At 39.3% G+C, this 57,671-nt stretch carries 65 protein-coding genes and 1 pseudogene (1 of these 66 running past the window's edge); 56 read left to right on the top strand and 10 right to left on the bottom strand.

The window, feature by feature from the left end; all coding sequences use genetic code 11:
• The 38 genes from LG34_RS05815 to LG34_RS05630 form a co-directional block, all read left to right on the top strand.
• Positions 1–231: the final stretch of a terminase TerL endonuclease subunit gene (locus tag LG34_RS05815; protein WP_109215243.1), read on the top strand. 1,533 nt of this gene lie to the left of the window's left edge; 231 of the gene's 1,764 nt are visible here — the last part of the coding sequence; its start codon lies beyond the left edge, outside the window; the stop codon is at positions 229–231.
• 110 nt (positions 232–341) lie between these two features.
• Complete coding sequence (locus LG34_RS05810; RefSeq protein ID WP_109215242.1) at positions 342–836, top strand: DUF2829 domain-containing protein; 495 nt, start codon at positions 342–344, stop codon at positions 834–836.
• 16 nt (positions 837–852) lie between these two features.
• Positions 853–2,103: a phage portal protein gene (locus tag LG34_RS05805; protein ID WP_109215241.1), complete on the top strand. Its 1,251-nt coding sequence runs from the start codon at positions 853–855 to the stop codon at positions 2,101–2,103.
• Positions 2,096–3,904, top strand: coding sequence for an HK97 family phage prohead protease (locus LG34_RS05800; protein WP_109215240.1), 1,809 nt, complete (start codon positions 2,096–2,098; stop codon positions 3,902–3,904). Before LG34_RS05805 ends, LG34_RS05800 begins: the two co-directional genes overlap by 8 nt.
• A 32-nt stretch (positions 3,905–3,936) precedes the next feature.
• Positions 3,937–4,224, top strand: a complete 288-nt coding sequence (locus tag LG34_RS05795) for a hypothetical protein (RefSeq protein WP_109215239.1) — start codon at positions 3,937–3,939, stop codon at positions 4,222–4,224.
• Positions 4,225–4,244: 20 nt separating this feature from the next.
• A complete protein-coding gene (locus LG34_RS05790; RefSeq protein ID WP_109215238.1) occupies positions 4,245–4,565 on the top strand; it encodes a DUF7253 family protein in 321 nt (106 codons plus the stop codon).
• Positions 4,558–4,863, top strand: a complete 306-nt coding sequence (locus LG34_RS05785; RefSeq protein WP_109215237.1) for a hypothetical protein — start codon at positions 4,558–4,560, stop codon at positions 4,861–4,863. The genes LG34_RS05790 and LG34_RS05785 overlap by 8 nt, the downstream gene beginning before the upstream one ends.
• 13 nt (positions 4,864–4,876) lie before the next feature.
• Positions 4,877–5,542 carry a hypothetical protein gene (locus LG34_RS05780; protein WP_109215236.1) on the top strand — a complete coding sequence of 222 codons (666 nt, stop codon included), beginning with the start codon at positions 4,877–4,879 and terminating at the stop codon, positions 5,540–5,542.
• A 71-nt stretch (positions 5,543–5,613) separates the two neighbouring features.
• Positions 5,614–6,042, top strand: coding sequence for a hypothetical protein (locus LG34_RS05775; protein ID WP_242979813.1), 429 nt, complete (start codon positions 5,614–5,616; stop codon positions 6,040–6,042).
• A 21-nt stretch (positions 6,043–6,063) separates the two neighbouring features.
• Positions 6,064–6,624, top strand: a complete 561-nt coding sequence (locus LG34_RS05770) for a hypothetical protein (protein ID WP_109215235.1) — start codon at positions 6,064–6,066, stop codon at positions 6,622–6,624.
• 3 nt (positions 6,625–6,627) lie between these two features.
• Positions 6,628–7,005, top strand: coding sequence for an HK97 gp10 family phage protein (locus LG34_RS05765; RefSeq protein WP_109215234.1), 378 nt, complete (start codon positions 6,628–6,630; stop codon positions 7,003–7,005).
• On the top strand, positions 7,002–13,865 hold the full coding sequence (locus tag LG34_RS05760; RefSeq protein WP_109215233.1) for a tape measure protein: 6,864 nt from the start codon (positions 7,002–7,004) through the stop codon (positions 13,863–13,865). Before LG34_RS05765 ends, LG34_RS05760 begins: the two co-directional genes overlap by 4 nt.
• Positions 13,866–13,867: 2 nt before the next feature.
• Entirely contained in the window at positions 13,868–16,411 is a 2,544-nt protein-coding gene (locus LG34_RS05755; RefSeq protein WP_109215232.1) for a fibronectin type III domain-containing protein, read from the top strand.
• Positions 16,412–16,413: 2 nt separating this feature from the next.
• On the top strand, positions 16,414–17,472 hold the full coding sequence (locus tag LG34_RS05750; RefSeq protein WP_109215231.1) for a hypothetical protein: 1,059 nt from the start codon (positions 16,414–16,416) through the stop codon (positions 17,470–17,472).
• Positions 17,473–17,478: 6 nt separating this feature from the next.
• A complete protein-coding gene (locus LG34_RS05745; protein ID WP_109215230.1) occupies positions 17,479–19,287 on the top strand; it encodes a hypothetical protein in 1,809 nt (602 codons plus the stop codon).
• Entirely contained in the window at positions 19,277–20,374 is a 1,098-nt protein-coding gene (locus LG34_RS05740; RefSeq protein WP_109215229.1) for a hypothetical protein, read from the top strand. The genes LG34_RS05745 and LG34_RS05740 overlap by 11 nt, the downstream gene beginning before the upstream one ends.
• A gap of 2 nt (positions 20,375–20,376) precedes the next feature.
• On the top strand, positions 20,377–22,113 hold the full coding sequence (locus LG34_RS05735; protein WP_109215228.1) for a hypothetical protein: 1,737 nt from the start codon (positions 20,377–20,379) through the stop codon (positions 22,111–22,113).
• 16 nt (positions 22,114–22,129) lie between these two features.
• Entirely contained in the window at positions 22,130–22,327 is a 198-nt protein-coding gene (locus LG34_RS05730; protein ID WP_109215227.1) for a hypothetical protein, read from the top strand.
• 13 nt (positions 22,328–22,340) lie between these two features.
• Positions 22,341–23,315 carry an N-acetylmuramoyl-L-alanine amidase gene (locus tag LG34_RS05725; RefSeq protein ID WP_109215226.1) on the top strand — a complete coding sequence of 325 codons (975 nt, stop codon included), beginning with the start codon at positions 22,341–22,343 and terminating at the stop codon, positions 23,313–23,315.
• Positions 23,316–23,338: 23 nt separating this feature from the next.
• Positions 23,339–23,647, top strand: a complete 309-nt coding sequence (locus tag LG34_RS05720; protein WP_109215225.1) for a phage holin family protein — start codon at positions 23,339–23,341, stop codon at positions 23,645–23,647.
• Entirely contained in the window at positions 23,647–23,949 is a 303-nt protein-coding gene (locus LG34_RS05715; RefSeq protein ID WP_109215224.1) for a hypothetical protein, read from the top strand. Before LG34_RS05720 ends, LG34_RS05715 begins: the two co-directional genes overlap by 1 nt.
• A gap of 349 nt (positions 23,950–24,298) precedes the next feature.
• Entirely contained in the window at positions 24,299–24,883 is a 585-nt protein-coding gene (locus tag LG34_RS05710; RefSeq protein ID WP_109215223.1) for a hypothetical protein, read from the top strand.
• 182 nt (positions 24,884–25,065) lie between these two features.
• The gene (locus LG34_RS05705; protein ID WP_242979812.1) at positions 25,066–26,481 is read left to right on the top strand and encodes an AAA family ATPase; all 1,416 of its coding nucleotides are present in this window, start codon (positions 25,066–25,068) and stop codon (positions 26,479–26,481) included.
• 3 nt (positions 26,482–26,484) lie between these two features.
• On the top strand, positions 26,485–27,084 hold the full coding sequence (locus LG34_RS05700; protein ID WP_109215222.1) for a hypothetical protein: 600 nt from the start codon (positions 26,485–26,487) through the stop codon (positions 27,082–27,084).
• Positions 27,085–27,417: 333 nt separating this feature from the next.
• Positions 27,418–27,717, top strand: a complete 300-nt coding sequence (locus tag LG34_RS05695; RefSeq protein ID WP_146190192.1) for a hypothetical protein — start codon at positions 27,418–27,420, stop codon at positions 27,715–27,717.
• A gap of 109 nt (positions 27,718–27,826) precedes the next feature.
• Positions 27,827–28,201, top strand: coding sequence for a hypothetical protein (locus tag LG34_RS05690; protein ID WP_242831190.1), 375 nt, complete (start codon positions 27,827–27,829; stop codon positions 28,199–28,201).
• A 15-nt stretch (positions 28,202–28,216) separates the two neighbouring features.
• Entirely contained in the window at positions 28,217–28,927 is a 711-nt protein-coding gene (locus LG34_RS05685; protein WP_109215220.1) for a hypothetical protein, read from the top strand.
• 62 nt (positions 28,928–28,989) lie between these two features.
• Entirely contained in the window at positions 28,990–29,604 is a 615-nt protein-coding gene (locus LG34_RS05680; RefSeq protein ID WP_109215219.1) for an SMI1/KNR4 family protein, read from the top strand.
• Between the two features lie 56 nt (positions 29,605–29,660).
• Entirely contained in the window at positions 29,661–30,146 is a 486-nt protein-coding gene (locus LG34_RS05675) for an SMI1/KNR4 family protein (RefSeq protein ID WP_109215218.1), read from the top strand.
• A gap of 156 nt (positions 30,147–30,302) precedes the next feature.
• The gene (locus LG34_RS05670) at positions 30,303–30,929 is read left to right on the top strand and encodes a hypothetical protein (RefSeq protein ID WP_109215217.1); all 627 of its coding nucleotides are present in this window, start codon (positions 30,303–30,305) and stop codon (positions 30,927–30,929) included.
• A gap of 19 nt (positions 30,930–30,948) precedes the next feature.
• Positions 30,949–31,386: a hypothetical protein gene (locus LG34_RS05665; RefSeq protein WP_109215216.1), complete on the top strand. Its 438-nt coding sequence runs from the start codon at positions 30,949–30,951 to the stop codon at positions 31,384–31,386.
• Positions 31,387–31,422: 36 nt separating this feature from the next.
• A complete protein-coding gene (locus LG34_RS05660) occupies positions 31,423–31,800 on the top strand; it encodes a hypothetical protein (RefSeq protein ID WP_109215215.1) in 378 nt (125 codons plus the stop codon).
• A 91-nt stretch (positions 31,801–31,891) separates the two neighbouring features.
• The gene (locus LG34_RS05655; RefSeq protein ID WP_109215214.1) at positions 31,892–32,299 is read left to right on the top strand and encodes a hypothetical protein; all 408 of its coding nucleotides are present in this window, start codon (positions 31,892–31,894) and stop codon (positions 32,297–32,299) included.
• Positions 32,300–32,873: 574 nt separating this feature from the next.
• Positions 32,874–33,209: a DUF3784 domain-containing protein gene (locus tag LG34_RS05650; protein WP_040646272.1), complete on the top strand. Its 336-nt coding sequence runs from the start codon at positions 32,874–32,876 to the stop codon at positions 33,207–33,209.
• Positions 33,210–33,248: 39 nt separating this feature from the next.
• Positions 33,249–33,590, top strand: coding sequence for a hypothetical protein (locus LG34_RS05645; protein ID WP_109215213.1), 342 nt, complete (start codon positions 33,249–33,251; stop codon positions 33,588–33,590).
• 47 nt (positions 33,591–33,637) lie between these two features.
• Positions 33,638–34,399 carry an ABC transporter ATP-binding protein gene (locus LG34_RS05640; protein ID WP_109215212.1) on the top strand — a complete coding sequence of 254 codons (762 nt, stop codon included), beginning with the start codon at positions 33,638–33,640 and terminating at the stop codon, positions 34,397–34,399.
• Positions 34,386–36,158 (top strand): FtsX-like permease family protein, encoded by a 1,773-nt coding sequence (locus LG34_RS05635; RefSeq protein ID WP_109215211.1) that lies wholly within the window; start codon positions 34,386–34,388, stop codon positions 36,156–36,158. Before LG34_RS05640 ends, LG34_RS05635 begins: the two co-directional genes overlap by 14 nt.
• Before the next feature lie 88 nt (positions 36,159–36,246).
• Complete coding sequence (locus LG34_RS05630) at positions 36,247–36,624, top strand: translation elongation factor Tu domain protein (RefSeq protein WP_021748087.1); 378 nt, start codon at positions 36,247–36,249, stop codon at positions 36,622–36,624.
• 627 nt (positions 36,625–37,251) lie between these two features.
• Here the strand turns inward: LG34_RS05630 and LG34_RS05620 are convergent.
• Positions 37,252–38,007, bottom strand: coding sequence for a 4Fe-4S binding protein (locus LG34_RS05620; RefSeq protein ID WP_109215209.1), 756 nt, complete (start codon positions 38,005–38,007; stop codon positions 37,252–37,254).
• A gap of 103 nt (positions 38,008–38,110) precedes the next feature.
• Here LG34_RS05620 and LG34_RS05615 point away from each other — a divergent pair, with 103 nt between their 5' ends.
• The 10 genes from LG34_RS05615 to LG34_RS05570 all read left to right on the top strand — a co-directional run bounded on the left by LG34_RS05615 (position 38,111) and on the right by LG34_RS05570 (position 46,713).
• A complete protein-coding gene (locus LG34_RS05615; protein ID WP_242979811.1) occupies positions 38,111–38,581 on the top strand; it encodes an RrF2 family transcriptional regulator in 471 nt (156 codons plus the stop codon).
• 72 nt (positions 38,582–38,653) lie between these two features.
• Entirely contained in the window at positions 38,654–39,271 is a 618-nt protein-coding gene (locus LG34_RS05610) for a DNA alkylation repair protein (protein ID WP_109215207.1), read from the top strand.
• 56 nt (positions 39,272–39,327) lie between these two features.
• A complete protein-coding gene (locus tag LG34_RS05605; RefSeq protein ID WP_055273072.1) occupies positions 39,328–39,939 on the top strand; it encodes a class I SAM-dependent methyltransferase in 612 nt (203 codons plus the stop codon).
• Between the two features lie 232 nt (positions 39,940–40,171).
• Positions 40,172–40,531: an ArsR/SmtB family transcription factor gene (locus tag LG34_RS05600; RefSeq protein WP_015512809.1), complete on the top strand. Its 360-nt coding sequence runs from the start codon at positions 40,172–40,174 to the stop codon at positions 40,529–40,531.
• A gap of 59 nt (positions 40,532–40,590) precedes the next feature.
• On the top strand, positions 40,591–42,945 hold the full coding sequence (locus LG34_RS05595; protein ID WP_109215206.1) for a heavy metal translocating P-type ATPase: 2,355 nt from the start codon (positions 40,591–40,593) through the stop codon (positions 42,943–42,945).
• A gap of 16 nt (positions 42,946–42,961) precedes the next feature.
• Entirely contained in the window at positions 42,962–43,480 is a 519-nt protein-coding gene (locus LG34_RS05590; protein WP_008703789.1) for a DUF6921 family protein, read from the top strand.
• Positions 43,481–43,490: 10 nt separating this feature from the next.
• The gene (locus LG34_RS05585) at positions 43,491–44,030 is read left to right on the top strand and encodes a hypothetical protein (protein ID WP_009203875.1); all 540 of its coding nucleotides are present in this window, start codon (positions 43,491–43,493) and stop codon (positions 44,028–44,030) included.
• Positions 44,027–45,571 carry an FAD-binding protein gene (locus LG34_RS05580; RefSeq protein ID WP_109215205.1) on the top strand — a complete coding sequence of 515 codons (1,545 nt, stop codon included), beginning with the start codon at positions 44,027–44,029 and terminating at the stop codon, positions 45,569–45,571. Before LG34_RS05585 ends, LG34_RS05580 begins: the two co-directional genes overlap by 4 nt.
• Positions 45,568–46,278 (top strand): succinate dehydrogenase/fumarate reductase iron-sulfur subunit, encoded by a 711-nt coding sequence (locus LG34_RS05575; RefSeq protein ID WP_431602601.1) that lies wholly within the window; start codon positions 45,568–45,570, stop codon positions 46,276–46,278. The genes LG34_RS05580 and LG34_RS05575 overlap by 4 nt, the downstream gene beginning before the upstream one ends.
• A 135-nt stretch (positions 46,279–46,413) precedes the next feature.
• A complete protein-coding gene (locus tag LG34_RS05570) occupies positions 46,414–46,713 on the top strand; it encodes an ArsR/SmtB family transcription factor (protein WP_005330972.1) in 300 nt (99 codons plus the stop codon).
• 96 nt (positions 46,714–46,809) lie between these two features.
• Here LG34_RS05570 and LG34_RS17455 read toward each other — a convergent pair.
• From LG34_RS17455 to LG34_RS05535, 7 genes and pseudogenes are all read right to left on the bottom strand, one after another.
• A pseudogene (locus LG34_RS17455) lies at positions 46,810–46,875 on the bottom strand (DUF3847 domain-containing protein); the annotation flags it as partial.
• 23 nt (positions 46,876–46,898) lie between these two features.
• The gene (locus tag LG34_RS17055) at positions 46,899–47,534 is read right to left on the bottom strand and encodes an SdpI family protein (protein WP_109215203.1); all 636 of its coding nucleotides are present in this window, start codon (positions 47,532–47,534) and stop codon (positions 46,899–46,901) included.
• Positions 47,518–47,796: an autorepressor SdpR family transcription factor gene (locus tag LG34_RS05555; RefSeq protein WP_181369303.1), complete on the bottom strand. Its 279-nt coding sequence runs from the start codon at positions 47,794–47,796 to the stop codon at positions 47,518–47,520. The genes LG34_RS17055 and LG34_RS05555 overlap by 17 nt, the downstream gene beginning before the upstream one ends.
• A 155-nt stretch (positions 47,797–47,951) precedes the next feature.
• Entirely contained in the window at positions 47,952–48,860 is a 909-nt protein-coding gene (locus tag LG34_RS05550) for a radical SAM mobile pair protein B (RefSeq protein WP_109215201.1), read from the bottom strand.
• Positions 48,845–49,537, bottom strand: a complete 693-nt coding sequence (locus tag LG34_RS05545) for a radical SAM mobile pair protein A (RefSeq protein WP_109215200.1) — start codon at positions 49,535–49,537, stop codon at positions 48,845–48,847. The genes LG34_RS05550 and LG34_RS05545 overlap by 16 nt, the downstream gene beginning before the upstream one ends.
• Entirely contained in the window at positions 49,534–49,971 is a 438-nt protein-coding gene (locus tag LG34_RS05540; protein ID WP_005608550.1) for a radical SAM mobile pair system MarR family transcriptional regulator, read from the bottom strand. The genes LG34_RS05545 and LG34_RS05540 overlap by 4 nt, the downstream gene beginning before the upstream one ends.
• 119 nt (positions 49,972–50,090) lie before the next feature.
• Entirely contained in the window at positions 50,091–50,453 is a 363-nt protein-coding gene (locus tag LG34_RS05535) for a class I SAM-dependent methyltransferase (protein ID WP_242979810.1), read from the bottom strand.
• A 299-nt stretch (positions 50,454–50,752) separates the two neighbouring features.
• Here LG34_RS05535 and LG34_RS05530 point away from each other — a divergent pair, with 299 nt between their 5' ends.
• The 8 genes from LG34_RS05530 to LG34_RS05490 all read left to right on the top strand — a co-directional run bounded on the left by LG34_RS05530 (position 50,753) and on the right by LG34_RS05490 (position 55,300).
• Positions 50,753–51,109, top strand: a complete 357-nt coding sequence (locus LG34_RS05530; protein ID WP_109215199.1) for a hypothetical protein — start codon at positions 50,753–50,755, stop codon at positions 51,107–51,109.
• On the top strand, positions 51,093–51,953 hold the full coding sequence (locus LG34_RS05525) for a DUF4300 family protein (RefSeq protein WP_242979809.1): 861 nt from the start codon (positions 51,093–51,095) through the stop codon (positions 51,951–51,953). The genes LG34_RS05530 and LG34_RS05525 overlap by 17 nt, the downstream gene beginning before the upstream one ends.
• 90 nt (positions 51,954–52,043) lie before the next feature.
• Positions 52,044–52,688, top strand: coding sequence for a nitroreductase family protein (locus LG34_RS05520; protein ID WP_109215198.1), 645 nt, complete (start codon positions 52,044–52,046; stop codon positions 52,686–52,688).
• Positions 52,689–52,926: 238 nt separating this feature from the next.
• Positions 52,927–53,313: a thymidine kinase gene (locus tag LG34_RS05515; RefSeq protein ID WP_242979808.1), complete on the top strand. Its 387-nt coding sequence runs from the start codon at positions 52,927–52,929 to the stop codon at positions 53,311–53,313.
• A gap of 269 nt (positions 53,314–53,582) precedes the next feature.
• Positions 53,583–53,843 (top strand): type II toxin-antitoxin system Phd/YefM family antitoxin, encoded by a 261-nt coding sequence (locus LG34_RS05510; protein WP_109215197.1) that lies wholly within the window; start codon positions 53,583–53,585, stop codon positions 53,841–53,843.
• A 41-nt stretch (positions 53,844–53,884) separates the two neighbouring features.
• Positions 53,885–54,148: a type II toxin-antitoxin system RelE/ParE family toxin gene (locus LG34_RS05505; protein ID WP_347486662.1), complete on the top strand. Its 264-nt coding sequence runs from the start codon at positions 53,885–53,887 to the stop codon at positions 54,146–54,148.
• Between the two features lie 405 nt (positions 54,149–54,553).
• A complete protein-coding gene (locus tag LG34_RS05495) occupies positions 54,554–54,802 on the top strand; it encodes a hypothetical protein (RefSeq protein WP_146190191.1) in 249 nt (82 codons plus the stop codon).
• 255 nt (positions 54,803–55,057) lie between these two features.
• The gene (locus LG34_RS05490) at positions 55,058–55,300 is read left to right on the top strand and encodes a polya polymerase (RefSeq protein ID WP_109215194.1); all 243 of its coding nucleotides are present in this window, start codon (positions 55,058–55,060) and stop codon (positions 55,298–55,300) included.
• A gap of 135 nt (positions 55,301–55,435) precedes the next feature.
• Here the strand turns inward: LG34_RS05490 and LG34_RS05485 are convergent, their stop codons facing one another.
• Together LG34_RS05485 and LG34_RS05480 are read right to left on the bottom strand one after the other, a co-directional pair.
• Positions 55,436–56,743, bottom strand: coding sequence for a sensor histidine kinase (locus LG34_RS05485; RefSeq protein ID WP_181369295.1), 1,308 nt, complete (start codon positions 56,741–56,743; stop codon positions 55,436–55,438).
• Positions 56,740–57,459, bottom strand: coding sequence for a LytR/AlgR family response regulator transcription factor (locus tag LG34_RS05480; RefSeq protein WP_109215192.1), 720 nt, complete (start codon positions 57,457–57,459; stop codon positions 56,740–56,742). The genes LG34_RS05485 and LG34_RS05480 overlap by 4 nt, the downstream gene beginning before the upstream one ends.
• Positions 57,460–57,671: the final 212 nt, after the last annotated feature.

The following is a 57,671-nucleotide window of genomic DNA, read 5'->3' as shown; positions in this document are numbered from 1 at the left end:
GCTAAGACAGAATCAGTACCGCTAGGAGAATTGAAGAAATTATCCGAAGACAGAATGCTTCTGTTCGATGAGGCTCTTATGACATTTACCATGGGTAACTGCATTACAATCGAAGACACCAATGGTAATCGTAAATTACTGAAAAACCGCTATGATGCAAAAATCGATTCCGTGGCCGCTATGATGGATGCATATGTAGCATATAAGATTAACAGGGAGATGTTTGATTAAATGAATTTACGTTTAGTTAGACCGGCAACAAATTTATAAGGTGAAAACCGCAAGAGGTGACGGCGAGTAGCCTTCTGTTGTTGGTATATAAGAAAGGAGAAAAACAGCACATGAGATTTGACGAAGCATTTAAAGCAATGAAACAGGGAGCCAAAGTAAAACTCCCGTCATGGGGTGGTTATTGGTTCTGGTCCAAAGAGAAGCAGACCATTATTATTCACACAAAAGACGGTGAAGAGCTGGATATCAGAGAGACACAAATTCCAGATTATACGTTTGAAAATATCTGCTCTGATGAGTGGGTGCTGGCAGATGGTGAGAATTGCCCGGAACTGGGAGGAGAAGCTACATTTTCATTTGGAGAAGCAATTAAATATCTGAAACGTGGAATGAAAGTGGCACGTAAAGGTTGGAACGGAAAAGAACAGTATATCCAACTTGCAACTGGAATTTCATATAAAACTGCGGAAGGAAATGCAGTAAATTGTGAACATGATGCTATCGGAAACAAAGCTATTGCTTTTGTCGGAACTTCTGGTGTTCAGATGGGATGGTTAGCATCACAGGCAGACATGTTGGCAGATGATTGGAAGTTTGTTGAATAGGAAGTAGGAATTCAAAATGGAATTAAATATTGGAAACAGGCTGAAACATGCCTGGAATGCGTTTCTTAACCGGGACCCGACATACTCTTACGGAGTGTCAGGCTCCGGTTATTCTTTTCGTCCAGATAAAGCTAGATTAAGTAGAGGTAATGAGAAGTCAATCATCACATCAATCTTCAATCGAATTTCATTAGACGTAGCACAGATTGATATCAAACACTGCGAAATTGATAGTAATGGAAGTTTTGTGAAAGAAAAAGATTCCCGATTAAATTCGTGTTTAACATTGGAAGCGAATTGTGATCAGACTCCAAGATCATTTATTCAGGATATTGTCCTTTCGATGCTAGATGAGGGCGTAGTTGCAATTGTTCCAGTAGACACATATGGTGACGATCCTTTAATCAGTGATTCATTTGATGTTGCCTCCATGAGAACTGGCAAAATTCTGGAATGGAAACCCAAGCATGTTTACGTTCAATTATACAACGATACTACTGGCGAAAAAGAAGAGAGATGGTTCCCTAAGCGAATGATCGGTATTGTTGAGAATCCTCTGTATGAAGTAATTAATGAACCGAACTCGACAGTGCAGCGACTGAAAAGAAAGTTGGCTTTATTAGATGTGACAGATGAACAAACGGCATCGAATAAGTTAAATTTGATTATTCAGTTACCCTATACTACACGTTCGGAATCTAAAAGAAAACTTGCAGAGGAACGAAGAGAAGCTTTAGAAGAACAGCTATCTAACTCCAAGTATGGAGTTGCGTATGCCGACGGAACAGAAAAAATTATTCAGCTCAATCGCTCGGTTGAGAACAATCTTCTTAAACAGGTCGAATATTGGACAAACCTTGTGTACAGCCAGCTTGGTATAACACAGGAGGTTATGGATGGCACAGCAGATGAAAAGACAATGCTGAACTATATGAACCGAACTATTGAACCAATTGTATCGGCAATTGTTGACGAAATGAAACGAAAATTCCTGACAAAAACTGCTCGAACACAGGGGCAGACAATCATGTACTTTCAGGATCCATTTAAATTGGTTCCTATTAGTAATATTGCTGAGATTGCGGACAAATTCACCCGTAACTGTATCATGACCTCTAATGAATTGAGACAGGTAATCGGTATGAAGCCGTCAGCAGATCCAATGGCAGATCAACTTGTAAATAATAACATTAGTCAGCCGGCAGACCAAAATCGGTCATCGCCAGAAGACTATGAATACGAAGAGGGTGAAAATCAAAATGGTTAGTAAAAAAGATTACGACTGTTGTGGTTGGGCCACCAAAGCGAATGTTAAATGCTCTGACGGAAGAACAATTATGCCAGATGCGTTTAAAGACAATGATGGCCAGATTGTCCCATTAGTTTGGAATCACGACCACACCAGCGTGGATGCTGTACTTGGTCACGCTCTGCTTGAAAATAAAGGCAATGGTGTATTTACGTTTGTTAAATTCAATGACACCGAAACCGGGCAGAACGCGAAAAAATTAGTTGAGCACGGAGACATTACAGCTTTTTCAATCTTTGCAAATCAGCTTAAAGAAGCAGGAAAAAATGTTATGCACGGAAATATTCGTGAGGTAAGTCTAGTGCTGGCTGGCGCGAATCCTGGAGCATCAATTCAGCCTGTACTTTCGCACGGAGAATTTTCCGAAGAAGAAGCTGTCATTTACAGTGGCGAAGAGTTTGAACTTTTCCACTCTGATGAGGCAGAGAAAAAAGAAAAAGGAGACCAGAAAATGGCAGATGAAAACAAAGAAAAAACAATTGCGGACATCCTTGGTACCATGAATCAGGAGCAGCGCGATGCTGTTGACGCAATTGTTGGAATGGCACTGGAAGATGCTGGTGCTGAAAATAATGATGAAGGAGATGATGACGAAATGAAACATAATGTATTCGATAACGATCCAGAAATGGAAGATGGCGGCGTTCTTACACATGCAGATGAGATGGAAATTATGAAACTGGCAAAACAGTCTGGTGTAGGAAGTCTTCGTGCAGCTATGGAAATTTTTGATGAACAGAACAATTCCTTATCCCACAGTATTTTTTCTGAGGAAACAGTTGGCAAATTATTCCCGGAATATGAGCTTCTGAAAAAGGGCGCTCCGGATACCCTTGAGCGTGACCAGACATGGGTTGATTATGTTATCGGTAAGATTCATAAATCACCATTCGCAAGAGTAAGAACAAGATTCGCCGATGCTAGAATCGCTGATCTGAAAGCTAAAGGTTATCAGAGAAAAGGCGATTACAAAAAGAACATGGCTCAGATTACTCTGCTCGGCCGTTCTTTTGATCCGCAGACAATCTATATCAAATCTGATATGCACCGTGACGACCTTCTTGATATCACCGATTTCGACGCAGCAGGATACCAGCTTACTCAGATGCGTCATACAATGAATGAAACGCTTGCGCTGGCGGCACTCATTGGGGACGGACGTGACGAGGGCGATGAAGATAAAATCCACGAAGCACATATCAAATCAATTTACCATGATGATGATCTGTATTGCATTCATCAGGATGTTGATATCGCAGCTGCTAAGAAAGAACTTCAGGGTACAAACACAGGCGCAAACTTCGGTGAGAATTATATTTATGCTGAAGCAATCATCACTGCAGCTCTGTACTCAAGAGAGAAATATAAAGGATCTGGCAGTCTTGATCTGTTCTGTACACCGCATCTGTTGAACGTAATGCTTCTGGCAAGAGATCTCAATGGTCGTAGAATCTATGACTCTAAAACAGATCTGGCAGCAGCTCTGAATGTAAATGCAATTCATACAGTAGAGCAGTTTGATGGCGTAACTCGTCACGATGACACAACTGATAAAGACAAGAAACTTCTTGGTCTGTTCGTAAATCTGTCTGATTATCAGTTTGGGTCTGCCAAAGGTGGGGAAATCACTAAATTCGAAGACTTTGACATCGACTTCAATAAGTACAAATACCTGCTCGAGACAAGACTGTCTGGCGCGTTAACTGTACCGTACTCCGCAATCGCGTTAGAGGAGCCGGTGAGCGCTGTAGCTGCTTAAAAACTAGAAATGACATATAAAGGAGAAAAGACATGATTGAAAAAGTATATCAGAACGCAGATGATGATCGTGTAGCAATCCGTAAAGTGTATGCAAAAACTGATGGTTACGCATATCTCGAGAAAGATTGTAAAACAAAAGTATCTTGTGGTGAGCTGCATGATGCATTCATTAAAGGTTTGCTGGTAGTTGACGCCTCAGGCAATGAGCACAAAACTGTTAGCTGTTCTGTGACTAAGGATGTTGCCACCGTTACATACGTGACTGCTGATTCATCCGCAGCAACAACCGCAAAACTTGCAACAGTGAAATCTAAGTAAGATCCGGAGGAAAATTCAAAATGGCAAGATGGTACGGCAAAGTTGGGTATACGGTTACTAAAGAAGTAGAGCCGGGATTATACGTTGGTGAAGAACAGGATGTCGTCAGAGAATACTTTGGAGATTATTCTGGTTTCGCTTGGCAGAATCAGAACTCCGGAGGGATTAATGATGATTTAGTTATTTCTGGAACCGTCAGCATTGTCGCCGATCAGTACGCCTATCAGAATTGTTCCAATATTGCTTACGTTGAAGTCGAGGGTACGAAGTGGAAAGTCATAAAGATTGAACCACAACGCCCTCGGCTAATTTTATCTCTAGGAGGTGTATACAATGGGTAGCCGATTAGAATTACAAGCTAAACTCGAAGAAGCTTTAGGCAGTAAAAATGTATACTATCAGCCCCCAGAGAGTTTGAAACTGACATACCCCGCCATCATATATAGTATGTCTGGCATGAGCAGAAAACATGCAGATGACCAAGAATATATGAAAAAAAGACGGTATGAAATCACAGTCATTGATAAGAGGCCATTTAACTCAGCGATTGATAAGATATTAAAATTCCCATATTCATATTACGATCGCCCATATAAAGCCGATAATCTCTATCATGACGCAATATCACTATATTTTTAAGGAGGTAAAATAAATGCCTGAAAAACTTGTTTGGGACCAGACTGGCGAACGACGCTATGAAACTGGTGTAAAACAGTGTGCTCTTTATCCTATGACTGCTGGAACATATCCTAAAGGAGTCGCATGGAACGGAATCACAGCTATCACAGAGAGCCCTTCTGGAGCTGAACCAACCGCAATGTATGCTGACGATATTAAATATCTTGACATTCTTTCAGCTGAGACCTACGCGGCAACAATCGAAGCTTATATGTATCCAGATGAGTTCAAGCCATGTAATGGTGAAGCTGAACTTGCCGAGGGTGTTTCCATCGGACAGCAGACAAGACAGAAATTTGGTCTGTGCTACAAAACAACTCTTGGCAATGATACGGATGGTGAGGATTACGGTTATGAGCTCCATCTTGTGTATGGCGGATTAGCAGCCCCGGCCGAAGAGGCACATAACTCTAAGAATGAATCTCCGGAAGGAATGACAATGTCCTGGTCTGTATCCACAACACCAGTTGATGTTGAAGGTAAGAAACCAACAGCTACTGTGACAATTAACTCTGTTAAAGCTGGAGCACAGGTTATGAAAGCACTTGAAGATGTTCTGTATGGTAGTGACAAAGCAGAGGCACGTTTACCATTACCAAATGAGCTTAAAACACTGATCGAGCAGGCAAAAGCTGCTTAAAAATCAAAATGGAGAACCCTGTCTACACGATGGGGTTCTTTTCTTTTTAAGACGAAAGGAGATTAAATACTATGTTAAAGAAAACTATTGAATTTGAGGATTATTACGGAAACCCGAGAAAAGAGGACTTTTATTTTAATCTGTCTGAGGCGGAGATTACAGAAATGTCTGTATCCACACCGGGAGGTTTTGAGGAGATGATCAAACGTATCGTTTCTGCTCAGGATGGCGCGACTATCATGAAAACATTCAAAGACATCATTCTCAAATCTTATGGCGAGAAGTCATTGGACGGAAGACGCTTCATTAAATCCAAAGAGCTTTCCGAAGCATTTTCTCAGACAGAAGCATACAACAAACTGTTTATGGATTTAGTAACTAATGATGTTGCTGCCAGTAAATTCATCAACGGAATCATTCCAAATGGAAAGCAGGTATCAAAAGAAGCAGTACAGCAGATGGCATCTGATCTGCTTCCGAGTGCTTTAGCACAGGCATAAAACAATAGGGGGGAATAGAGAATGTTATCAATTATTGTTCCGGCGTTTGAAGAGGAAGACTGGGACTCTGAAAAAGAGGAATTTGTCTACAGAAAGCTCGGCCATGACTATGAGTTGAAATTGGAGCATTCTCTACTTTCTCTCCACAAATGGGAGCAGCGATGGCACAAACCCTTTTTGTCAACAACTGAAAAGACAGAAGAAGAAGCGATGGATTATATACGTTGCATGGTTGTGAACCAGAAAGTTCCAGAAGAAGTGTATCGCAGACTTACCGAGCAGAACATGGCTCAGATACAGGAATACATTAAAAATCCGATGACTGCAGTTCCATCTGAAAAAGAGAAAGGTCGAGGTCGTAGGCAGATCATTACAGCTGAAAATATTTACAGTTGGATGATATCACTGAACATTCCACCAGAGTATGCAAAGTGGCATCTGGAGAGTTTGTTGACTCTTATCCGAGTTTGCGAGAAAGATAACACTCCACCATCACAGAAGAAACACAGTCAAAGAGAACTTGTTAATAAGTATGCGGCTATTAACGCAGCAAATCGTAAGAAGTTCAACTCGAAAGGATAATCAATGGTTAGTTTTACACAACATGGAGATTTTAAGAAGTTGTCGCGTTACTTTGAAAGACTTAAAGAAACTGTGAAAATCGGCATCTTAGATAAGTATGGGAAAGCTGGCGTAGAAGCACTCTCCTCAGCAACTCCAAAAGATAGCGGTAAAACTGCTGAGTCATGGACTTATGAAATCAAACGTCAAAATGGAGTTGTATCATTAAATTTCTTAAATTCGAACATTAATGAGGGTGTACCTATTGCCATAATTCTTCAGTATGGACATGGCACAGGGACTGGAGGATGGGTAGAAGGAAGAGACTATATCAATCCTGCAGTTCGCCCTATATTTGATAAATTGGCATCTGATGCGTGGAAGGAGATTACTAGCTTATGAGTAAACAAGTCGACGAACGCGTTGTCGAGATGCGGTTTGATAACCAAAATTTCGAAAAAAATGTTGCTACAAGTATGTCTACATTAGACAAGCTTAAGCAAAAATTAAATCTGAAAGGGGCGGGAAAGTCTCTTGAAGAAATTAATAAATCTGCACAGAATGTTTCTTTTCAGAAAATGGCAGATAGCCTCTCTGTATTAGAGAAGCGCTTCTCAACCACAGGCATTGTTGGTATGAGCGTGATTAACAACCTCACAAATTCTGCTATGGGGTTCGTTAAAAAACTTAATAGCTTTGTGATTAGCGGCATCAAAACTGGCGGTATTAACAGGGCTATGAAAATTGAGAATGCTCGTTTTCAGCTGGGTGTCCTTTTAAAAGATTCTGAGAAAGTAGAAGCCGTAATGCAAAATGTTCAGTCTGCTGTAGACGGAACTGCGTACGGAATGGATGCCGCAGCTACTATTGCATCTCAGTTAGCAGCGTCGGGTATGCAAGCTGGCGAGCAGATGCAACACTCATTACAGGCGGTGGCTGGTGTCGCTGCCATGACCAATAGTTCCTATGAGGATATCGGTCGTATCTTTGCTCAGATTTCTGGTCAGGGACGACTTATGGGTAACGACTTGCTGCAGTTATCGGGCAGGGGTATGAACGCTGCGGCTACTCTTGGTGAAGCTCTTGGGAAGACGGAAGCCGAAGTAAGAGACATGGTTTCTAAGGGACAGATTTCTTTCCAGACGTTTTCAGATGCCATGTATGAAGCTTTTGGTGAGGGATCTAAGAAAGCAAACGAATCTCTTACCGGTGCTTTCTCAAATGTCAAATCTGCGCTTGCTAAGATTGGAGCCGATTTTGTATCTCCACTGGTTAAACAGAATGGACCGATCGTAAAATTCTTGAACACAGTTCGAGAGAAGATTAATGATGTACGAAAAATGACTACGCCATTGGCTGAGGCATTAAGCGGTAAAATCGGAACAGTCATTGAGAAATTCGCAGATCTGATATCGAAAATTAACATTTCTGGAATAGCTGACAAGTTCAAAAAACTGTTTGACAATGACAAATTCAAGGTTGCTAAAGATGCCATTGAGCGTGTTACCACTGCGACTGAAGCTGCTAAAAAAGCTACAGAGGATTTTGGAGCTGTAGTTGATAAAGTAATCAACGGAGATTTCGGCAATGCTCCTGAACGCTGGCAGAAACTCACCGATGCAGGTTATGACTGGGCGTATGTTCAGAATCTGGTCAACGAAAAGCTTGGAAGCAGCGTACGACATGCGACAGACTTTGAGGAAGCTCAAAATGGAGTGAATGATGCTCAGGCAGTGACAATTGATCAGCTTTTGAAAATGTCAGATGCACAGCTGGAGAATATTGGCTTCACTCAGGATGAAATTGACGCTTTTAAAGAATTGCAAAAACAGTCTGAGAAAACAGGTATTCCGATAAAAGACCTCATGGAGAACGTGGATCAACTAAGTGCAAAATTCCTCATTCTTGATTCATTCAAAAATATCGGAAGTAACATTGTAAAATTTTTCAAATCTTTAGGTCAGGCGTTTAAGGAGACATTCAAACCAAAAGACAGCGATGGCGTGCTCTACAATATTATTGCTGGATTCCACAAACTCACTGAAAAACTGAAAATGAGTGATGAGACAGCTGATAAACTGAAACGAAGCTTTAAAGGTGTATTTTCAGTGATCAGTATCATTGGTAATGTGATCGGAAGCGCAGTTAAGCATATTGCTAACGGCGTTTCTTCTTTGTTTAAGGCATTTAATCCATCTGGATCAAACAAATCCATTCTCGATCTTACAGCAAGTCTTGGCGATAAACTTTCAGAACTCAAAGAGAAACTTGTTGACGATGGCGGAATTGATAAGGCATTTGATAAGGTTGGGGACGCCGTAAAAACTGCAGCTGATGCGCTTAAGAAATTTGTATCATACATCAAAGATACGAGCCCGATCAAGAAGTTTGGCAATGCACTCAAGAATATCGACATTAAAAACATCGGTAAGAATATCAAAGATTTGCTTGAAAAATTTGCCGAGTTTACAAAACTTGATAAAGTCGCTGATAAACTGAAAAACCTCAAATTTGGTGAAATCGGGAAGAACCTTATAGAAGGGTTCAAGAACGCAATAGAAGAAAATGCTCATGTTGTTCCAGAATTATTCATTAAAATTGGTGAGTCCATCCTTAGCGCAATCAAAGGCGTTTTAGGTATTCATTCTCCATCAACTGAAACATATGAGGTAGGACAGAATACTATTGCGGGTTTGGTAAATGGCATCAGAGACGGCAAGTATAAAGTTACGGACGCGCTGATCGAACTTGCTCAGCATGTTAAGAATTTCTTACAGCAGTTGCCATGGAAGCAAATACTTTCTTTAAGTATTATCGCAGGGCTTACGTATACCGGTAAGAGAATACTGGACGTTCTTGATAAATTTGCGGCGCCGTTTGAAGGCGTTGGAGCCATCTTGAAAAATGCTGGCGGCATTCTCGGAGCAGTTAAGACATTTATCACGGAATTCACAGAATCGGCAAAGAAATTGGCGAAAGCAAAAGCTTTTAATTTGAGGATGGATGGCATTCTTAAATTCATTAAGTCGATTGCAATCGTTGCTGGTTTGGTCATTGCGATTGCTCAGTTTGATCAGAAAAAGATCTGGGCTGGATTTGGCGTTATAGCGGCTGTAGTCGGATTGGTTGTCGGGGCGGCTATCTTGATGGATAAATTTACGTCCGCATCTGCAAAATTTGAAAAAGGCAAAGGCTTTAACATCAAGGGAATGAAGTCCGGTTTGATTGCTATTGGCGTTACAGCGCTGCTTATTGCTTCAGCAATCAAAATGGTGGGAAAGCTAGATCAGGATCAAGCAGAACGTGGGTTTACAGGCTTAGTTTTAATCCTAGGTTCTATACTGGCGGTTACATATGCGGCGAGTCAAGTGTCCCATAACACATCATTGAAGGATATTGCTGTTATCGGAACTTTAATGAAACAGCTTTCTGTGTCGTTATTGCTCATGGCAGTATCTTTGAAATTGATCAGCACGATTGATGATCCGGGAGCAGTCAAGAAAGCCATTTCGTTTGTTGGACTATTTACTGCATTTGTTATAGCGATTGCAAAACTTGGAACCAGTAAGGATGAACGTCATATTGCGCAGCTAGGACGAACTTTGATTGCTATATCTGTATCCATGTTGTTGATGGTCGCTGTGATGAAAGCGGTATCACGATTGGAGCCAGATCAAATCGGTAAGGGTATAACCTTTATGATTGGATTCGCTGGATTTGTGGCGGTGTTGGCATTAGTTACCAGATCTGGTAAAAACGGAACAGCTAAACTTGGCGGTATATTGCTGTCCGTATCAGTGTCGATGTTGCTTATGATAGGCATTATCAAACTGGTCGCAAAATTAGACCCAGCGGATGTCGCTAAGGGTATATCATTCATGCTCATGTTCGTCGTATTTGTTGGATTACTTAAAGTGGCTTCTACGATAGGAAAAGATAAGCAAATAGCAAATATGTCACGAAACTTAATCGGCATGTCTGTTGCTCTTGGAATTCTTGCGGGTATTTGCGTTCTTTTGGGTTATATAGATACTGGCGCCTTGGCAAAAGGCATAGCGGCTGTAGGGTTCTTGTCGCTGTTTATGACGATGATGACTAGAGGAGTTGGTAAGGTAGGCGAGAGCAAACAGATAACTCGGTCGTTAATTGCTATGACAGTTGCTATTGGATTAATGGCGGCTGCGGTTGTTGCTTTATCATTGCTACCGACTGACAAACTCGCAGCGGCGACTGTGGCGTTGGGTAGTATCATAGGAATGATGTCGTTAATGATACTGGCGTCTCAAAAAGTTGGAGCTCAGAAAGGCAATATGTCTGGTTTAGTTACCATGACGGTAATGCTTGGGTTGGTCGGTACTGTAATATATACTTTGGCTCAATTACCATGGCAGCAATCAGTAGGAGCGGCGGCTGGAATCTCGGTTGTAATGCTGTCTCTTGTGGCTTCTATGAATCTCCTCAAAATGGGTGGAAAAGTAGGCGCATCAGCGTTGGCTAGTATTGTGCTTATGGCCGGTGTAATGGCAGCTGTGGCTGGAATCCTGTATTTGCTTAGAGATATGGATGTTCAGTCTGCTATTGGAAACGCAACTGCGCTGTCTACAGTGTTACTTGCAATTTCTGCATCGATATTAATACTGAGCAAAGCAAAAGGTATCAGCCCGAATGCAGTATTGGCAGTTGGTGAGTTTGTACTTATATTGGGTGCAGTAGCGGGTATATTTGCAGTAGTTGGCGGACTTGTAGCATTGATACCGGGCGCTCAGCAATTTCTTGAGAATGGCATTCCGATTCTTACGACAATTGGCGAAGCACTTGGTTCATTCTTTGGCGGTATCGTTAAAGGATTTTCGGTTGAAGCTACATCTGGATTGCCGCAGATCGGACAAAATCTTGCGGACTTTGCAAATAGTTTATCCGACATTAATAATGGTGCATTACAAGGCGCGAAAAATGTTGCTCAAATTATGCTGCTTATAACCGGCGCGGAGTTCTTGGACGGATTTTCTAAGTTCTTGAGCAATGGATTATTTGGTAAACAAGATCCTACTGATTGGGGAAGCAAACTGTCAACATTTGGCAAAGCAGTAAAAGGCTTTTCTGATTCAGTATCTGGTATAGACGAAGGAGCAGTAACAGCAGCAGCTAATTGTGGAAAGGTTCTCGTTGAGCTGGAAAACGCATTGCCTAGAACCGGCGGTGTATTACAGAAACTCATAGGAGAGAAGCTTGATCTCGGCACTTTTGGTGGGAATATCAGAGGATTTGCTTACAATATAGTAGCCTTTTCTAATATCGTAAAAGGTTGCGTGGACGAATCTGCAGTAACAGCCGCAGCAAACTGTGGAAAGGTTTTAGCTAAGTTAAACGACGCACTTCCAAACACAGGCGGAATTCTTCAGAAGCTCACTGGCGAAAAAGACCTTGAAACGTTTGGAAATAGAATCAAAGCTTTCGGATCAGCTATCGTTGATTTCTCTAGTACAGTATCCGGTGATGGAAAAATTGATCCAACAGCAATCGAAGCTGCTAAAAATGCCGGACAGATCATGGCTGAGTTGAACAACAACCTGCCGACATCTGATGGAGCTTTACAGTGGCTTCTCGGTCAAAAAGATTTATCCGAATGGGGTGAAAAGCTTAAATCGTTTGGAAGTTCTATTGTTGCATTTTCACAATCTGTATCTGGCGACAACAAAATTGACACTCAGGCAGTAGAAGCGGTTAAGAATGCGGGAGATCTTCTGGTTGAGCTCAGCAACGCTCTTCCAGAAACTGGTTTATTCGACGACCAGATGTCGCTTAGTGCATTCGGAACAAATCTGACCTCGTTTGGAACGGCAATGTTTAGTTTCTGCGGAACAGTTTCCGGAATAGACACAAGTGGAGTAAGCACAATAGTGTCAGCTGCTAACAGTCTTATAGAGCTTAGTCAAAGCGCCGCAAATGTTAATGATGACGGAATTACCAAAATCAACAACGTAAAACATATTGGAACAGCAATGTCTCAGTATTCGCATGAAGTAAAAGGTATAAAAGTTGAAAAAGTTCAGACATCGGTTTCTGCAGCCAAGACCCTATTGAATATCATTACAAGCCTTGTAGGTGTTGATTATTCTGGAATTGATGGCTTTAACAAGGTGTCGGATATCGGCGGCATTATGTCCGATTACTCAAGTTCTGTATCGGGCGTCACCCCAGATCTTGTTAGCGGTTCCGTATCAGCCGCAAAACAGTTGCTAAACTTCATTAAAAGTACATCTGGAATAGATACGAGCGGTGTTTCATCATTTGCGAGCGCAGTTAATACATTGTCTAAAACTGATTTCAGCGGATTTGCTTCAGCATTTGGAAAACAGTCGTCCACGTTTAGTTCAGTTGGCGGAAAATTGGCGGATGCCCTTGCAAAAGGCTTTAGCGGAAAGAAGAGCACACTTACTTCGACGGCTATTTCAACAATTTCTGCTATGACCAAAGCAATTCGCCAGAATTACTCGACTTTCACGTCAACCGGTAAAGCCCTTATGACCAAATTTGGTAATGGCATGAAGGGGCAGAAAGCTTTTGTAGCTGCGATTGCTGTTGGTGTCGCAAACAAAGCTAAAAACGAAATCCGTGGTAAATATTCTGAGTTTTATTCGGCAGGCTCTTACCTTGTATCTGGATTCGCTAAGGGCATATCTGCCAACACCTATAAGGCCACAGCAAAAGCTCGAGCAATGGCGAAAGCAGCGACCAAAGCGGCTAAAGAACAATTAGATATCAATTCCCCATCAAAAGTGTTTGAGAGACTTGGAAAATTCGTCCCGGCTGGATTAGCCGTCGGCATAGAAAAGATGTCTCATGTTTCTTCCGGCTCTGCCAAAAACATGGCTCAATCAGCAGTAGAAACAGCACGAACTGCCTTGTCGAGAATGACTGATGTTCTATCTAGTGATATGAGTAATGTCCCAACAATCACACCAGTTCTGGATCTGTCAAATGTTCAATCTGGAATGGGAACACTTGGAACAATGCTCAATTCCGCTAACTCAATTGGACTTACAGCAAATCTTAATGCTATCAGTTCAATGAGAGCTGCCCGTCGTCAAAATGGAAATAACGGCGACGTTGTATCTGCTATCAAAAGCCTTGGTAAAGATATTAATAACATGGATAGGAACTCATACAACATTGGAGGAATCACTTATGAACAGGGTTCTGACGTCGCCGAAGCAATTGAAACTCTTGTGAGAGCATCGATAATAGGAGGGAGATCTTAACAATGCCTAGAGTATCAAATATTGGCATAAAGCTTCAATCTGGAACAGATAATACTTATATCGCCACTTGGAGTTTCAATGAAACAACCACGACGACCGTGACGACTAGCGGAATAAAAGCTGGAAGCCTTGTATCCATTAAATCGGGGGCCACTTACTATAATGGCTCCCATATTCCAGATTGGGTTAAAAACCAGAAATGGTATCTTACGCAAGTTAAAGGTGACCGTGCGGTATTAGGTAAAAACCAATCTGGTAATCACAATATTTGTAGCCCAATCAATGTAAAAAATTTAATCGGCGGTGGTAATACATCATCCACTACAACTACATCATATAACAAAACTTTGGATCATTACACTGTAACGTGGCATTACGATTCTGGTGATGGCATATGGTTTAGCGGCGGTTCTTCTGATACTACCGAAAAATATGCAAGCTATAGTGCTCCGTCGAACGCCAATAGAATCAGAGTTACAATTACTCCAGTATCAACCACTCATACTGTCAACAACACAGAAGTTGCATACTGGAACGGTTCTGCAAATTCAAAAGTTTATTCTTTAGCTGGGGCTCCGCCAGCTCAACCGTCCACTCCAAGTGTCAACGTAGAAAAATACACTTTGACTGCCAGCATCGATAATGTTTCGGACGCCAGAACTGATCAGATTAAGTTTGAAGTATACAATGATACAACTTATGTAAGTTCTGGAATAGCAACAGTAAGAGCTTGTAAGGCCTCTTACCAATTTAGCGTTTCAGCTGGAGGTTCATACCGTGTTCGTTGTGTCGCTATAAACATCGATAACAATTCGAAGATATATGGAAAGTATTCAGATTTTTCATCTGCGGTTACAACAATACCGTTACCACCGTCTGGGTTTACAAAATGCGAAGCCACTTCAAAAACGTCTGTTCGTTTGGAATGGAATGCATCAACCGGGGCAAAAACCTACGATATTGAATATTCAACAAAGAAAGAATATTTTGATGGTTCCGATGGAACATCCACAACAACTGGCATAACTACAACACGGTACGAAAAAACTGGTTTGGAATCTGGAAGCGATTATTTTTTCAGAGTAAGAGCGGTTAACAATCAAGGTGAATCTGCATGGTCCGAAATAAAATCTCTTGTACTTGGTACAGATCCAGCAGCGCCAACAACATGGTCATCGACAACAACTGCGGTGACGGGCGAGCCTTTAAATCTTTACTGGGTTCATAATTCAGAAGATGGATCAAGTCAGACATATGCTGAATTGGAACTTACCATAGATGGAGAAACAAAAACATACACCATCAAAAACACCAAAGATGAAGATGAAAAAGATAATACGTCTGTGTACCCAATCGATACTTCTAAGTATACGGAAGGTACAACAATTCTTTGGAGAGTTCGAACCGCTGGTGTCACCAAAAAGTATGGCGACTGGTCGATTCAAAGAACTGTCGATATTTATGCACCGGCCACTTTAGCTTTAACAGTTAAAGATAAAGATGCCGTTGACATCAACATCCTTACAAGCTTTCCATTTTATGTATCAGCTTTGGCTGGTCCTAAAACACAATCACCGATAAGTTATCATGTCAGTGTGAGATCGAATGAAATGTATGAAACATTAGATCAGGTTGGAAACGTCAAAATAGTTAAAAGTGGAGAAGAAGTATATTCTCAATATTTCGATACGTCTGAAGCATTACTGGTTGAATTGTCTGCCCACAACATAGATTTGGAAAATGAGATTAATTACACGTTAACTTGTGTTGTTGCTATGAATTCTGGATTGACAGCTCAGGAATCTGTAGATTTTACAGTTCAATGGTTAGATCAAACTTATGCGCCAGATGCCGAAATCGGAATTGATGAGGATTCTTATTCTGCTTATATACGACCATACTGTGTTGACGAAAAGGGTATCGTAATTGAAGATGCAATTTTATCTGTATATCGCAGAGACTATGACGGCGAATTTGTTGAGATAGGTAGCGAACTCACGAACGGAGCAAACGTATACCTTACAGACCCTCATCCGTCTCTTGACTATGCACGATATAGAATCATTGCGACTTCGAAATCTACCGGAAGTATTAGCTACTATGATCCGCCAGGTTATCCGATTCAATGCAAATCAATCATTCTTCAATGGGATGAGGCTTGGAGTAGTTTCAATACTTCAAATAGTGATGAAATGGTTAATCCTGCTTGGACTGGATCGTTATTAAATCTTCCATATAATATCGATACGTCTGATAATGGGAATGCTGATGTTTCTTTAGTCGAATACATTGGGCGAGCTCACCCTACTGCGTATTATGGAACACAATTGGGCGAAACAGCAACATGGAATACCGATGTGCCAAAAGACGATGAAGAAACAATATACCAATTACGTAGATTAAAATCATGGCTTGGAGATGTATATGTTCGTGAACCATCTGGCAGCGGTTATTGGGCCAGTGTCAAAGTGTCTTTCAGTAGGACTCACTGCGAAGGGAAGATACCAGTGACGCTAGATATAACCCGTGTCGAAGGAGGTGTTTAACAATGCCCGATTGGACAAAACCGATGCAGCAAACTTTTGAATATTATGAGGTTGATCCAGCAACTTGGTATGATAAAAAACCATTCGACAATGTAAAAACCAGTACGATCAAAAGAGATTCAGATGCAGAAACACTTGGTTCAGCAACAATAGATTTCAATGATATGGTTGGTGAATGCTATATCAGGATTTATCTCATAACAATTCAAAATGGAATTCGTGAGAGGTTTCCATTAGGCACATTCTTGATTCAAACACCGTCGTCAACATTTGACGGCAAAAACAAGACAGTGTCAGTCGACGCTTATACTCCTTTGCTAGAGTTGAAAGAGTCTCCGCCACCTTTGGGTTATTCAATCTTGAAAGGTGCGAACATTATGCAAAATGCGAAAATGATATTGAGAGAACATTTGAGGGCCCCGCTCATTGGGACAGATAGTAGCGAAACACTTTACAATGATTTTGTTGCCAATTCCAATGATACGTGGCTCTCTTTTGGTTCTGATTTAATAGCAAATGCCAGGTATAAATTTGATCTTGACGAAATGGGTCGAGTCTTATTCGCCCCTGAGCAAAACATGTTCGCGTTGCAACCAGTATACACATATAACGACGATAACAGTTCGATATTGTACCCGGAAGTTACTATGGAACATGACATTTATGGCATACCGAATGTAATCGAGGTTGTGTATTCACAGAACAATAAATATTTCTATGCCAGATCAGTAAATGACGACACAAATAGCCCTCTTTCAACTGTGAATCGTGGTCGTGAAATAATATCTAGGGTTACAGATCCTGATATAAGCGGGATTCCGTCTCAAGCCATGATTCAAGAATATGCTGATCGATTACTCAAAAACTCATCTACAATCGAATATTCAGTTTCATATACACATGCTTATTGTGGAACCAGAATTGGCGATTGTGTGAGACTGAATTATAGAAGAGCAGGCTTACAGGATGTGAAAGCAAAAATCGTTAGTCAATCGATCAAATGCGAACCTGGTTGCCCAGTTAGTGAAAAAGCAATCTATACAGTTAAATTATGGGGGTGATTATATATGGCGCTATCAAACGATTTGATCGCTGAATTTGTCAAACTTACAAATGGCGAAAAACAGCCTCCAAGTGAAACCACCATGTATGGTACAGCTGTGGAATACAACGGTCAGATATATGTTCGTTTAGATGGGTCGGATAGAATGACCCCTGTAACTTCAACTGTTAGTATAAAACCCGGTGAACGAGTAATGGTGCTTATGAAGAAGCATACCGCTACAGTGACTGGAAATATTTCATCACCATCTGCCAGCGATAGTGATGTAAAAGAAGTTGATAAAAAAGTTCAAAATGTAAGTGATCAAATTTCAGAATTTGAAATAATAATTGCTGACAAAGTAAGCACCGATCAATTGGAAGCTGCAATTGGCAGGATTACAAAACTTGAAACTGATAATGTTACAGTTAATGAAAAACTCACAGCAAACGAAGCGGACATTTCAAACCTGAAAACAAAGGATGCAGAGATAACTGGGCGACTTACTGTAAATGAAGCATGCATCGACGATCTTAACGCGAAAAAATTAGATGTTGAAGTAGCCGATATTAAATACGCTGCGATTGAAAATCTTGAGGCGACAGACGCAACAATTCGGAATCTTAAGAGCGATTATGCCGATTTCAAAGATACCACAACCGAAAAATTGACCGCTCACGATGCGACAATTAATAAATTGGATGTTGACAAGCTTAACGTCACGGATGCAGACATCAAGTATGCAACAATCAAAAATTTAGAAGCCACTGACGCCGATTTGAAAAATCTTATGTCTGATCATGCCGATTTCAAAGAGGCAACCGCTGGCAAATTCACCGCTCAAGACGCAAGTATTAAGAAACTTGATACTGAAAAATTGAGTGTTGATGCAGCAAACATTAAATATGCTAACATTGATTTCACTAACATTGGCAAAGCCGCAATGGAATATTTCTATGCACAATCTGGATTGATTAAGGACGTAACGGTTGGCGATCAGACAATTACTGGTGAACTGGTTGGCGTTACAATTAAGGGAGACCTCATTGAGGGAAACACAATTGTGGCGGACAAATTGGTAATCAAAGGCGACGATGGTCTGTATTATAAACTGAATACGGATGGGGCAACCGTTGAAAAAGAACAGACAGACTATAACAGCTTAAATGGTCAAGTCATCCAAGCAAAGTCCGTTACTGCCGAAAAGATTTCTGTGAATGATTTGGTGGCATTTGATGCGACTATTGCTGGATTTAGTATAACTGATTCAGCATTGTATTCCGGAGCAAAGGCATCGGCGACAAATGGGACACGTGGTATCTATCTTGGAAAAGACGGACAAGTGTCATTCGGCGATGGCCAGAATTACATTATGTATTTCAAAGACACTGATGGTTCTTGGAAACTTGCAATATCTGCAAATAGCATAACATTTAGCTCTGGAAGAAACATCGAAGATGTGATTAGCAGCATGCAAGATCGTATGGATGAAATAGCAGACGAGGTTACCACTTCATTGTATGTTACATCGTCAAAAGGAAACGTTTTCAAGAATACGAATGTATCAACAATATTATCTGTAACAATTATACGCGGCACACAGCGAATTACTGATAGCGAAACATTAGCATTAGTATTTGGCGAGGGTGCTTTTTTACAATGGAGATATCAGTTAAATGATTCTGATGATTATTTAACGCTTGCTCCAGAAGATCAACGGATCGCGGAAGGCGGTTTCAAATTTAAAATCAGTCCAAACGATATAGACACAAAAGGTGTATACGCTTGTGACTTGATCGTAGAAGAAAAGGAGAAAAATCAAAATGGCAATTAGAGCAACCGGTCAGGCAACTATCATTGATGTAACTGACGCTTATAGTATTATATTAACATCAGAGGCTTATACATTTCCTGGCACAACATCTGGTGCATCAGCCGGTCAGAAATGTGCAACGCAGGCAGTCGCATATTGCGGACAGAATCAGTGTCCTGTAGTAGTTGTAGATGCGAAATCTATCATTTGCCCTACTGGCATCACAGCGGCAGTTACCGATAGTGGAACAGCATCGCCGACAATCACATTTACGACAACAGCAGTTATCACCTCGTCCTGTGAGGCAACCATTCCAGTGACTGTCGACGGTATCACAATTAATAAGAAATTTTCTTTTGCAGTAGCAAAGACAGGCGCTACGGGAGCAAAAGGAGAAGCTGGTAGAAGCATTACCGGTGTTACAAACTACTATTTGGCAACATCAGCAGCAACAGGAGTTACAACCGCGACATCTGGTTGGACTACTACAATGCAAACGACAGACACCACTAAGAAATATCTTTGGTGCTATCAGTCCATTACATACTCAAGCGGAAATCCTACCGCAACAACCCCTGTTATTATTGGAACACACGGTGCGACAGGTAATACCGGCGCAACAGGCAAAGGCATTAAATCTGTAACGAATTATTATCTCACAACTTCGGCAGGAACAGGAGTCAAGACAGATACGTCCGGTTGGGCTACAACACCGACAGCAACAACAGTGACAAATAAATATATTTGGTGCTACCAGTTGATCACATATACCGATAATACAACAGAAAAGACAACCCCTGCTATTATTGGTACTCATGGTGCAACGGGAGCGCCAGGAGCCGCCGGAAAGGACGCTATTGTGGTAACAGTCACAGCAAGTAACGGAACAACGTTCAAAAACAATAATGGTTCAACTGTCCTGACCGCGCATGTATTTAAGGGCGGAGTAGAACAGAGTATTACCGATGCTGGCGTTTGCGGTTCTCTAGGATCCATCAAATGGTATAAAGCGGGAAGCAACACAGCAGCAGCAACGTCTAAAACCCTGACAATTTCGGCGGATGATGTTGATAGTGTTGCTGTATACACATGCAATTTGGAGGGGTAATCATGGCAATTAAAGGCTCTGCACAGACAACGTTAATTGATGTGACAGATGCATATTCAGTAATGCTGACAAGCGAAGCCTATACATTCCAAGGTAATTCCGAAGGCGCACCTGCTGGCTCTACATGTTCGACTGATATTGTTGCATATTGTGGTGATGTGCCTTGTAAGATAAGCGTCTCATCTGAAGACATTGTGTGCCCGACAGGTATATCAGCTTCAGTGGCAAATAACAATTCTTTATCTCCAACAATTACGTTCAAAACAACTGCAGTTATTAAAGCGGCATGTGAAGCAACCGTTCCGATATCAGTTGACGGTTTAGTTATCAATAAGAAGTTTTCATTCGCAATAGCCAAGACCGGAGAAAAAGGTGATACTGGAAAAGACGGAAAACAGTTGTTTGCTAAATGTCTAACCGCGTCCGATATAGCGACCAAAACTGCAACCATTACGCCACCTACATCATTTTCTTTATACGTCGGTGCTACGGTTTCTGTAACGTTTAACGAATCAAATACCGCTACAAGCCCAACGCTGAATGTAAACTCCACCGGTGCAAAACCAATTTATGCATTTGGTGTCGCGCTATCAAGAGTATATTATTGGGTAGCAAAGTCGACGGTTCAGTTTGTGTACAACGGTTCTGCATGGGTTATGACCGCTGATTCGGCCATGTCGTTAGCGGCACAATGGGCTTGCGAAAATGATACGGCATATATCGAAGGTAGTAAAATCTATGCCGGTTCTATTGGCACGATTCAATTAGCAGCTAATTCTATTACCGCTGAAAAAATAGATGTGGACGATCTCTTCGCACAAAAAATAACGGCAACGCATTTAACAATCGAAGGCGATAGTGTCTTCAAGGGAACAATCGATGGTGCAGATGGTGTGTTCGCAGGAAGTATGCAAGCGAAAAAAGTATATTTAGGTTCTACTGACCTTACGCATGTATCGAACGGAGATTTGGGATTAACTTCGACCACATTTACATTGGACGGCGAGAATGCCATCATTCAACAATACTATGATGCAGAAGATGGAGGTGCTGGAGGAAGCTATTATGATAAAGCTTATATAGCAACTATAGGCGGCTCACTAGAAGGCGGACCGGCCCATGCTCAATGTGAACTGAGGAGCGAAAGCTACAGAAGAAGTGAAGCGTCAGGAGAACTCCGTCTTGGCACATCATTTATACATGTAGATCCAGATTTAGTTAAAATTTATTCAGATACCAACATTGATATGTCTGCCGAAACAATCGTTCTTAATGGCACAAACTGGGATACTTTCAAAAGCCAACACGGTTACGACTGGTCAACATTCGGCACCGCCAACACTACTGACACTTGGGTTCCAGTAATGAATGGTTCGAAAGTAAATCATCGAGTATTGCCAACAGATGTCGCAGCCACAATTGACGGTGGTTGTTTCCAGAAAAGAAATAAAATTGTTACAGTAAATGGTTGGGGAGTGGGAGCATCGTCCATCATATTTAACCTGCCATCTACATGGCGACCAGTTAAGGGAAACGGTGTATTCAGTGGATTTTGTTATAATATAAGCAATCATGCTTTTTATCCAGTCACCGGTAATTTTGACACAAATGGGGTTCCATCAGTATACGCTATTTCAACATGGAACAGTGCCTATAATAATTATGCTATTTACAATAGCAGCACAGACAGACGTTCCAATTTCCAGTTATATGTAACAGGTTCGTGGTTGGCGAACTAAATGAAAGGAGAAAACAATGATTCAAACACAGGATTTACAGCTTTTATATAACACAATGAAAGACATTGAGACGAAAGGGGAGAGTACAAAGGTGATGGCAGATTGTCTTAGATTTATAGAGAATAAAATCAAAGAATCACAGCAGGAACCGGTAGCACCACCTGTTCCGCCAATGTCAGAACCAGAGCACGTTGAAGCAGAAGTAGTAGAATAGGAGATGATTCAAAATGGCAGTATATAATGTACATGGCGGCCATAACCCTGCAGGTAGAGTAGCTTGCGGTGCCGTTGGTCTGTTAGATGAGTCTAAAGAAGACCGTTTAGTAGCATTTGAACTTATTAATTATCTAAGAAAAGCCGGACAGACCGCTAGAGATTGCACATGCAATAATGGCACTAGCCAACGTGATGTTCTCGAAAAGATTGTTAAGAAATGCAACGAAGTAACTGCTTCATACGATATTTCTATTCATCTTAATTCAGGAAGATCCGATTCAAATGGTGATGGAGTTCAGGGTGGATTTGAAGTTCACGTATGCAGCACTGACAAAGGTAAGAAAGAGATCGCTGACAGAGCCATTACGAACATGAAAGCCCTTGGTTTTAGAATCCACAGCACAGGAATTGTAATCCGGAAAGATCTCTATGTACTCAATCACACAAAAGCACCGGCTCTACTCTTTGAGATTTGCTTTGTAGATGACAAAGATGACTACAACCAGTATCGAAAAGTTGGTTACAAGCGAATTGCCAGGGCATTAGCCGAAGCTATTCTCAACAGAACCATAGAAGATGATACCGTTGCTAGTAACTTTACCGGTCTTGCAAACTCTGCTCATGGCGATGGTAACTGGTATTACTACACAAATGGTAAAATCGATACCAGCGTAACCACGGTAGCTAAGAACAAAAATGGTTGGTGGTTTGTTAAGAATGGCAAAGTCGACTTCTCATGTAACAGCGTAGAGAAAAATGAGAACGGTTGGTGGAAAATCGTTAACGGAAAGGTTGACTTCAACTACAACGGCCTTGCTAAGAATGCAAATGGTTGGTGGAAAATTGTCAACGGACAGGTGGATTTCAATTTCACCGGATTAGCTCAAAACGATCAGGGCATCTGGATAGTTGAAAACGGTAAGGTTAACTTTGACTTTACCGGAAATAAAGAGTGCCAGTTCAATGGCGGTAAACTCGTATTATAATAAGGAAAGGAGACGTGTGAATTATGGATTTCTTAACATTATTTCAGGATCATTTTGTGATTGTCGTAACTTTGGCTTGCTTACTTGTCGGGTATCTGATCAAGAAGGCAAGCTTTTTTAAATGGGTTCCGAATGATGACATCCCGGTTATTCTTGCAGTAATCGGCGTTGTATCCAACTGTATTGTTGGAGGACTCTCATTTGAATCTGTTATCTATGGCGCTTTTATGGGCGTCGCGGCGACTGGTCTTCATCAGGGATTCAAAGCATTTGTCGAAGGAAATAAAAATAATACTGAAGGAAATAAAAATAATACTGAAGGAGATATTTGATGCCAGAATTTACAATCAGTTTGGGACAGATCTTATGGATTTGTTCTTTTATTGGCGCCGTATGGGGAGTATGGAAAATCATCAAAGAAATAAAAAAACCAAATGATGATTTGAAAGCTATCGTGAAGAAACACTCAGCGTTGCTTGATGCCGATAATAGACGATTAAATAACGTGGAGGGGTCTGACAGGATGCTTCTCAGGTGTATGCTCGTAATTATCAATCATGATATTACGGGCAATGGAATTGACAAATTAAAAGAGACGCGCGATGAGTTAAATGAATATTTAATTAAGCATTAGATCAAAATGGAGTAAAGGGGGAAGTCATGTTATTGACAACCCCTTTTATTTTTTCGAACACGATAAACACTAATCAGACGTAGATGGTTTGCACATTATTAGTACATTTCGACCTCTAAAACCGCATAAATACTAGACTTCCTGTTTCCGTAGAGGAAGCTGCTAAGGCTGGTAAGTTCTAAGAAAACCGCATAAATACTGACTTTTTGAGGGCTTGGTTCGTTTTGACAAGCCCTCAATTTTTGTATATAATACACACGTAATACACAGGTAATACACAATGCGTAATACACAAATAATACACAAATGGACAGTAGTTTCCATTTGAAAAGCGGAAGGATGGATTACGATGAAATTACCTAATGGATACGGCAGTGTACACAAATTGAAAGGAAAAAGGCGAAAACCATGGAGGGCTAGAATTACAGACGGATTTGTTTATGATCTGGTGGAAGATAAACAAGTTCAAAAGTATAAGACGCTTGGATATTATGAAACAAAACAAAAAGCGTTACAGGCGCTTGCTGCATATAATGAGAACCCGTATGATTTAGATGCTGACAAGATTACGTTTGCTGAATGTTATGAAAAATGGACGGAAGAATATTTTAAAAAAATCACTCCAGCTGCTATTAGAACCGTAAAAGCCGCATATAAGTATTGTTCTTCTTTGTATAATATGAGAATGAAGGATATTCGGGTATATCATTTGTCTGGTTGTATGGATGATGGATATATTATTCAAGATAAGGGAAAAGATAAAGGAAAGAAGAGAATGGCTTCAGCCGGAACGAAATCCAGAATGAAATCTATGTTCAATCTGATGTTTGATTATGCAATGGCGCATGAGGTGGTTTTTACAAACTATGCGAGAAATTATAAGATTGATGCTGAAATACTAGAGGAAAAAGAAAAGAATAAAAGACTTAAGTAGGAACTCCTATCTGGGATTCAGGCTCATGGATGGGAACCGGATGCGGAAAGTAGCGCATAATGAAAGAAAACTAAAAACTGTCATATAGGGAAAAATGAAGCTGCCGCTCCATGAATGTTTGTTCGTGGAAGCGGCAGTTTCCCTATGATGATGTGCGAATAATTTGAAAAAAGGGATGGCATATGGTAGTATTAAATGATAAAGATGTCAGGCAGAAAACAGGGGTTATCCTGGAGCAAAAAAGCAATCTGATGGGAGAGGAGACGGGAATGGATAAAAAATGGACACTCCACGTTGAAAATTTTGCAAAAATAAAAAGTGCAGATGTTACGATCGCACCGTTAATGTGTTTTGTGGGTGATAACAATAGCGGAAAAAGTTATTTGATGAGTATTTTATGGGGAATATTGACTTTAGGTAAAGATATTTTCCCAAAGAAGCCCTCTGAAGCAAAGGCATACAAGCAGTGCGAAAGCTGGTTAAAAGAACATCTTAACACAGAAACTGCACTGACGGATGATGCGATAGACCTGTATATAACCTGGTTTAATGAATTACTGAGTACACAGAAAAAAGCTCTGGTAAAAAAAATTTTCAACTATGAGGTTGAGATTGAAAAACTAAAGATTACACATTATGAGAGGAATCATCCGATCAAGATGGTTTGGGATGCGTCTGCATCCAGATATTCTGTCACAGGCGGATATATTAAATTCCCAGAAGTGGAAGCGGCAAACTGGGAAGAACTGCTCCGTATGAATGCTTATATCTGCTGGAATTTATTAATGGAAGGAATTGCAGCACCATGGTATACGCCGATCGTAAAGGGCAGACGGAATGGGGAACCAATTTACTTACCGGCATCAAGAACCGGTTTTATGCTCACGTATGCCCAGTTGATTGAAAATTCACTGCAGATTAGTTTTTCACCGGAATTGCAGGATAACACAAGTACCCTGACACTTCCGTATGTAGATTTTTTGCAGTTGATAACAAAATTTGAGATCAATAAAAAAGACAGCAAAAAGTATGCAAAGATCATCGAATATATTGAAAAGCAGATGACGAAGGGAAATCTGTCCGTAAAGAAAGATATGTTGCCAGTGATCAAATATCAACCGGAGGGCAGTGAGAAAGAGCTTCCGCTGTATGTGGCATCTTCCATTGTTTCGGAAATTTCTCCGCTGCTGTTGGTGCTGAAATCCGGGATCAATTTTAATGCGATGATCATTGAAGAACCGGAAGCACATCTGCATCCAGAATTGCAGCAGAAAATGGCACGATTGCTTATTAATATGATGAATCTTGGGATTCCGGTATGGATCACTACGCACAGTGATACGATTTTACAGCATATCAATAACATGATGAAATTGAAAAACCATGTGCGGAGTAGTGAACTGCAGAAAGAATATGGATACCGGAAAGAAGATCTGCTTTCCAGAGAAGATGTTCAGATGTATCAGTTTGTTCCAGACAATAATGGAAAAACACACTTAGAAGCGCTGGAAGCAACAAAGTACGGATTCGTTGTGCCTACATTCAATAATGCCCTCGAAAAGATTGTAGAGGAAGTGTATGCATTTCAGGAGGACTGATAAATGGTAGAAGAACGGATTGCATATGGAATTGAGAAGTTTTTGGAAGAAGATTTTTTCCTTCCGGAAAATGATTCTTACTGCTTGGAGGAAAAGAGCGAATCTGGCAGAAGCGAGCTGCAGGTGACCATTCAGGGAGATAACTTATGCTGTGAAGATTATGATCACAAAGGGAAGTGTAATTTCCTTAAACGTGAAAGTCCCCTGAAATTACAAAGAAGTGTAGATCATGTGTTGCTTCAGAAAAAAGATGGAAAATGGATCTTGCATCTGATCGAAATGAAAAGTAAAGTTGATGATAAAAAGTGGCATGAGATAAAGCAAAAAACGCGTGCCAGCTATTTTAATGTCTGCGCATTGGAACGGGTGCTTGGGATACATATTGATGAGGTTGAGGTATATACAACCTATGAAACTACAGGATTTTGGCATTCGGAGCAAAGCGAAGATCCGAAAATCATTGTACCACTTCTTGGAAAACCGTTGCCACCAAAGCCGGAGAGCGAATGGGAGAATCAGTGTGGATGTTGGAGAAATCGTGCAGTTTCATCATCATGCCGTAAAAATGCAGCGGACAGAAGATGGGAGAAAACTGATCGGTGAACTGAACATTCAGTGATCAAAACACAAAGTAAATAAGCAGAATCTATATTGAGAGGGTACTCACAAAGATGTGGGTACTCTTTTCCATTTCTAAAAACACATAATTAGATCAACTTATGTCAAAAGCCAGGAATATTTATCAGAGTAATCAATGCACCATATTTGCCAAAATATAGATGGAAAAAGGCAGGCAGTATGGTAAAATGAAAGCAACAAGCAGCGGCAGGTAAAGAGTTTTTGGGATCATAAAAAATACAGAAGATTTTATGTGATCTATGCAAAAACCAGATCAGAAGGCCAGAACAGTAAAAGGGGGACAAGGCAGGTATGGTTATGAACAAAACAATTAAAAATGCAATGGAAGAATTGGAAGATTGGTTATCTGATCCAAGTGAATTGGAAAAGAAACCGGCGAAGATAGAATATACAAATGCATTTGCAGATGAGGACGGTATAAATTGTTTGGTTTTCAAGTATAAAAAGAATCTATTGGGGAAATGGTTATTGGGGATTGTAAGTGAATCCGGAACTTTCAGTGAAATGGGAGAATATAATCAGAAAACGGAAATTGATGATGCCAAAAGAATACTGGAAATGTTGAAGAACTATTGGAAAGAGATGGCGAAAAATTAGTAAAACAGAGAGAGGGAACATGATGAACAGGATTCCAGTATTTTATATATTTTTTTGTATATTGGCAGTCTGTTCCGTACTGATTATTGTCATGCGTTGGAAAAGATATGTGAAATATTCTAATGGAACATATAAAAATGTGGGACAGGATTTGATATTTCGGACGGAACTGTCGCGAGATGAAATAGTTCGAAAATTGAAAGTACATGATGTAAATGATACGTTGGATTATGATTTTTATGAAAAAAGTGGTGAATATTTTATTAAAGTAAAAGGTGTAAAACGCCTTGCGTTTAATGGAATATTGACTGCAGATTTCAAGGTTGACTTTTTCGAAAACACACAAAAGTATATTATTATCCATCAGTGCAATAATTTTCAAATGCTATATTCGTCAGGATATGAGGCTGAAATATTTGAGTTCATGGTGAAAAAATTAAATTGTATTCCGCAGAAATCGGTAAATAAAAATGTAGAATTGTAAAGGAGCTGGCATTATATGTTGCCACATAATAAAATAATCAAAACAACTGTTAAGGAATTTTTAGAGTCAGAAAATTTGTTTCAAATAGGAAGTTCAAGAAGTTGGATAGATGATAATGGGTACTATTTCATTATCGTTGAATTTGCAACAAATGGTTATTCTAAAGGGGCAAGTTTGAATGCCGGAGTCTCATTTTTATGGGAATCTACAGAAAGCCTAAACAAAATGCTATCATATAACTATGGATGTGATGTTAGTACCGGTGTTGGTTATGTGGAATATAAAAACGATGATGAGGCGTTTCAGATTGTCATAGAAAAACTGGCAAAAAGTGCTTTGAAGGAAATAGACGAATATCGAAAATTTTCAGATATGGAATATGCAAAATCCTGTTTGCAGGAGCAAGTTGAGAAACTGCCAGAACATAGACGATTCTGGGAGTTATATCATCTGGCAATGCTCTGTTTCATGAAAGGGGATTTTGAAGAAGGAAAGGAAGTATTTGAACATTATCTGCAAAGATTAAAGGACAGTTTTTATTCTGGGGATTATTATATTGAATGGCATGAACAATTTTATAATTACTGTATTGAAAACATTCAATGTCAGTTATCTTCAAAGGAATCTGCTCAACAAATGGTTATTGATATGATTAATCGAAGACGAAAATCTTTCTGTGAGAAAGCATCGTATAAAAAGATGAGTAAAGAACTGTATACATTATAAAGCGTTTGTGGTTTTTAGACAAATTACAAAAGAAAATCAAAGATTAAGCATGGGGTATTTTTATGAATCTAAAGAATTTGGAATATATAGAAAAAAATAATCCTGTAACCAAAGAAGAAATCGATTTTGCGGAGAAGCGTATCAATGGGGAACTGCCAAAAGTCTACAAAGAATTTTTACGTTATGCAAATGGGATGGTTATGAATTTGTGCGTATTATACGATACACAAAGTATTGTTGAAAGTTATGAATGTAATGAATTTGCAGAATATGCGCCCGGATACATAAGCATAGGAAATGATAATGGTGATCGGGAACTCATTATAAAAGCAGAAAAGGGAGCCGTACTGTGTGGATTTTTAGATGCTGCAGAAATTGGAAGCTCTGAACCAGAAGAATGGTTTAACTTTAAATCATGGGCAGAGAGTGGATGTGAAATGGATGATGAGGAGGACGATACCGGATATGGAAATGTTTATATTACAAAACTGCCGGACGAAAAATTGAAATTTTTAGCAGAGACGAAAAAGATATTTGCGCTTTCAATATCAACGGGTGTTCTTTACCAACAGGTAAATACCTTGCCATGTGTTATAGTGCAGCAGATTACAGAATCAAAAGCAGATATTTTGATGCAGAAGACATCGTATCCTAAATGCTATAAATTTGGAAAATAAAAATGATAATTCTGCTGCTATAGAAATTAAAAACGGTAGAGGGAGACAATGTAGGTATGGTATTGTTTGAAAAATTTAAAAAGAAGAACGAAACACACAAAGAAAGTTATTCAGAAGAACAAAAGGAATTAAAATTTATAATCCAACAAAATCAGGCTATATTTGGAAATGCTTTTTTAGGAAAAAGAGCAACAGATGCCGAAATAGCACAGGCAGAACAGAAGTTAGCTTTAAAAATTCCAGATCCTTTTATATGGTTTTTAAAAGAATATGGCTGTGGTGGATATTGGTTCGACATAATGGGGTATTTTAAGAACGGGAAACCAAAATTTGTAGAAATAACATTGGAACAAAGAAAAAATGGTTTGCCAGAGAAGTATATCATTATAGAAGATTGTGATGAATTTTACTATTGTATTGATAGTGTGAGTGGAAAAATTTCATCATGGAGTCAATATGATAAAGATGGTATACGGGAGCGTTTTGATAATTTCTATGAGTTTTTTAAAGATAATTTGCAAAATGCAATGGATAATTTTTAGAAGACTGGAAGAAGCAATAGCGCATAGGGAAGCCGGAAAATATCCAATATCATCGGATATTTTGGATAAAACGATTGATGAGTTAAAAGAAATATTATCTGCTGAGAAATAAAGAGGATTGGATCGTAAGATATGGAATAAGAGAGGAATGGACCGGTGGCAACAAAAAAGAAGATAACAGATGACTGGCAGCAACTTTTTCCAGAATTAAAAAAGACAAAATTACTTGAAATGGATAACAGATTAGGACCATTGATAACAGGAATTTATTTAAAAGTAGTCAGAAATACATACTATACACCAGTTGCTTATGTACATAATTTATGCAGAGAATATTCTAGCATTACAACATCATTAGAGTGTACCAGTGAAACAATAGCGTTAGAAAAACATGAAGAAAGATATATGTTTTCGGCAGAAAGGTTAAAAAATAAATTGTTGATTCCGCTTAAAGGTGATGTCCCACTAGATAAAATTGTAGACGGATATAAACTTTTTTTGAGTAATCCAAAGAGAAAATCGTTTGAAGAATATAAAGATATTGCACTGGTGTGTGGCTGGTATGGAGAAAAGAAAATACTTGACGATATCCTTGAATATATTTGGAATAATGTGCAAAAGGATAAAAATCATCCTTTTTTTAGAAATAAAGATAGAGGAGTAGAAGGATGGTTTGAAAAAATTCGCGAGGAGTCAAGTGATTGTGAAAGGCTTCATGAAATATGTGAGAAAGAGATACAAAAGCATAAAGTAGGAAAACTGCCATATAGAAATATCATTTGAAAGAGGGGATGTTGTATTTATGATAGCACTTGAGGTATTCAAAAAAATATTAGAAGAAAATGGGGATAAGTTTCCATTATTAACGCTGGATGAATTTTTTGATGGAAATTCAGAAGAAGATTCGATTGCTCCAAACCAGTGGGAAAATGGCCGCCCAACACTGGATGAAATGTGGAAAAAGTTTCGAGAGATTGAGAAACTGCCAAATGTAGCATGGGTGCGTGTTGCGTTACATGATGATACAGAAATTGTGGAAGAGGACGGAATGGAACGTGTAAACCTTGTCGGGGATTCCGTCATAGTGTGTACAGACATGGAAGCTGATGAATTAGAAAATATTGTGGATTGCGACTGGCTGTGTTCGGATGGAGTAACAGAATCAGAACCTGCTTTGTATTATTCCTGTATACCGGAAATTCCAGAGAATTATCAATGTCTGGAAATTGTGTGGGATTAGGTTTGGATTGTGATTTATGGAAGAAGGCAAGCATAGATGAATTTTATAGATAAGGCATTGGTAGAATTTACAAATGGTGAAGATTTTGTACAGAAAATGGCGGACATTTATGAGTATCCAGAAGTAAGAGAAGAATTAGCAAATTATCCAACATGGATCAGAAATATCGTAACCGTTATTGATTATGACACAGAGCTGGCTATGGATGGTTTAGAGTTTAAAAGTTATAGAAATGTTATCGATGCTCTGACTGATATAGGGGTGACTACGGAAGCACAGGCTTTAATTGAATTGGAAGGTGACGTGTCGCAAGATGGTATAGATAGCTGTTATTCAAAACTAGCACTGAACAATGATTATGAGGCTTTCTGGGATAAGCTTTATTCGTATGCTGACAAGAACATGAAACAATAAGCAACATTTTGATAAAAAGCTTATTAGTGGAATAGTCCATGTTGTTATGAAATCAGAGAGAAAAACGGATTTTTAGAGGAGGTATGGATTTATGACGAAAGAGCAGATAATTGCTGGATTGAAAAATGCGGCAAAACCATGTGAAGAATATTATATAGAAGATGATCTGATAGATGCTATCAACCAATATCCAGAACCTTTTGAATTAGTGGAGCCGATTTTAGAAATCATAGGTACAAATCCACTGGTCGATTTTGGAATGCCGGGGGATCTGGTTCATTTTGTAGAGCAATTTTATAAACATGGGTATGAAGAATTACTGATTTCTTCGGTAAGAAAAAATCCAACTCCACATAATATCTGGATGGTGCACCGCTGCTATAATGATATGAAAAATCCAAAGCGTGAAATGTTTGCTGAACTTATGCGCGATTTGAAAAAAGATAGTTCTGTTTCAACGGAGATCAAAAACAGTATTGATGAATTTGATTGGGAATAAAGTAAATTACATAAAGTTATAACATATGGAAAAATCCATACCGAAAGGGTACTCACAAAGATGTGGGTACTTTTTTAGTTTCCGAAAAAATAGAATCGGCGTATATAAAAAGCATAAGTTATCACATTCTTTAACAAAGAATCTTCACAGATAGGCAGCAGCCTATGTCACAAGAGCAGGAATTTCTACCTGCAGTAATCAAAGGCAAAATAAAAGAGAAAGATTGGATCGAAAGCGGAGGAGAAAAGTAAACATAAGTTGAGATAATGGAAGAAACCGATACCTGACAGGGCATAGTAAGCACTGCCAGGGTCGGTTTTTTCTTTTTCCCAAAATGCAAAGTCACTGAAAAAATGTAGCAATATGTGTGACAGTGGCTTATAATATGGTGATAAGTACGAGAGAGAAAGAGGTTTCAACGTGGCAAAATTGTATTTTCGCTATGGGGCAATGGGCAGCTCAAAGTCTGTCAAGCAAGTCGACAGGCAGTGTATTAAAATTAGGTGGATGTAATTGAAGAAAAAATATGATATCATGTGAGAACAAATCGGGATTTGTAAAGGAGGAATATACTATGAATATAGGGTTTTGGCTATGTGGAGTTTTGGTTATTCCATTTGTGATTATAGGAGTGTTATTTGCAATATTTAAAGAAAAAGCGGCTAAATTTGTTTCGGGATTTAATTCATTACCGAAAGAAGAACAGGCATTGTATGATAAAGCTCATATTTCTCGTGATATAAAAAATCAGTGTTTTACATGGGCTGGCATAATGTTAGTAGGAGCAGTGTTGTCTTATTTTTTAACACCATATATGGCTATTCCGGCTTTTATTATTTGGCTCGTTTTATTTTTCAAAGAGGTTCACTTTGACACGCACAAAGCATTTGAAAAATATTTATTAAAATAACTTCCAGATGATAAAGCAGAAGTATAGGGTTTGATTCATATGATTTCAGTAAAAAAACAGAGAATTGCTGCTATTATGGTTTTAAGTTCCATCATGCTGATTTTACTTTTGTCGCTAAATTTCCGAATCTGGAGTGGATATTATGCAGAAGGGGATTTGGAAAGTATAGTCATACAGCAGATGGAATGTTTGGAAAAGTCAAATAGTGAAAACGATATAAGCGAAAGTATATGTTTGCATTTCTATGAGTGTATATGTTTCGGTGGAATAGAAATAATGGTGCTCTGGGTATATGATGGCTTTAAATACCTCGGACAAGGTGAGTTTTCTTTCAGACCGGGAGTTACCCTTTGCAGTCTATCGGTTCGGATGGATGATTAAATACTTCTGATAATCAAATTTAAAATTTATTATCAGGAGGAATTTCGATGTATGTATTAAATGCAAATCATATTTCAAAAAGTTATAAAACCGCAGGAGAAACTATGCGGATTTTGCAGAATGTGAATCTGCAAGTTATGAAAGGAGAAATGGTTGCTATTATGGGACCATCCGGCAGTGGAAAGACTACTCTGCTCCATGTGCTGACCGGAGTTGACACACCGGACGATGGAGAAACCGTAATAGGAGGAGAAACGTTTTCACAGCTTACGGAAGAAGAGAAGGCATTTTTTCGCAGAAAGCATATGGGAATGATTTTTCAGGATTTCCAGCTTTTGGAGAGTTTGACGGTAAAAGAAAATATATTGTTACCACTCATTCTTGAACGAAAAGAAGCAAACATCCAGCAAGAGCGTTTTTCAAGAATAGCGGATGTGCTCGGCATTGAAAAATTAGCTGACAAAGGAATTACGGAAATATCGGGAGGTCAGAAACAGAGAGTTGCGATTGGCAGGGCGCTGATCAATGAACCGGATATTATTTTTGGAGATGAGCCAACAGGAAGCCTTGACCGAAAGACCACCGGGGATGTGATGCGATGTATGAAACAGATGAATCAACGGTCTGGCATCAGCTCTCTGCTTGTGACACATGATGCTTATACGGCATCCTTTTGTGACCGGGTACTTTTTCTACAGGATGGGAATCTGGCAAAAGAAGTAAAGAAAGAGAACACTGCCGATAATTTCAGAGAAGATATATGGAAAACGCTGTGCGGTTTGGGAGGTGGAAAAGATGACCTTTTTTGATATTTCCCGAAAGATGCTGAAAGCTGGTTTTTACAAATATCGATTGTACTTTCTATGCAATTTATCTGCAACGGCATTATTCTGTTGTTTTGCAGTTATTTCCACAAACAGGACGTTTATGAATGCGTCGATTGTAAATTCATCAATATCCAATAACATTTATCTTCCATTTTTTCTGTCTGCAGTGTTTCTGGTTTTTTTTCTTCCTGTTTCGTGTCAGGCATTTCTGGCATCAAGAAAACAGGAATACGGCGTGATGTTTTCTCTTGGCATGAGCCGGAAGGAAGCGTTTAGAAACTTACTTTTTGAAAATGTGATCATATCCGTGCTGGCATTAGCAATAGCACTTGTGGCAGGAACTGTGCTGTCATTTTTATTTTTTTCCGTTATCATTTATGCAATAGATGTTCACGGAGTGCAATGGCAGTTTTGCCCGGAAGCATATAAGCTTACAGCAGTTCTATATACAGTAGTGGTGGCAGTTGCTTTTATCCTGAATGCCGGGAGACTTATGCTGGATAAAATCGGAACCCTGCTAAAAGCACAATATCGGGCAGAAAAAACAGGAAAGATCAGTACATTCTTATGCAGACTTGCACCCAACTACATGAGGTTTCATCTGGTGGAATGGTCATTTGTCCGCAGACACAAGAAAGAATGGGGATGTAGGTATGTTTTAGCCTCTCTCATAATAGCGGTATCTGTTATGCTTACGGGGGTATGTGTGACTTTATATCCGGCTTTTCTACAGGATGCAAAAAGTTATTCTCCCTATGACATGGTGTACTCAGAAATCTATGGAATGAATCAGGTTTCAGTACAGGATGTCCTTCATATATTGGAGAAAAATGGTGTTACTGTAGAACAGGTCATTCAGCTTCCCTATATCAGAGATGATGTTTTTAATTACCTTCCTGTGACAGAAATAAACCGGGATTTTGGATGTGATTATCAGATTCAGGAAGGCGAGTTTTTGAATTTGTTTCAGTACAATCTGGAAGATGGGTATGAACATAACATACAGCCAGTATCTACTGTAACGATTTCCGGGGACAGAAAACTGCAGTCTGTTGGAACAGATGTAAAGATACTGTTTAATCAAAATCCGACCTTTGCAGATAAAACACTGATCATCAACGATTCTGATTTCGAAAAATTAAGTGCAGATATAACAGGTAGTGCTGGTATCGCAAACTTGTTTCAGTTTCAGAATTGGGAAGATTCTTATGCGGGAGTATGTGAAGTAAAAGAATATCTGCAGGAAAGCAATCAGTTGAATGAAGATGAGCAGACATATTATGAATTGTCTTCGAAAGTGGAGAAATACCAGGATGCAAAGAAATCAGGACAATTTTTATTATTTTTGATGGCATTTGTGATAGGGCTTATGATAATGGCTGAGTTTCTGTTAATTCATTCACGTATCCAGGCAGAGAAGGAAGAAAATAGCAGGGTCATTTGTAGTTTGCGAATGTTGGGAATGATAGACAAGGAAATGGTAAAATGCCTATGCTATAAGAATTTTCTAAGATTTATACCGCCATCGGTTGTGGGAACAATCCTTTCTTTCCTGCCATCTTATTATCTGAATGAGAGTTATGGAATGGGGACGAATGGAATTCTGGCAGGAATCGTATTTGGAGTGATTTTGACAGTCGGAATATTCGTAGTGATACGCAGGTATTCTGAAAAAGAAGAAAAACTTTATGAAAGCGGTTTTATAATACAAGGAAGAGGATTTTTCGAGAGGATTTTTTGATTATAGATAAGTAGAAAAAGATTCAAATCCTGTGTATAATTAAAAGATAAAGATAGAGACAACTCGGAAGTTATAAAGGAGAAACACTATGGGATTATTTGGTAAAAGCAAAAAAGAGCGAGAAAAAGAGTATATGAACAGATTAGATGTTCCATTATGTTTAAAAGAAGACTTTGAATTGATTATTGATGATGTATTTACAATTATGGGGGTTGGAACAGTTGCCACAGGAAACATATCAACAGGAATGTGTAGAGAAGGAGAAAATGCGTGTGTTTATAAAACAAATGGAGGTGTATTAGAGACTATAATTACTACCATCGATATACATACAAAAGAACGAAAATCAAATGGTTGTGGATATAAAACAGAACATGTTGGACTTGGGTTAAGAGGAGTTTCTAAGGAACAATTAGAAAAAGGAGATAGAGTGATTGTAAAGAATGCCAATATGTATGGAATGTAATTACAAATTCCGGTTGAACAAAATCGCTGCGCGATGGCCTGCCAAGGCTGTGGCGCAGCTTTCTTTTTCTCAATAATAAAATAGGCAATGACAATTCTTACCAGTATTTGATATTGTAAAGTTACCACACAAAACAATTCAATACAGAAAGACACCACTGCCTATGAAAAGAATACCATTTGACCGCTTTTCTGACAAGCGGTTTTATTATGCTAATGCACCTCCATGTAAGCAGGGTTTTTCATTTACTACTGATTTTACATGGAAGATTTTACTATGTAGGAAGGATAAAGAAGTTGCAGAGATGATATAATGAATCGAAAAGAGTTAGAAGAATATATACGAAGCAATTATAGTGCAGAGCCCGATCATCCGTGGGTAAAATATCCGAATTACATAGTTTTCCGACATCAGAGCAATAAAAAATGGTTTGCGATTATTATGGATGTCCCCAAAAATAAACTAGGTTTACAGGAAAACGATATTTTGGATGTGGTTAATTTTAAATGACAGCATCTAAAATTCACAGGAAGAAAATGTGAGAAATTATATATTTGTCGAAATATAATAGTTAACCCTTCCAGACTAAATTATAGAATGGAAGGGTTAAAAGCATATGTTTAAGCTTTAGATAAACAGCTCATTTTCTTTTTCAACTGAGCAGGTTTTTTTGAGTGCAGCGGCAGCGACCGAAGTCATAAGCTGGCTGACCTTTCTTGCATGAACTGGGCATATGGACACGCACCTCATACAGGAGATACATTTGCTTTTGTCGGAGAGCTTCAGTTGATCTGCAGAGATAGCTCCGGATGGACATTTTTGTGCGCATAGACCGCAAGCAGTACAGGTGGCATTTGCTTTAGGAATCATTCCGACTCCTGCTTTTTTGTACGGTTTGTTGCCGGGAACTACAGGTGTTGATAATGCGCCAGAAGCAGCTTTTTCAAGAATTCGATCACCAAATTCAGCGAGTTCTTTATAATCATTCAAATTAGGTCTTCCAGCTGCGTATTTGCGGATGATAGAGTGTTCTGCTACGGCTGAGATAGCTGTAATCACCTGGAATCCGGCTGTTTGTGCGTAATCCTGCATCTGCAACAGGGTATCCTCGTAAGCACGGTTGCCATATACTGCGGTAACAACACACATTGCACCGTTTCCTTTGAGCATAGAAAGCCTTTCTAAGGCAAGACTGGGTGCTACACCACCAAAAGACGGCATCGCAATCAGGACCAGCGAATCTTTTTCAAAAGAAATTTTAGCGTAATCAGTATCCAGAAGAGTCAGATCGATTGTTTCGATTTGTTTCCAGTTTTTCGTGATTGCATTTGCAACCTTTTCTGTTCCACCAGTTGGACTGAAAATAATCCTATAATATTTCATTTTATTCCTCCTTTGGTGTAAAAAATAAAACTACATCACGGGTTCAGTATAACAGCTACATGGTGTAGTGTCAATATTTACAGCAGATGAGTGCTATGATAAAATGGGAATGAAAAAACGGAGGATTGATTTTATGCATATCAGTAATAAGTGTTCGATTGCAGTTCATTGCCTGGTATTTATAAATGAATATGGAAAAGAAAAGAAAGTGACAAGTGAACTGCTATCCCTATCAACTGGATGTAATCCAGTTACTATCAGAAACATTATCAGTGCGCTGAAGAAAGACGGAATCATAGATGTAAAACCTGGAACAGGTGGCACAACGCTGGCAGTTCCGCTTCAGGATATTTCGCTCTATAGTATTTGTTCCTCCGTAGATCCTCAAGCAATTGATAAAATGATAGGTATTCATTCCAAACCATCTCCTTTTTGTCCAGTTGGTAGAAATATTAGAAATGTACTTGATCAAACATATGACATGCTAAAAGAAAACCTTATATCCAGCATGAAAAACATCTCAATGGAAAAAATTGTGTCAGACTATCATTCACTGCTTGACAGAGATAGTTGATTGTCTAAGTAATTCGACAGATTCCAGTTTGTATAACAGGAAAATTTGAATTTGAAAGTAAGGTGATTTTGTTTGGAAAATTATATTGCGAGTTTAGAAAAAGAATTTTCTTTGATAGAAAATGGTTTTAAAGAGGAAGAAAAAAGAGCCTTATCCGATTATAGATCTAATGATAAAGAATTTGTCAAGAAGTTGGCGTTTTTAGCTTATAACTCAAATACCTATCAAATAAGAATGTACGGTGTATTTCTTTTTGGATACTTATCAGAACAAAATGATATTTTGACATTTATGAGAGATGAAGTTTCTAAAGATGATAATTGGAGAGTTCAGGAAGTATTAGCAAAGGCATTTGATGAATTTTGCAAAAATACAGGATATGAAAAAGCACTTCCGATTATTGATGAATGGTTAGAAAATGATAATCCAAATACGAGGAGAGCAGTTACGGAAGGATTAAGAATATGGACAAGCAGACCATATTTCAAAGATAATCCGAATGAAGCAATTAGGCGGATTGTAGCCTTAAAAGAAGATCCGAGTGAATATGTTAGGAAATCAGTAGGTAATGCTTTAAGAGATATTAGTAAAAAATTTCCGGAGCTGATTAAAGATGAACTCAATAACTGGAAGTTAGAAAGCAAAGAAATAAATCAAGTATACAAACTGGCGAGTAAACTTATTAACTGATAAATCCCAGTTTGGAGAATTGAGAAAATCGGAATTTAAAGAGGAGGAATAATGCAATGAACTTCTTTGAAAATACTCGTAAGCCACAAGGCTTCGGTGGAAAATTGATGACGAAGATGATGAACATCGGTCACGCCAAGTTATCACAATGGGGATTCTCAAATATCTCAGTGAATCCGGACGCTGCGGTACTGGATGTTGGTTGCGGAGGCGGTGCAAATATTGTAGCCTGGTTGGGCAAATGCGGAAATGGACATGTGACAGGAATGGATTATTCGAAGGTCAGTGTGGCAGAATCTCAAAAACTGAACGCCGCCGCCATTAAACAAGGGAAATGTTGCGTGGTTCAAGGTGATGTATCTGCTATCCCTTTTCCTGATGCGGTTTTTGATTATGTTTCTGCTTTTGAGACAGTTTACTTTTGGCCGGGATTGAAAAAATGTTTTTTTGAGGTAAATCGAGTTCTGAAAAACGGAGGGACATTCCTGATTTGTAACGAATCTGACGGAACGAATGACGCAGATGAAAAATGGACAAAGTTGATTGATGGTATGAAGATTTACACATCTGATCAACTCATTGCTGCTTTGAAAGAAGCAGGTTTTACAGAGATAAAAACGTATTCAAATACAAAAAATCATTGGATAAGTATTGTTGCAACGAAATAGCCAATTTCCAGTTTATTGGGAAGTCGCAGAGAACGAAAAATCGGAATTTACAGGAAGTGTGACAAGAAAGCCAAAACGGTATACTGGGAAAAAAAGATTAAGAAAAGAATAAAGAGCTGGTTTTAATTGTAAAATTTATGGGGAACTAACATCAGCTTATTGACATAAATTTAAAAATAAGTATAATAATAGTTGAGTAGTTGTTCAACTATTATTATTTGGAGGTGAATATATGTCAAAAACGTCTTATATTTGTAATTGCGATGTAATTCATGAGGATATTGTGAATGATGTGAAATCCAAGATGCAGCCAAAAGATGATTATATCCAGTTGGCTTCTTTGTTTAAGCTATTTGGAGATGGAACTAGAGTACAAATCTTACACGCTCTAGAACAGAGTGAGATGTGTGTATGTGATCTTGCAGTGCTACTGGGGGTAACAAAATCTGCAATTTCGCATCAGTTAAAGGCATTACGCCTAGCGAATCTGGTAAAATTCCGTAAAGAAGCACAGATAGTTTACTACTCGCTGGCAGATGATCATGTGAAAGAGATTATTGACAAGGGATTTGAGCATCTTTGGCAGAAATAATATTTTTTAATATTATAGTTGAGTAATTGAACAATTAAACAAATTATAAGGAGATTATCATGAAACGCATATTTCTATTAAAAGGGTTGGACTGTCCAAATTGTTCCGCAAAAATTGAAAAAGAAGTCGGAGAGTTGGATGGAGTGCAATCCTCAGTGGTAAATCTGATGAAGCAGACGCTTACAATCAATGTTACTCAGACAGCCGCAGATACGATAGCCAGTCAGATTGAAACGATTGTTCATAGTCATGAGCCAGATGTGGAAGTTCAGGAAGAAACCGTTATGAATGTTACAAAGAGTTATTCGTTAAAAGGATTGGATTGTCCGAATTGTTCTGCAAAAATTGAAAAAGAAGTCGGAGAATTGGATGGAGTACAATCCTCAGTTGTAAATTTGATGAAGCAGACGCTGACAATCAATGTTGCTCCAGTTGCCGCAAATACAATAGCCAGTCAGATTGAAACGATTGTCCACAGCCATGAGCCAGATGTAGAAGTTTCCGAAATTGCACAGGAATACTATATACCTGCAAAAAAACAGGATACCAATACATCCTATAACAATGAGGACAAGAAGTTGACGATTCGTTTAGCGATTGGCGCAGCAATCTATGGTATTGGTATGGCATTGACAGTTTTTGCGAAAGTGCCACTGCCTGTCGAGTTAGTTTTTCTCATTGTCTCCTATATTATTCTTGGCGGGGATGTTGTATGGCAAGCTGTGAGGAATATTTCAAAGGGACGTGTGTTTGATGAACATTTCCTGATGAGCGTTTCTACGATTGGTGCTTTTGTCATTGGTGAATATCCGGAAGCAGTTGCTGTTATGCTGTTCTATCAAGTTGGTGAATTTTTCCAGTCATTGGCTGTTGAGCGTTCCAGAAAATCTATATCAGATTTAATGGATATACGTCCGGATTGTGCTACAGTCAGAAGGAACGGAGAATTGATTACCATATCTCCTGAAAGTGTTGCCATTGGTGAGATTATTATTGTAAAGCCTGGTGAAAAAATCCCATTAGACGGTGTGGTATTGGATGGAGATTCTATGCTGGATACAAGGGCTTTAACTGGAGAATCGGTTCCGAGAAGCGTTCATAAAGGAGACGAAGCACTTTCCGGTTGTATGAATCAGACGGGTGTTTTAACGATTAAGACAACGAAAGCATTTGGTGAATCTACTGCTTCAAAGATTATTGATCTTGTGGAGAATGCGTCCAGTAGAAAAGCACCAACAGAAAATTTCATTACTACATTTGCACGTTATTACACTCCTGTTGTTGTAATCTTAGCAGCTATTCTGGCAATTCTGCCACCGATCCTTCTTGGTGGAGGTTGGACAGAGTGGATTCGCAGAGGATTTGTTTTCCTTGTGGTATCTTGCCCATGTGCATTGGTCATTTCAATCCCGCTGACTTTCTTCGGAGGTATTGGTGCGGCATCTAAACGAGGTGTTCTTGTAAAAGGAAGTAATTATTTAGAGGCGCTTAATAATGTCAGCATTATTGTGTTCGATAAAACTGGAACACTTACAAAGGGTGTTTTCAATGTGACTGATATTCTGCCTGCAAATGGATTTTCAAAAGAACAGGTTCTGGAGTATGCGGCCCAGGCAGAGAGCTTTTCTAACCATCCTATTGCAAAATCCATTCTCTCTACTTATGGAAAAGAAATTGACCAATCAGTTATCTCTGATTACAAGGAAATTTCCGGATATGGAATCAGTGCCATGGCAGGAAAGAAGAAAGTTTATGCTGGCAATACGAAACTTATGGATTCAGAGCATGTGGAGTACACAGCCTGTGAAAAAGTTGGTACAAAGGTTTATGTAGCAGTAGATGGTCAATATGCCGGATGCATTTTGATAACAGATGAAGTGAAGCCGGACAGTAAAAAAGCAATTTCTGACCTGAAACATATCGGCGTGGAAAAAACAGTCATGCTTACCGGTGATGATGAAAAAATAGGGAAGTCTGTTGCAGAAGAATTGCAGTTGGATGAATATTATGCACAGCTGCTTCCTGACCAAAAAGTGGAAAAGGTTGAGCTTTTAGACAGTAAAAAGAGACCGGGAAGCAAATTGACTTTTGTTGGTGATGGTATCAATGACGCTCCTGTCCTTGCCCGTGCAGATGTTGGTATTGCAATGGGTGGGCTTGGTTCGGATGCGGCCATTGAAGCAGCAGATGTAGTTCTGATGACAGATGAACCGTCTAAGCTGGTGGACGCGATTGAAGTAGCAAAAGCGACAAAACAGATTGTCATGCAGAATATAGTGATTGCTCTTGGGATTAAGAGTGTGTTCCTGATTCTTGGCGCTCTTGGTATTGCGGGAATGTGGGAAGCTGTATTTGGTGATGTAGGCGTTACCATAATTGCTGTTTTGAACGCAATGAGAATTTTGAAAAAATAGGAAATGAGGTGGGAATGTGAAACGAAAACTGATTCTGTTAGTTGTTACGATTGTTTTTCTTGTAGGTTTTGGTGTCATTTTACATTCACCGCCTTCTATGATTGATGCAGTCACAGGAGCAACACCGAAGTCAAAAAAGGCGGCTCAAGCCTCCGCACAGTTGGAAGGCTCTTATGTTCTCGGTATTAATATGATGTCAGATGGTCTCGACAACGAGAACACCCGGAATAAATTAAAAGAATTGGCACTGGACGATTCGGAAACAAATGAAACAGATCTCATGAAAACGGACATTAGTTTTCGGTTATATGTATCTGAGACGGATTATCCGCTTGTCAGTTATGCTAAGAAACTCTGTGACAGGTTGAAACAGGCCGGTTTTTCCGTAGATCTGAAAGAGTACAGTAACACAATGATGTTATCAAGAGTGGTAAGTGGAAAGTATGATGTATTCCTGGCATCGGATGATTTTATTGACGTTACAACGCTAACACAGATGGACTATATGATCATGGACAGCGAAGAAATGAGGTGAGCGGGAATTTATGAGAAAATGGAATACGATTTTGTCTGTTTTAATGCTTCTCATTTTTATGATTCATGGAATCATGGGCAGCTTTATGCTGAACGGAGTTGGAAGTAGTGCAGGGAAACTTCTTGCATGGATTGGTGTTGGTATTCTTGTTGTGCATACGGTGATTGGTGTCATCCTGACAGTTCAGAGTTTACAGACAGCGAAGCAATCAGGAAAAATGTATCTGAAACAAAACGTCATATTTTGGGCGAGACGAGCCAGTGGGATGGCAATACTGATTCTGCTGTTATTCCATATTGGCTTGTTTGGAAAGGTGCAGAATGGGACATATATTTTGTTCCCTTTTACAACGGTAAAGATGGTAACTCAGCTTTTGTTCGTAGCGGCAATCTTTGTTCATATTTTTATCAATATCCGCCCATTGCTCGTATCACTGGGAATCATCAGTTATAAAGAACGAAGGAGTGATATTTATTTGATCCTTTCGGTGCTTCTTCTTTTTATAGCGGGAGCGGTTATTTTATATTATATTGGGTGGCAATATCTATGAGTAAGACAATTATTATTATAGGTGCTGGACTGGCAGGACTTTCAGCGGCTTTGCAGGCAGCGGAAAATGGATGCAATGTAAAACTGGTTTCCTCCCTTCCGTCAGAGCGGGCACAGTCTGTTATGGCGGAGGGCGGTATCAACGCAGCTTTGAATACAAAAGATGAAAACGACAGTCCCGAAGAACATTTTACAGATACAATAAAGGCAGCATGTGGTCTGGCTGATCCAAATGCAGTTTGGGGAATGACACAGGCAGCACCGGAGCTGGTGCACTGGCTGCTAAAACTTGGAGTTAAATTTAACATGAGTGGCTATGATGATGTGGATCTGCGGAATTTTGGCGGGCAGAAAAAGAAACGGACTGCTTTTGCACAGAGCGATACCGGGAAGCAGATCATGACAGCTATGATAGACGCTGTTCGCAGGAAAGAAGCATCTGGTATGGTAGAACGGTTCAGCCATCATTCTTTCCTGACACTTCGTCTGTGTGGCAATATTTGTTGTGGCTGCGTAATCAGGGATGAATACAGTCAGGAGACTGTGGAATTACCGGGGGATGCGGTTATTGTTGCCACCGGTGGTATGCACGGATTGTTTGGAAATACAACGGGTTCGCTGAGCAATACAGGAGAAGTCACCGCAGAATTGTTCCGGCTTGGTGTTCCTCTGGCAAATGGCGAGATGATCCAGTATCATCCGACAACTGTGAAATGTGGTGGAAAACGCATGCTCATCAGCGAGGCGGCCAGAGGGGAAGGTGGCAGGTTGTTTGCCATGAAAGATGGAAAACAATGGTATTTCATGGAGGAAAAATACCCGGAGCTTGGAAATCTGATGCCACGAGATATTACCGCCAGAGAGATATGGAAGGTCAGCCATGAATCAGAGGTATTTCTTGACATGACGGAAATATCGGAGGAGATTATTTCAAATAAGCTATCTGGTCTGGCAGACGATTGTATGACCTATCTGCATAAAGATATACGAAAGGAACCGGTGTCTGTTTTACCGGGAATTCACTATTTTATGGGAGGCATTCTGGTGGATGAGCAGCACAGAACGCCGATTCAGAATCTTTGCGCTGCCGGAGAATGCTGTGCCCAATATCATGGTGCCAACCGCCTTGGTGGAAATTCTCTGTTAGGAGCGTTATACGGAGGACGTGTTGCGGCAAAATCAGCATGCGAACAGGCAGATGTAGTAGATCTATCTTGTGCGACACAGATAGATTTTCCACCAGCGTCTCAAATTTCAGAAATAAAGCAATTAAACAAAGTGATGCAGGAGACTATGGGCGTTGTCAGAAATGAGAATACGTTGTTAAATGGGATTCAAACGGTACAAGCGCTGACAGGAAATCTTCCATTGCTTGGCATGGCAGTTCTAAAGAGTGCTCTTGCAAGAAAAGAAAGCCGTGGTGCACACTGGCGGGAGGATTATCCGAAGAGCAATGACGATGATTACCTTAAAACAACGGTAGCCAGATTTGATGGAAAGCAGATACAGATTTCCTTTGTACCTGTTCCAGAAAGGCGGTGATTCACTTGCTATATAAAATAAGAATCAGGCGGCAGGAGAGTCAGAAATCAGACAGTTATTGGCAGGAATTTGAGTATGACGGAAGCAAAAGCAGCTCTGTTGCCACTGTTCTAAAGGAATTGAACAGTAGAACCCCTTTGAAAGATAACTCAGGAAATATAGTTACTCCCATCAGCTGGGAATGTAGCTGTATGATGCGAAAATGTGGGGCTTGCGCCATGCTGATTAACGAACGTCCGAGGTTGGCATGCTCTACATTTCTACATACGTTAAAAGGTTCTACAATCATCTTGGAACCTTTAAGCAAATTTCCGCTTGTAAGAGATTTGACCGTTGACCGGTCAAATCTGTTTGAAAATTTGAAAAAACTGAACCTTTGGCTTGAAAGTGAAGCTTATATGAGTTCGTGGACACATGAACCGAGATACCAGTCGGCACGCTGTCTGATGTGTGGCTGTTGCCTTGAAGTGTGTCCTAACTTCTCTGCAAATGGGACTTTCGCAGGCACTGTTGCTGCAGTCAACGCATTTCGGATTCTGAATGAAGAACAGGAAAGCACTCATTTGAATGAGATTTCTGCTGAATATAAGAAGAGATTTTTTGAAGGATGCGGGAAGTCGTTATCTTGTCATGATATTTGTCCGATTGGTCTGCCTGTGGAAGAACTGCTTGTAAGGTCGAATGCAGCGGCTGTTTGGGGCAAATAAAATGGATGATAAAAGCTATAATGAATGTATGAAGAGAATCAAAAACTTGATTCTCTTTTTTAAAATACATACATTTACAAATATCTATGTATATATCATATTGAACATAGACAATGATCAATGTGAGGTGTCAATATGAATGCAATGGATGTGGCTTTGATATGCAAGGCTTTGGGCGATGCGAACCGGCTGGAAATTGTACAGATGCTGTCGGATGGAGAAAAGTGCGGGTGTAAACTTTTGGAAAGATTTGAAATTACCCAGCCAACTTTATCCCATCATATGAAGATATTGGTAGGATGCGGTCTTGTGAATGATCGTAAGGAAGGAAAATGGCATCACTATTCTTTGAATTGTGAGACATTGATGAATTACAAACACTTTATAGAATCCCTTACTTGCCTTGGATGCGGTGACGGGGATTGTTGTAAATAATTTAAGGAGAGCAGATATCATGAAAAAAGAATCAAATTCAGGAGATTCCTCGTTGGTCATGCCCTTTGCTTCTGGCACAATACTTTCAAAGACTGCGCCCCGGACGATAAGGCGGTGGCTGCGCGTTCTGCGTTCCTCTTTGAATAGCTTCTGACGCAACATCTTTTCCCGATTTTGATGTTGTGTTAATCCATCGTCTTTCGATAATACAGATACGAATAGATTACTGGCAAAATGCACGGAATAATGGCAAACACCAGAAGTATCCACACATTTTGAAATGGCGATGTTGCAATCAAAACAATTCCCCCGATCACCATACATTTTCCTCCGAACCGATGGGTATGATACCAGTTTTCAGAATCGCATAATGCCCATGGAACACGAAATCCAATGCTATAATTCGGTTTTATTTTTGGAATAAAGTTACCTAAAATGAGATAAAGAATTCCAATGAGTAATCCACCAATAAATGCTGTATTCAGCAGGTATCCTAAGTTGTACACATAAATCATGTTACAAACAACCAGAGAAACCAACGGGCAAATCCACAAAACACCCCGAAATACTTTTTTGCTAATATTTTTTGATTTCGGATCAATGTTTGTTATAACTGCACAACTAAAATGAAGCAGCAGCAGAATGAACGGAAGTCCAAACACTGCAAAGATTTTGGAACTATATCCATTTGGCTGACCATCTGCTCCAAAATGTATTGCAACAGAAGCTGGTAGATGTTTCCATAAAAGCAAACCTATAACGATTGGCAATAACGTTACGATAGATGTAAACACTAACATTTTTTTATGATGTCTGATCATGATCTTTTTCTCCTTTTAATTCACTGATCCACAAAAAAATTTCTTCAAGCACAGTGGCATTTAGCTCATAATAAATATATTTGCCTTCCCGTTCGTCACGAACTAAATCCGCATCCTTCAAAATAGATAGATGACGCGAGATTGCCGCTCCCGAAATGGAAAAATGATTACAGATCTCACCGGCAGACAAGCGCGACTGCTTGAGTAAATTAAGTATTTCACGTCTTGTAGAATCCGCAAGCGCGTGAAGTGTATCCTGCATTCCCAAATTTATCCCCCCATCATTTAACATTTCAGTTAATTGTTAAATGTACTATAACATGATAACTCTGTTTGTCAAGAGACATACGCTTATTTCCAGAAATACTGCAATATAATCTACTTTGATTTACTTTTTTCTCTCCAATAAACTGGAAGTTAGCGATTTCTTTTTCCGGTATTCTCTGTCCCACGGATTTCCTCATGATAGAAATAATCTACGATCACCGGATGTCCCTGCGGGACTCTGCCATAAGGCATTTCATTATCCACAAAGGCACAATCATACTTCTTAGCCATTTTCTCAGCTTTTACTTCAAGTGCTTCAAAGTAGCTGCGGTTATGCTTGTTATAGATCTCGTCGTAAAGTGGTACAAGATCAGGATATTTTCCGGCGATATAATTCATAATTGTCTTTTTGAAACCGCCTCGAAGATTGAGATTTTCGAGCCAGAACAGATCGCACTGATTCTTTACCCGCTCAAAGATTGCTTCAAAATCCGTGATACCGGGAAATACCGGGGATACGAAACAGACTGTACGGATACCTGCCTCATATACCTGCTTCATAGCAGCGATACGGTGCTCAATGCTCGAAGCAGAGTCCATATCGTTCTTGAAATTTTCATCTAGTGTGTTGATCGACCATGAAACGGTTACACGTCCAAGCTTCTTCAGTAAATCAATATCTCGTACCACAAGATCCGACTTTGTGCAGATCAGAATATCTGCGTCACTGCCGATCAGCTGCTCCAGAAGTTTTCTGGTATTCCCGAATTGCTCCTCCTGTGGATTGTAGCCATCTGTCACAGAACCGATGACCACCCGCTGTCCGGCATATTTCTTCGGATTTTTAATTTCCGTCCAATGCTTCACATCAAGGAAAGTGCCCCATTCCTCCTTGTGTCCGGTAAAGCGCTTCATAAAAGAAGCATAGCAATACTTGCAGGCATGTGTACAGCCCACATAGGGATTGACCGAGTAACCACCTACCGGCAGACTAGACTTAGTCATGATGTTCTTTGTCTCCACCTCACGAATGAGGATTCCATTTATTTCTTCTTCCATGATTTCTGTACCTCTAACACTTTATTAAATTCTTCCGGCATTTCCTGAATCATATTTTCATCCCCTATGATAGGGACAAGGTCTTCCTTCATAAACACCGGAATGCCAAGCTTATGTGCCTGGTCCGCCAGAGACCATGCCCATTCCGGCTCCGTATGAATCTTCCTGCTCTGAGCTCCGGTCATAGTGCCGACAACGATCCAGTTGATTCCGGAAAGGTCAACTGTACCGGGATCGTCGAATAACGGTTCAAAGGTAACATGGTAATGCTTTGCTCTGATGTTTTTCCGAAGGGCGTCGATACGCCACAGTTCTGCTTTCCTCGTCACCGTAACGCCAAACCATGCGTTTTCCAGATCGGTATCAAAATCCAGCAAATCAGGTCGCTTGGTAAGGAACAGGAACTGATGCTGTGGATTTTCACGGATTTTTGCAAATACCTCGTCTCTCCATTCCGGCTTCCATCCGGAGAGATCGCTCATCCCGGTAAGAAGAAAGTTCTGCGGACGTTTCTTTTCCATCATCTTGAGCTTACCCGGAAAGAATTCAGGGTCAGCGAAGTCATCAATCATATGCCAGCGTTTCACGTTGTTGCGGGCATAGCAATATGTACACCCCACTGTGCAGCCAATGACGATATTCATGTTCTGAATCTGATCTTTGATACAAATACTCATGACTTCTGCCACTCCTCAAGATTCTTTCTGATGCGGTCGAGACATTTCTCAAACCGGGTAATTTCTTCCTCTGAAAAACCTTTGTAGTAAATACTGCCCATCTCATCAGATACAGAATCGTACTCGCCCTTTAAGGCATGTGCTTTCTCAGTCAGAAACAGGAGTGTTTTCCTTTTGTCCGTTTCAGACTGAACACGGCTTATCAGCCCTTGATTTTCCATTCTTTCCAGCATCGTAGTAAGAGATGTTATCGCTAATCCGCATTTAGTGGAGAGTGACCTGATTGAGATACCATCCTCCTGCCACAGCACATAAAGAATACGTCCCTGGGCTCCATTAAACGCATCAATATTCTTTTCACTGAGAATCTTCTCAAAAATCCGGTCTCCAAGCTGTTTTATTTTTGTGACAAGAAATCCTCCATTCATTTCCATACAAAAGCTCCTATATAGTAGTTTGTTAAAAACATACTATATAGGAGCTTTATTGTCAAGAATTTATATGTCTTAATAGGTAAATTCCATTTTTTTCAATTCTCCAAACCGGAATTTGGCTATTTCGTTGCAACAATACTTATCCAATGATTTTTTGCATTTGAATACGTTTTGATCTCTGTAAAACCCGCTTCTTTCAAAGCGGCAACAAGTTGTTTAGATGTGTAAATCTTCATACCATTGATCATCTTTGTCCATTTTTCATCTGCGGCATTCGTTCCGTCACTCTCGTTACAAATCAGGAATATGCCTTCGCTTTTCAGCACACGGTTGACCTCGGAAAAGCATTTTACTAATCCTGGCCAAAAGTAAACTGTTTCGAAGGCAGAAACATAATCAAAAGTCGCGTCAGAAAAGGGTATAGCAGATACATCTCCTTGAACTACATTACATTTCCCTTGTTTAATGGCGAAGGCGTTCAATTTCTGAGTTTCTGAAGATGGTGATGAATTAGTGGATTCTATATGGATTGCTAATTTTAATGAATTAGTGAACTATTTGGATACATTGTAATTGTCCATAAGAAAATAAAACAAAAGTAGCAGGAGATAAAAAACTTCTGTCACTTTTTTGAGTCATATAGGCATACTATTTACAACAAAAAATAAATATTTCTTTAATTTTATTGGTATTCTATTTACATGGTATAAAGAGTAATATACTCTGAAAAAGTACATGCGAGTACTAATAATAAGAAAATAATAAGAAGAGAGGTATTATAATGAAGAAGAAACTAATTACGATCATAATTGGCATGGTGTTTTGTATCGGATGGATTGGAGGCTGTGCAAGTAAAGAGACAAATCACGATAATGTTGCAACAAGTGTTACTGAAGAGTCTAAACAGGAAGGCGTAAAAAAAGAAAAGGAGCTTACAGGAACAATCGATGAGATTAAGGATTTTCAATTTGTTATTATAGACGATGAGAACACACCATATAGTTTTACTTTTGAAGAAAAGCCGGATGGATTAGAGAGCGTTTGCAACGGAGATACTGTGATTGTAAAATATATAGGAACAATTTCTGAAGTTGATCCATTTGAAGGAGAGGTAATATCTGTTGAAAAGACAAAGTAAAATAAGAGCAGCTATTAAATTATCGGTTTTTATTATTCTTTTATGTATGATGTTGAGTGGATGTGCAGAAAAAAAAGAAAAACTGCCAACAGCAACTTATATGGGAGGAAACAATACTATTACAGAGATTTGCAAAGAACTTAGTTCTGCGGGAGCTTCACATGTAGATACATTTCAAGAATGGGTGACTGATTTCGCAGATTCTGCAGGAAAGAATGCAAAGTTAAAAGATAGCTGGTCAAATCCTGAAAAAATGAATACTGATACCGGTAAATGTATGGATGGTTGGGAAAAAACTCATGACTATTCAGACACCGATTGCAGAATGACAGCCTTTCTTCTGCTGGATGGGCTGCTTCACGCGGAATCAACAGAAGCTGACTATAACGGCACGTATTTGATGTTCGATACGGAAGCAATAGATAATGCAGACAGATATAAAATAATAAAACAGAAGATAAACATGTTTACTACACTATATGGGGAAAAGCATGTTACGGATGAGAAACATCCGGAAACAACATTTTCTGATAGCTGGAAGCAATATGGTTTTCAAATAGATAGTGACAGGATTTCGCTGCTTAGTATTGCAATATACGACCCGGATTCTGATGTTATTTTTGTAGGACATACCGGTTTATTAATAAAATACAGTGACTATTATTTATTTGTGGAAAAAATTGCATTTGAACAACCGTATCAGGCAACAAAGGTGCATAATATGGATGAATTGCTTAATATCCTTTCACTGAGACCAGAGTATTTCGGAGAAGAGGGAGAAGCCGGTCCATTTGTATATAATAATGGAGAATATGTGGGAACATTAACGAATAATAATAATTAACAGAGGATAAAAAACCGGTAAACTCTCGGCATAGACAGACATTGGTTATTTCTGGTACAATAAATAAAAATTGAACGTGAGGGATAAAATATGTTTACAAAAGAAGATAATCAGGTATTAGATCGTATATTAAATGCCAGAAAAACTTGTCGTGCATTTGCGGAGAATGTGCCGACTGATGATGAAATCAAAGAAGTAATCCAGGCTGGATGTATCGCACCATATGCGTCCATTGATGCAAAAGCAGTTACACCGTTCCGCCATTTTTTTGTAATTAAAAAGGATGATCCGAAAATGGAACAAATAGATGCGTTTATCAGGCAGCAGAGCCAGGTAGATTTAGATGCAAGAATCAAAGAAGAAGAGACAGATCCTTTTTTGAAAGAAAATGGAGAAGGTGTCAAAAAATTGTGGAAACATGTTGCGGAATGCGGGGAAAGCACCTTCCCAAATCCACCCTGTCTGATCATTGCGGCCGAGTGGCGTGGCGCCAGAAGAGCAGAACATCAGAGTCTTGCACATATGATGCAGAATATGTGGATTAAAGCTACTGCATTAAATCTGGATTTTCAGCTTATTTCTGTTACAGAAAATATGGTAAATAATCAGGATTTCTGCGATATGCTTGGACTTCCGGTTGGTAGGTATGGATTTCTTGCATGTGTGCTTGGATATGCAAAAGAAAATAATGCACCGCAGCATCCAAGGGCAACGACACAGATTCATTGGCTGTAAATCAGATGACAGAGTATAATATTTAGACAATCACAATTCGTGAAGGCGTAAAACAAAGTGTGTGAGTTAAGAAAAGTATTGTCAATTTACCCAAAAACTGTAATATCTTGAAAACTGAAAAAACCATATTTTAAGCGGTCTCGCGAGAGGCTGCTTTTTCTTTCCTTTCTTTTTACACTTCATTTTTTTAGCTTCTAACCTGTAAGAAGTTATCGGTTTTATCCTGAAAGTGTAGGAAGTGGATACACTGTCGGATATCGTTGATTTTTATGAGATACCGGTTCTCTGCTATGGGTTACGAACAGATTTTTTGAATCACTTGTTTCCGGGCTCCAGACGGTTGATGGATATCGCTGACGTGATAGAAGAAGTTCCGACGGTCTGTTGGTGTGGCAAACGGACACAGTGTAATACCAGATATGCAGATGGGAAGATTGTCCGGGAAGGTGCACAGATTATGCTTGGTTCCAATGAGAGTTATGTGGCTTTGTGCAGGAAACATTATAAAGAAGGAACATTGTGGAAGCCGACGGATGACGATGTGAAAAATCATTTAAGAGATATAAAGACTAAAATATATGGTGATATAAAAATATCTGAGAATCAGATTAAGGAAGGGCAGTAAAAGATGCACAAATTGCACTAAAGTCAATGCGAGATAAGTATGGCTTATGAATAGATGATTTGAATGTATTTTTTTCTGTAATAAATTTGGTTATTATTTCCATATAAGTACTTCCTTTCAGTAATAAAGTATCACTTTATAGTGAAAATAGTTATAAAAGACGTAAATGAACTAAAAAGATATTAATTTTTATTTTTAACAAAAGAAATTGCAAATGTGATAAAATTAAGATAAAATAAAGATAATATAAAGCGAAAGGAGAAATAAAAATGATTCAAATCAGACCTGTTTCTGACCTCAGAAATAAATTTCCGGAAATTGAGACAATTGTTAATAACGGAAATCCGGTATATTTAACAAAAAATGGTTATGGTGCTATGGTGGTTTTAAGTTTAGAAGAATATGCTAGTCTTACTGATAATATAGAAATGAAGCTTGATGAGGCGGATCGGCAAGCAGCAGTGACTGATGAAAGACTTTCTCATGAAAGTGTATTTAAAAAAGCAAGGAGTGCAATATATGGAAAATAAATCTTATTCACTCCGTTATCTTCCTAATATTTGAGACAGATTTGTTAAGTACAATAAATTATATTACAAACGTTTTGAAAAATGAAAGTGCAGTACTTCGCTTAGTGGATGATATAGAAACTTCTATATTAAAAAGACTAGAAAATCCTCTTGCCTTTGAACCGTATCGTTCTGCAAAAAAGAGGGATTATCCTTATTATAGGATTTATGTGAGGAATTATGTTGTATACTATGTAGTTATTGGAGATGTTATGGAAGTACGACGCCTGATATATGGTGCGCGTGACATAAATCGTCATTTATAGCAGTATACTACGGATATAGTTTTACATGGTTTAGTGGCAATATTCAAAAGGAAAATGTATTACATCTCCTGCATGAAAAATATCGTAGGTGTTTTTCGTGCAGGAGGTATTTTTATTCTTCAGCTAAAGATTTATCCGTATTGTGGGTATCCCATGTGCCAGTTTCAGTACCCCAAAGGAATAATAAAATCACCTTCTGACTTAGTAGCTGACTGCTCAATAGAAATACAATCCGACAAATCAACAATATGATTCTGATCTGTAATTCCAAAAATACGATAGGATCCATCTGCAATAATTCCGGTTTTTCGGGTGGAGAATGGAATTTTTGTCAATTCGTTTGTCTGGCAGTGTTAAAGCAGATGGATATTGTAGAAGATAAGGGCAAAGTGAAACTGACGGCGCATGGAAAAGATTCTTTATTCCGGAAAGCTGATGAAGCTGGAATATGAGACAAAATCGGATGTATTTGTTCCGGCAAGAAGACAGAGGGATTATTATGAAATACCGGCAAATGCGCTGCAGTATACTTATCATAAGCCGGAACGATTGCTGATCGGAAGTGTGAAGCTGAAAATGTATGCGCCGCTTGCAAATAAGCAGCTGCGTGTAAAGACGGCGGTTCTCAGTATTCTGATGAATGGGTTCTGGTAAAAGTGAAGAAATAATTAAAGAGTAATTGTAATGTAAGTAAAGGAATTTTCAAAAGATTTTTCTTGCTAAGATATAAATTATCTTGTTATAATATAAGCATAAAAAGAAGGTTCTTACATATAATAAAAAGGGAATCTTGGTATAAAATATGGTGTCACTCCGCTATTGACAAATACATAGCCAGATAGTATGATTCAATCAATGAGATAGGGTTTTCGTAACGTAAAAAGGCTTAGAAAAAGAGAGGAAACACGTATGAAAATCAAAAATGTCAAAGATGTAAACGTATTTTTAGGAGTTGTTAATGAGTGTACTGGAGATGTAATCTTAACATCAGAGTATGGTGATAAATACAATCTGAAATCTACATTATCACAGTATATTGCAATTGCAGCACTTCTTGGCCAGCACGGAGAGGAACTTGAGTTATGGTGTTCTAACCGTGAGGACGAAGCAAAATTCCTGCATATGTTCCAGGATAACCCGGAGATGATGTAATTACTCCTTTTCGTTGGAAAGGTTTCCAATTTTGTGACATTACAGATTTATCCAACAAAGAATGAAAACGAAATAAAAATAAGGGCAGACAAAACGGTACGTTCCAAGTAAGGAGCGTACCGTTTTGTTTGTGATTTATGAAGCATTGTCATTGTTTTGCGGAAAGAACAGCATTGCAGAGGCGGTAAAAATTCCATTTTCATATTCAAATAAAATTGTTCCATTATATTTTTCTACTGCCTGAGTGACATTATGCAGTCCCCATCCATGAAAAGATGATTTGCGTGTTTTTGGTGGAAGTCCATCATCCGTAAATTTGATTTCTTTGGATGGATTGGAAATTTCGATCAACACAAATTTCTTAATGCTCTGGATACGGATTTTTAATGGAGCAGTCTGTTCCGGGAGTTTACCGACAGCTTCAATGGCGTTATCTAGTAAATTTGCCAGTATTGTACAAAGGTCGGCTGCTTCAATTCCGGTTTTATCCGGGAAATCGGTCTGGATCTCATAGCGGATCTTTCGATTTTCCATGAGCTGTATTTTATTGTTTAATACGGCATCTACCACATCATCACCAGTCCAGTGGGTTTTCTTCAAAATCTGCACCGGTTTCTGAATCGCGGCGATATACGTTTTTGCCTCTGATATATTTCCATCATCCAGCAAATGATCCAGAGCAATCAGGTGGTTGTTCAGATCATGGTATAACCTTGCGTTCTGACTGTATACTTCGTTCAAGTTCTGATATTTTTCTTCTAGAAGATGTTTGCTCAGAGTTTCTTTTTCCAGTAAATGCTGTCTGTTTCGCAGATCGATCTCAAAGAGCAGAACGGCAAATAGCAGCAGTAAAAAAGCGATGAGGATCACCCAGAATTTTGGTGCCTCAAAATAATTGCTGAATGTTTTATGCATCAGATATATCATAACAAAACATCCAACGACAGTAGCGATAAGCAGTTTCCAGACTTTCTTCTTTCCATCACTCATGCGGCGGATGATTGCAGCTGTGATCAGGACAAGGGCAAGTTCACATCCTTTTGTAATCAGAGAAAAAGCAATCGTTGTCCGGTCAGGATAGGAATGGAGAACCGAAAGGAACCTTGCGCCGTGACGCGAGAAGTTTAGCATCATTGTGATATAAAAAAGTTCAATACATCCCGCCATCAGCACATAAAAAGTGGATAGGAAGATTATAACAAAAAACTTCTTACGAACCAAAATGCATCCGCTGATAAAAAGAATCAGAATATACAGCAAAACGGAAAGCATCGTATATAGCAGATAGTCATTGATCTGTATATAAAATGGTGCCGCAATGTAGGAAATAATGACTGCATACCGGTACTTGAACGTAGGATAAACCGCATGCAGTAATATAAAAAATATAAACACTTTTAATATGGCAAAGCCGTAATCGGATATCATGAAGAATGTTGTCATAAAGAATTCCTCCATAATTTTTGCAGCAGTAATTTGAGTTCCCTGATACGTGCAAGACTGGCAGGAAGAAATTCACCGTTATCTAATTCAATCGTTGTGTCCTGAATGGATACGATATGGAGCAGATTTACGATGATTCCTCTGTCAGCAAAAACAAAATCAGAACTGTTCAGTTCTTCCATAACCGGATTTAAACTTTTGCGCTCTTTTACTTCGGTCTGGTTTGTTAAATGAAAAACACTGTTTTTCCCTTCGCGGGATATGTACAGGATGTCTTTCAGCAATAATTTTCGATACATGCGTGTATTGGAGAGCAGATAGTACTGGTCAGTCTGCATATGAAGAATCCGAAAGGCATCTTTGAGGGCTGTCGGCAGCTTCTCCGGGAGCATTTCTTTGTCAATGTAGCGGAATGCGGACAGCTCAAAGGCATCCAGTGCGTATTTTGTATAAGCGGTAATGAAGATGATCAGCGCACCGGGCAGATGTGTCCGAATCGTTGCGGCTAATTCCATACCGTTCATATGCGGCATTTCAATGTCTGTCAAAATCAGGTCAAAAAAGTGACCTTCTTTGATGTCATAACTCAGGTTTTCACTCTTGCTGTACAATGTGATATCTGCAACTTCCTGATTGGATTGTAATATAGTAGTTACTGCCTGATTCAGATGTTGCAGTGTTACTTCTGAATCGTCGCAGATTGCGATTTGAATCACTGATAAAACCTCCCAAAAACAATAAATTCAAGTCGAACAAGTGTGAATTCTGGTATATAAATCCGGTCTGTATAAATTAGTATGTTTTCCTTAGAATCATTGTGTAATTACTTATTAAGGATAACGGAAAAAGAGGTTGATGACAACCCCAGATTTTAGCATGGATTTATCTCAGTCTGAGTTGAGACTCCCACTTCTGCAAGTGGTGAGTA

Origin of the sequence: Eubacterium ramulus (assembly GCF_003122485.1) — a bacterium.
Taxonomy (GTDB): domain Bacteria; phylum Bacillota; class Clostridia; order Lachnospirales; family Lachnospiraceae; genus Eubacterium_I; species Eubacterium_I ramulus_A.
Note: the sequence above shows the minus strand (reverse complement) of the source record. Positions and strands in the feature narration are given on the sequence as shown.

What these genes read in the sequence shown, in the direction of transcription:
- LG34_RS05700 (WP_109215222.1), top strand. Translation starts at nt 26,485, where the DNA reads ATGGTAGAAGAACGGATTGCATATGGAATTGAGAAGTTTTTGGAAGAA.
- LG34_RS05635 (WP_109215211.1), top strand. Translation starts at nt 34,386, where the DNA reads ATGACCTTTTTTGATATTTCCCGAAAGATGCTGAAAGCTGGTTTTTAC.
- LG34_RS05640 (WP_109215212.1), top strand. Translation starts at nt 33,638, where the DNA reads ATGTATGTATTAAATGCAAATCATATTTCAAAAAGTTATAAAACCGCA.
- LG34_RS05780 (WP_109215236.1), top strand. Translation starts at nt 4,877, where the DNA reads ATGCCTGAAAAACTTGTTTGGGACCAGACTGGCGAACGACGCTATGAA.
- LG34_RS05510 (WP_109215197.1), top strand. Translation starts at nt 53,583, where the DNA reads ATGATTCAAATCAGACCTGTTTCTGACCTCAGAAATAAATTTCCGGAA.
- LG34_RS05520 (WP_109215198.1), top strand. Translation starts at nt 52,044, where the DNA reads ATGTTTACAAAAGAAGATAATCAGGTATTAGATCGTATATTAAATGCC.
- LG34_RS05695 (WP_146190192.1), top strand. Translation starts at nt 27,418, where the DNA reads ATGAACAAAACAATTAAAAATGCAATGGAAGAATTGGAAGATTGGTTA.
- LG34_RS05645 (WP_109215213.1), top strand. Translation starts at nt 33,249, where the DNA reads ATGATTTCAGTAAAAAAACAGAGAATTGCTGCTATTATGGTTTTAAGT.
- LG34_RS05750 (WP_109215231.1), top strand. Translation starts at nt 16,414, where the DNA reads ATGCCCGATTGGACAAAACCGATGCAGCAAACTTTTGAATATTATGAG.
- LG34_RS05600 (WP_015512809.1), top strand. Translation starts at nt 40,172, where the DNA reads ATGTCAAAAACGTCTTATATTTGTAATTGCGATGTAATTCATGAGGAT.
- LG34_RS05810 (WP_109215242.1), top strand. Translation starts at nt 342, where the DNA reads ATGAGATTTGACGAAGCATTTAAAGCAATGAAACAGGGAGCCAAAGTA.
- LG34_RS05545 (WP_109215200.1), bottom strand. Translation starts at nt 49,537, where the DNA reads ATGAGTATTTGTATCAAAGATCAGATTCAGAACATGAATATCGTCATT.
- LG34_RS17055 (WP_109215203.1), bottom strand. Translation starts at nt 47,534, where the DNA reads ATGATCAGACATCATAAAAAAATGTTAGTGTTTACATCTATCGTAACG.
- LG34_RS05740 (WP_109215229.1), top strand. Translation starts at nt 19,277, where the DNA reads ATGGCAATTAGAGCAACCGGTCAGGCAACTATCATTGATGTAACTGAC.
- LG34_RS05705 (WP_242979812.1), top strand. Translation starts at nt 25,066, where the DNA reads ATGGTAGTATTAAATGATAAAGATGTCAGGCAGAAAACAGGGGTTATC.
- LG34_RS05790 (WP_109215238.1), top strand. Translation starts at nt 4,245, where the DNA reads ATGGCAAGATGGTACGGCAAAGTTGGGTATACGGTTACTAAAGAAGTA.
- LG34_RS05555 (WP_181369303.1), bottom strand. Translation starts at nt 47,796, where the DNA reads ATGCAGGATACACTTCACGCGCTTGCGGATTCTACAAGACGTGAAATA.
- LG34_RS05550 (WP_109215201.1), bottom strand. Translation starts at nt 48,860, where the DNA reads ATGGAAGAAGAAATAAATGGAATCCTCATTCGTGAGGTGGAGACAAAG.
- LG34_RS05585 (WP_009203875.1), top strand. Translation starts at nt 43,491, where the DNA reads ATGAGAAAATGGAATACGATTTTGTCTGTTTTAATGCTTCTCATTTTT.
- LG34_RS05655 (WP_109215214.1), top strand. Translation starts at nt 31,892, where the DNA reads ATGACGAAAGAGCAGATAATTGCTGGATTGAAAAATGCGGCAAAACCA.
- LG34_RS05710 (WP_109215223.1), top strand. Translation starts at nt 24,299, where the DNA reads ATGAAATTACCTAATGGATACGGCAGTGTACACAAATTGAAAGGAAAA.
- LG34_RS05570 (WP_005330972.1), top strand. Translation starts at nt 46,414, where the DNA reads ATGAATGCAATGGATGTGGCTTTGATATGCAAGGCTTTGGGCGATGCG.
- LG34_RS05735 (WP_109215228.1), top strand. Translation starts at nt 20,377, where the DNA reads ATGGCAATTAAAGGCTCTGCACAGACAACGTTAATTGATGTGACAGAT.
- LG34_RS05680 (WP_109215219.1), top strand. Translation starts at nt 28,990, where the DNA reads ATGAATCTAAAGAATTTGGAATATATAGAAAAAAATAATCCTGTAACC.
- LG34_RS05755 (WP_109215232.1), top strand. Translation starts at nt 13,868, where the DNA reads ATGCCTAGAGTATCAAATATTGGCATAAAGCTTCAATCTGGAACAGAT.
- LG34_RS05580 (WP_109215205.1), top strand. Translation starts at nt 44,027, where the DNA reads ATGAGTAAGACAATTATTATTATAGGTGCTGGACTGGCAGGACTTTCA.
- LG34_RS05805 (WP_109215241.1), top strand. Translation starts at nt 853, where the DNA reads ATGGAATTAAATATTGGAAACAGGCTGAAACATGCCTGGAATGCGTTT.
- LG34_RS05650 (WP_040646272.1), top strand. Translation starts at nt 32,874, where the DNA reads ATGAATATAGGGTTTTGGCTATGTGGAGTTTTGGTTATTCCATTTGTG.
- LG34_RS05605 (WP_055273072.1), top strand. Translation starts at nt 39,328, where the DNA reads ATGAACTTCTTTGAAAATACTCGTAAGCCACAAGGCTTCGGTGGAAAA.
- LG34_RS05660 (WP_109215215.1), top strand. Translation starts at nt 31,423, where the DNA reads ATGAATTTTATAGATAAGGCATTGGTAGAATTTACAAATGGTGAAGAT.
- LG34_RS05530 (WP_109215199.1), top strand. Translation starts at nt 50,753, where the DNA reads ATGAAGAAGAAACTAATTACGATCATAATTGGCATGGTGTTTTGTATC.
- LG34_RS05490 (WP_109215194.1), top strand. Translation starts at nt 55,058, where the DNA reads ATGAAAATCAAAAATGTCAAAGATGTAAACGTATTTTTAGGAGTTGTT.
- LG34_RS05685 (WP_109215220.1), top strand. Translation starts at nt 28,217, where the DNA reads ATGTTGCCACATAATAAAATAATCAAAACAACTGTTAAGGAATTTTTA.
- LG34_RS05665 (WP_109215216.1), top strand. Translation starts at nt 30,949, where the DNA reads ATGATAGCACTTGAGGTATTCAAAAAAATATTAGAAGAAAATGGGGAT.
- LG34_RS05615 (WP_242979811.1), top strand. Translation starts at nt 38,111, where the DNA reads ATGGGAATGAAAAAACGGAGGATTGATTTTATGCATATCAGTAATAAG.
- LG34_RS05760 (WP_109215233.1), top strand. Translation starts at nt 7,002, where the DNA reads ATGAGTAAACAAGTCGACGAACGCGTTGTCGAGATGCGGTTTGATAAC.
- LG34_RS05540 (WP_005608550.1), bottom strand. Translation starts at nt 49,971, where the DNA reads ATGGAAATGAATGGAGGATTTCTTGTCACAAAAATAAAACAGCTTGGA.
- LG34_RS05675 (WP_109215218.1), top strand. Translation starts at nt 29,661, where the DNA reads ATGGTATTGTTTGAAAAATTTAAAAAGAAGAACGAAACACACAAAGAA.
- LG34_RS05730 (WP_109215227.1), top strand. Translation starts at nt 22,130, where the DNA reads ATGATTCAAACACAGGATTTACAGCTTTTATATAACACAATGAAAGAC.
- LG34_RS05725 (WP_109215226.1), top strand. Translation starts at nt 22,341, where the DNA reads ATGGCAGTATATAATGTACATGGCGGCCATAACCCTGCAGGTAGAGTA.
- LG34_RS05595 (WP_109215206.1), top strand. Translation starts at nt 40,591, where the DNA reads ATGAAACGCATATTTCTATTAAAAGGGTTGGACTGTCCAAATTGTTCC.
- LG34_RS05720 (WP_109215225.1), top strand. Translation starts at nt 23,339, where the DNA reads ATGGATTTCTTAACATTATTTCAGGATCATTTTGTGATTGTCGTAACT.
- LG34_RS05485 (WP_181369295.1), bottom strand. Translation starts at nt 56,743, where the DNA reads ATGACAACATTCTTCATGATATCCGATTACGGCTTTGCCATATTAAAA.
- LG34_RS05745 (WP_109215230.1), top strand. Translation starts at nt 17,479, where the DNA reads ATGGCGCTATCAAACGATTTGATCGCTGAATTTGTCAAACTTACAAAT.
- LG34_RS05495 (WP_146190191.1), top strand. Translation starts at nt 54,554, where the DNA reads ATGGAAAAGATTCTTTATTCCGGAAAGCTGATGAAGCTGGAATATGAG.
- LG34_RS05715 (WP_109215224.1), top strand. Translation starts at nt 23,647, where the DNA reads ATGCCAGAATTTACAATCAGTTTGGGACAGATCTTATGGATTTGTTCT.
- LG34_RS05800 (WP_109215240.1), top strand. Translation starts at nt 2,096, where the DNA reads ATGGTTAGTAAAAAAGATTACGACTGTTGTGGTTGGGCCACCAAAGCG.
- LG34_RS05775 (WP_242979813.1), top strand. Translation starts at nt 5,614, where the DNA reads ATGTTAAAGAAAACTATTGAATTTGAGGATTATTACGGAAACCCGAGA.
- LG34_RS05785 (WP_109215237.1), top strand. Translation starts at nt 4,558, where the DNA reads ATGGGTAGCCGATTAGAATTACAAGCTAAACTCGAAGAAGCTTTAGGC.
- LG34_RS05630 (WP_021748087.1), top strand. Translation starts at nt 36,247, where the DNA reads ATGGGATTATTTGGTAAAAGCAAAAAAGAGCGAGAAAAAGAGTATATG.
- LG34_RS05795 (WP_109215239.1), top strand. Translation starts at nt 3,937, where the DNA reads ATGATTGAAAAAGTATATCAGAACGCAGATGATGATCGTGTAGCAATC.
- LG34_RS05770 (WP_109215235.1), top strand. Translation starts at nt 6,064, where the DNA reads ATGTTATCAATTATTGTTCCGGCGTTTGAAGAGGAAGACTGGGACTCT.
- LG34_RS05765 (WP_109215234.1), top strand. Translation starts at nt 6,628, where the DNA reads ATGGTTAGTTTTACACAACATGGAGATTTTAAGAAGTTGTCGCGTTAC.
- LG34_RS05620 (WP_109215209.1), bottom strand. Translation starts at nt 38,007, where the DNA reads ATGAAATATTATAGGATTATTTTCAGTCCAACTGGTGGAACAGAAAAG.